Raw genomic sequence first — 56,916 nt, 5'->3', positions numbered from 1 at the left:
TGCAGCGCCTTACGCGCCTCGTCGTATTTGCTGGCTTCCATCGCCTGGAGCGCCTGACCATACTGCGCGGCGTTCTTCTCGCGCACGTTGCCTTTCGCCAGGGTATCCAGCAGGTCGCTGGTGAGCTGGTTACGCCCGGAATTGTACATCCCCAGCGTTCTCACTTTCGCCATGTAGAAATCCTGCGAAGACTGGACCACGACCGGGCGCATCTGGTTGGCACGGTTACGCGCGTCCGACAGACGGCTTTCAGGCAGCGGGTGCGTGAGCAAAATTTCCGGTGGACGGGAAGAATAACGCGCCTGATCGAGCAGTTTTTCGAGGAAGCTCGGCATGGCCTGCGGATCAAAGCCTGAGCGCTGTAACACCTGAATGCCGATGCGGTCCGCTTCCTGCTCGTTTTGTTGGGTAAAGCTGATCATCCCCTGGCGCGTTCCTGCCAGCGTACCGGTCAGCGCTGCCATCCCGGCCTGCGGGCTGGCCATCGCCAGCAGAATCGATCCCAGTGCGCCCACCCAGGTAAGGGGAGCGTTACGTTTCTGGTCTTCCATGGCACGCGCCAGGTGACGCTGCGTGACGTGCGAAATTTCGTGCGCCATCACCGAGGCCAGCTGGCTTTCGTTGTCTGAGTAACGGAATAACGCCGAATGCAGCACCACGTTACCGCCAAAGAAGGCGAAGGCGTTGATTTCGTCGTTATTGATTAAATAGAAATGGAAGGGGGTTCTGACCGAATCGGCGTGCGCCACCAGACGCATTCCCAACCCGTTTATGTACTGTACCAGCAAAGGGTCGTTAATCAGCGGGGCGCTGCCGCGCAGCTGGCGAACATAGTAATCCCCCATTTGCATCTCTTGCCCAATAGAGAGCGTGCTTCCTGCTGTGGTGCCCATGTCCGGCAATGTATCGGACGAGTCAGCAAAAGCGGGCAACACCTGACCGACCGTCACCGCGGCAATCAGTGTTGCAACCAGTGTTTTTCTCAATTGCCTGAACATAACCACTGTCCTGTATGTTGGATGTGCTAATTTGACCGATGAACCGGCATATCGTTCATCTCTGCTGCCCTGGGAGTGTAGCCGTGTTGTAGCATGAAGAAAATCCCATTCATCAGGCTTTTGCGGATTGCGATCGGGATACAAAAAGCGAAAGTCTTTTTTGTGACAGTTAGATACAATTCACCGTCTCACTCCCGCCATTCGATTCAGGGAAGGGTTGTATGCTCGAAATGTTAATGCAGTGGTACCGGCGTCGCTTCAGCGACCCGGAAGCCATTGCTTTGTTGGTTATTCTGGTTGCCGGGTTCGGTATCCTGTTCTTCTTTAGCGGTCTGCTCGCCCCTCTGCTGGTGGCGATTGTGCTGGCTTACCTGCTGGAGTGGCCCACGGCGCGCCTGGAACATATCGGCTGTTCCCGCCGCTGGGCGACCAGCATCGTGCTGGTGCTGTTTGTTGGCATCCTGCTGCTGATGGCCTTTGTGGTGATGCCGGTTGCCTGGCAACAGGGAATCAACCTGATCCGCGATATGCCCGGCATGTTGAACAAACTCTCTGATTTCGCTGCCACGCTGCCGCGCCGTTATCCTGCGCTGATGGATGCCGGGATTATCGACGCGATGGCCGAAAACATGCGCGCCCGCATCATGACGATGGGCGATTCGGTGGTGAAGTACTCGCTGGCGTCCCTAGTCGGACTGCTGACGCTGGCGGTCTACCTTGTGCTGGTGCCGCTGATGGTCTTCTTCCTGGTGAAAGATAAAGACCAGATGCTTAACGCCGTGCGCCGTATTCTGCCGCGCAACCGCGGGCTGGCGGGGCAGGTCTGGGAAGAGATGAACCAGCAGATCACCAACTACATTCGCGGCAAGGTGCTGGAGATGATTGTCGTGGGGGTCGCCACCTGGATTGGCTTCCTGATTTTCGGCCTGAACTACTCGCTGCTGCTGGCGGTGCTGGTGGGGTTATCGGTCCTGATCCCGTATATCGGCGCGTTTGTGGTGACCATTCCGGTGGTTGGCGTGGCGTTGTTCCAGTTTGGGCTGGGGACCGAGTTCTGGAGCTGCTTCGCGGTGTACCTGATTATTCAGGGGCTGGACGGTAACCTGCTGGTACCGGTGCTGTTCTCCGAGGCGGTAAACCTGCATCCGCTGGTTATTATCTTATCGGTGGTGATTTTCGGCGGGTTGTGGGGATTCTGGGGCGTGTTCTTCGCCATTCCGCTGGCAACGCTGATTAAAGCGGTCGTCCACGCGTGGCCGGATGTGCCGGCGGTAGAAGAGCAGTAAGTTTTGCCGGGTGGCGCTGCGCTTACCCGGCCGACTTATCCTTGTAGGTCGGGTAAGGCGAAGCCGCCACCCGACACTCACTTTCAGGCACTTTCTTTCAGCCAGTTCAACACCACGTCGTGGTGGTTGCTGGTTTTGAAGTCGTCAAACACGTGTTCAACTTTACCGTCAGCGTCAATCAGGAAGCTGATGCGGTGAATGCCGTCGTAGGTTTTACCCATAAACGTCTTCTCGCCCCAGACGCCGAACTGCTCGCATACCTGATGATCTTCGTCAGAAAGCAGCGTGAAGTTCAGCAGCTCTTTTTCAGCAAATCGTGACAGCTTTTCTGGTTTATCGGTGCTGATACCCAGCACTTCCACGCCGACTTTTTTCAACTCATCCATGTTATCGCGTAAGCCGCAGGCCTGTACGGTGCAGCCGGGGGTCATGGCTTTCGGGTAGAAATAGACCAGAACACGCTGTCCCTGGAAGTCGGTCAAATTTACTTGCTCGCCGTCTTGATCCGGTAAGCTAAATTTCGGTGCGATGTCACCGGCTTTCAGTGGATTCATTACTCAACTCCATCCTGTTCGTGCTGCGAATAATTGACGACGCTTATACTGCCCTGCGCGTTTAATTCTGTACAGAGGGCTTTGAACGCTTGCTCGATATTTGACGCATCCTGTGACGCAGGACTGTGCGCGGTAATTTGAATAAAGAGCGTGGGAACCGTGCTTGCGTCGCCCGGCTGTGTGCGGGAAACGAGCTCGGCGATGTTCATCTGATGGCTGTCAAACAGCGCGGTGAAGCGCTCTATCAGATGTGGAGAATCAGGCACTTCAACCTGCACCCAGACGGTAGCGGGCATGGCCGGGCGAGGGCGCGCGGTGGTGCGCTTCATGACGATCAGCAAATCCAGCTCGGCACCTTTCAGCGGCAGGGTCGATTCAATCAACGTGATGGCGTTCCATGTCCCTGAAAGCAACATAATGAATGTGAACTCTTCGCCGAGCATGGCCAAACGGCTGTCTTCAATATTACAGCCGCAACTGCTTACGTGGCGGGTGATGGTGTTCACGATACCCGGCCTGTCGGCACCCAGCGCAGTGATAACCAGGTAATGTTGTGATGAGGTTGTCAAACCTGTTCTTCCTTTGCATGGTTAAGTCTTCCTAAGGAAAGCATAAAAAAAACATGCATACAACCGCCTGAGGGCCTCAGGTCGCTTGCTTTTATTACAGTTCCAAACGTACCATTGAGACTCTTGTTCGCACAGAGGATGGCTCATGTTCACGGGAAGTATTGTCGCGCTTGTAACACCGATGGATGAAAAAGGTAACGTCTGCCGGTCTAGCATGAAGAAGCTGATTGATTACCATGTCGCCAATGGAACCTCGGCGATCGTTTCGGTAGGGACTACCGGTGAATCTGCAACGCTGAGCCACGACGAGCACGGCGATGTGGTTATGCTGACCCTGGAACTGGCTGACGGACGTATTCCGGTCATCGCGGGCACAGGCGCGAATGCCACCGCAGAAGCGATCAGCCTGACTAAACGTTTTAACGACAGCGGCATTGTCGGCTGTCTGACGGTGACCCCTTACTATAACCGTCCTACTCAGGAAGGTTTGTTCCAGCACTTCAAAGCCATCGCTGAACATACTGACTTGCCACAAATTCTGTATAATGTGCCGTCCCGTACCGGTTGCGATATGCTGCCGGAAACCGTTGGTCGTCTCTCGGAAGTCAAAAATATTATCGGTATTAAAGAGGCGACAGGGAACTTAAGCCGCGTTCATCAGATCAAAGAGCTGGTTTCAGACGACTTTATCCTGTTGAGCGGTGATGATGCGACCGCGCTGGACTTTATGCAGCTCGGTGGCCATGGCGTGATCTCCGTAACGGCAAACGTTGCGGCGCGCGATATGGCTGAAATGTGCAAACTGGCCGCGGCCGGTCACTTTGATGAAGCGCGTGTCATAAATCAGCGTCTGATGCCGCTGCACAATAAATTATTTGTCGAACCCAATCCGATCCCAGTGAAATGGGCATGTAAGGAGTTGGGGCTTGTAGCAACCGACACGCTGCGTCTGCCAATGACACCGATTACCGACCACGGTCGTGATATCGTCAGGGCAGCGCTGAAGCATGCCGGTTTGCTGTAAAGTTTAGGGAGATTTGATGGCTTATTCAGTACAGAAGTCGCGCCTGGCGAAGGTTGCGAGTGTTTCGCTTGTTATGCTGCTCGCTGCCTGTAGTTCAGACTCGCGCTACAAGCGCCAGGTGAGCGGTGATGAATCCTATCTGGATGCGACCCCGCTTGCTGAACTTCACGCACCGGCTGGTATGATCCTGCCGATTCAGAACGGCGATTATAATATTCCCGTGACCAACGGCAGCGGCCTGGTCGGTAAAGCGCTTGATATTCGTCCACCAGCACAGCCTCTGGCGCTGGTGAGCGGTGCGCGTACCCAGTTCACCGGTGATACGGCGTCTCTGATGGTTGAGAGCGCGCGCGGTAGCACCCTGTGGCCGCAGGTTGTCAGCGTCATTCAGGCGAAGAACTACACCATCGATAAACGCGATGATGCCAGCCAGACGTTAACCACCGACTGGATCGAATGGAACCGTCTGGATGAAGACCAGCAGTACCGCGGTCGTTATCAAGTCTCCGTTAAACCGCAGGGTTATCAGCAGGCAGTTAACGTTAAGCTGTTGAACCTGGAGCAGGCGGGTAAACCGGTTGCGGATGCCGCATCCCTGCAGCGTTACAGCACCGAAATGCTGAACGTGATTGCCGCAGGCCTGGATAAAAACGCGACCGATGCTGCCAACGCCGCGCAGAGCCGCAACGGTGTGACCTTCGATGTCCAGAGCGGCGCGGATGATACCGGCCTGCCAATGCTGGTGGTGCGTGCACCGTTTAACCAGACCTGGCAGCGTCTGCCAGCGACGCTGGAAAAAGTGGGCATGAAAGTGACCGACAGCACCCGCTCAACCGGCAGCATGACGGCAACCTATAAGCCGCTCTCCGACAGCGCGTGGCAGGAACTGGGCGCGAAAGATCCTCAGCTTGCCTCCGGTGACTACAAGATTCAGGTCGGTGACCTTGATAACCGCAGTAGCCTGCAGTTTATCGATCCAAAAGGTCACACGCTGACCCAGTCGCAGAACGATGCGCTGGTCGCTGTCTTCCAGGCAGCATTCAGCAAATAAATACGAGGGCTGGTGAATCCAGCCCTTTTTATTTTCGTGCTACGCAAACGTGTGCGTGGCATAATATCCCCAGTTTTGAACACAAATCATCACACCAGGAGTAATGAAGATGCAGAAGCAAGCTGAGTTGTATCGTGGCAAAGCGAAGACCGTATACAGCACGGAAAACCCGGATCTGTTGGTGCTCGAGTTCCGCAATGATACGTCAGCAGGGGATGGCGCGCGCATTGAGCAGTTCGATCGTAAAGGCATGGTGAACAACAAGTTCAACCACTTCATTATGACCAAACTGGCCGAAGCGGGTATCCCGACTCAGATGGAAGCGTTGCTGTCCGATACGGAATGTCTGGTGAAAAAACTGGATATGGTTCCGGTTGAGTGCGTTATTCGTAACCGTGCGGCGGGCTCCCTGGTGAAGCGTCTGGGCATTGAAGAAGGTATCGAACTGAATCCACCGCTGTTCGATCTGTTCCTGAAAAACGACGCCATGCACGACCCGATGGTCAATGATTCCTACTGCGAAACCTTCGGCTGGGTGAACAAAGAGAACCTGGCGCGCATGAAAGAGCTGACCTACAAAGCCAACGACGTGCTGAAAAAATTGTTTGATGACGCGGGCCTGATCCTCGTCGACTTTAAGCTGGAGTTTGGTCTGTTCAAAGGCGAAGTGGTGCTGGGCGATGAGTTCTCACCGGACGGTAGCCGCCTGTGGGACAAAGAAACCCTGGATAAAATGGACAAAGACCGTTTCCGTCAGAGCCTGGGTGGCCTGATTGAAGCGTACGAAGCGGTTGCTCACCGTTTAGGCGTTAAGCTCGACTAACTCCCTCACTTGCCAAAGGATGTTCGCATCCTTTGGCGTCTTACCTTTGTTTCCTATGGTAATCTTGCCGTTAACCGCCTACGATCATAGCTATTATAAATGGAATAGTTAGAGGTGGTTATGCGCTGGCAAGGGCGTCGTGAAAGTGACAATGTAGAAGACAGACGCAGTGATGGCGGCGGCGGTCCTTCCATGGGCGGACCGGGCTTCCGGTTACCCAGCGGCAAGGGCGGTATCATTCTGCTGATTGTGGTGCTGGTCGCGGGCTATTACGGCGTCGATCTCACCGGGTTAATGACCGGTCAGCCGCTGCAACAGCAGCAGCATTCTCAGCGCTCCATCAGCCCGAATGAAGATGAAGCGGCCAAATTTACCTCCGTGATCCTCGCCACAACGGAAGACACATGGGGTCAGCTGTTTGAGAAGATGGGGCGTACCTACCAGCAGCCGAAGCTGGTGATGTACCGGGGCGCAACCCGCACCGGATGCGGCACCGGGCAGTCCGTGATGGGGCCGTTCTACTGCCCGGCGGACGGCACCGTCTATATCGATCTCTCCTTTTACGATGACATGAAACGCAAGCTTGGCGCTGACGGTGATTTTGCCCAGGGTTACGTTATCGCGCATGAAGTCGGCCATCACGTGCAAAAGCTGCTGGGAATTGAGCCAAAAGTGCGCCAGCTGCAGCAAAATGCTTCGCAGGCTGACGTGAACCGCCTGTCCGTTAAAATGGAGCTGCAGGCGGACTGCTTCGCGGGCGTCTGGGGCCACAGCATGCAGCAGCAGGGCGTGCTGGAATCCGGCGATCTTGAGGAGGCGCTGAATGCCGCTCAGGCGATCGGTGACGACCGTCTTCAGCAGCAGAGCCAGGGGCGCGTCGTGCCGGACAGCTTCACTCACGGTACTTCGCAGCAGCGCTACAGCTGGTTTAAACGCGGTTTCGACAGCGGCGACCCGGCGCAGTGTAATACCTTCGGCAAAGCGATGTAATGCTGGCGTTTGATCAGCAGATACGCGAGCTTGAGCGCACCGGCCATCGTCGGCTGGTGGTGCTCAGCGGTGAGACGCAGTGGACGTTGAGTCAGGCGACTGACCTGCGTAATACCCTGCCGGGAGACTGGCTGTGGCTGGATGACAATCCCTCTAAAACCCTCAGCGGACTGCTGGGACGCGAATACCTTCACGCCGCTTTTGACGCGCGCGCCGGGTTTGACGTCTCAGCCTTCGCCGCGCTCAGCGGGACGCTGCGCGCCGGAAGCCTCCTGGTGCTGCTGGTTCCTCCGCTTGCTGACTGGGCCGACAGGCCAGACAGCGACTCTTTGCGCTGGAGCGACAGCGCGGAGCCGATCGCCACTCCACACTTTGTGCACCACTTCTGCCGGACGCTTGCCGCCGATTCGGATGCGATTGTCTGGCAGCAGCATCGTCCTTTGTCCGTTCCCGTTGCGCCGGATTTACCCGCCTGGCAGCCTGCCAGCGGCGCACCGCAGCGCGAGCAGGCGGAGATCCTCGACGCGCTTCTGACCATGCCTGCGGGCATCGCTGCCGTAACGGCACCGCGCGGGCGCGGAAAGTCAGCGCTGGCGGGGATGCTGCTCAATAGCATTCAGGGGAGTGCGGTGGTCACGGCACCGGCTAAAGGGGCAACGGATGTCATTGCGCGCTTTGCGGGCGAGCATTTCCACTTTATGGCCCCGGATGCGCTGCTGGCCTCCACGCTGCAGGCCGACTGGCTGATTGTCGATGAAGCGGCTGCCATCCCGGGCCCGCTGCTGGAGAAGCTGGTGACGCGCTTTTCGCGCGTATTATTAACCACCACGGTGCAGGGCTATGAAGGGACGGGCAGGGGGTTCCTGCTGAAGTTCTGCGCCCGTTTCAGCGAACTGCGGCATTATGCCTTATCGACCCCCATTCGCTGGGCCGCCGGATGTCCGCTTGAGCGGTTCGTGGCAAATGCTCTGTTATTTGATGATTCGCTTATCGATCGCAGACCGGAAGGTGAGGTTCGTATAACGCCGCTGGCGCCGCGGATGTGGGAGAGCGACCCGGCACGCGCGGCAAGCGTATATGAACTGCTGTGTGCTGCACACTACCGCACGTCACCGCTCGATTTACGCCGGATGATGGACGCGCCCGGCCAGCACTTTGCTGTTGCAGAGACGGGGGCTGATACTGCAGGCGCGCTCTGGCTGGTGGAAGAGGGCGGGTTGTCACCGGAGCTTAGCCGCGCCGTGTGGGCGGGATACCGGCGTCCACGCGGGAATCTCGTGGCGCAGTCGCTGGCGGCGCACGGCGGCTCTCCGCTCGCGGCGACGCTGAAAGGGCGACGGGTTAGCCGCATTGCGGTTCACCCCCTGCGCCAGCGGGAAGGCATCGGGCAACGGCTTATCCGTAGCGCCAGCGGGGAAGATTATCTGTCGGTGAGTTTTGGTTATACCGACGAGCTGTGGCGTTTCTGGCAGCGGTGCGGGTTTGTGCTGGTGCGGATGGGGAGCCATCGGGAAGCCAGCAGCGGCTGCTACACGGCGATGGCGCTGCTGCCGCTGAGCGAGGCCGGGCGTCGGCTGTGCGCGCAGGAACATCACCGTTTATGCCGGGATATGCGCGTCCTGTCGGCCTGGAACGGTGAAAAGATCCCGGTGGACGACGGCTGGGAAGCTACCCTTAATAGTGATGACTGGTGGGAGCTGGCGGGGTTTGCTTTTGCCCATCGCGCGTTTTCAACCTCGGTTGCCGCGCTGACGCGGTTGTTGCTTACCGTTGATATGCCGCTTCCGGCCCTGCGGGGGAAACTAGCAGGGAAAACGGATGTGCTCGGGCGAAAAGCGTTGCTGGCAAAGCTGCGCTCTGAAACCGCGCAAGCGCTTGAAAGTCTTGATTATCCCCGCTGCCAGCAGTTGAAGGAACCCATTTTGCAATGGCAATTTTTTCAATGACTTCTTCAGTAAAGTGGCATGGTCATTCCCGCCGGGAGGCGTAGAATCCAGGTCATCTATTAAGGAGACCACCATGAAACATGACCATTTTGTTGTTCAAAGCCCTGACAAACCGGCTAAACAGTTACTGCTTCTGTTTCATGGTGTTGGCGATAATGCCGTCAATATGGGGCAGATTGGCAGCTGGTTTGCGCCCGTTTTCCCGGAAGCGTTGATTGTCAGCATCGGTGGCGTAGAGCCATGCGGCCCGAACGGGCGCCAGTGGTTCTCGGTTCAGGGCGTGACGGAAGAGAACCGTCAGGCGCGTATCGACGCCATCATGCCGGCCTTTATCGACGTCATCCGTTACTGGCAGCAGCAGAGCGGCGTAGGAGCCGAAGCGACCGCGTTGATTGGCTTCTCGCAGGGGTCAATCATGTCGCTGGAAAGCGTAAAGGCGCAGCCGGGTCTGGTGTCACGGGTGATCGCCTTTAACGGTCGTTTTGCGACGTTACCGACAAGCGCAACCACGCAAACCACGATCCACTTAATCCACGGCGGTGAAGACTGGGTGATTGAGCTCTCGCATGCGGTTGCTGCCCAGGAAGCGCTGATGCGTGAGGGTGGGGATGTGACGCTGGATATCGTTGACGATCTGGGCCACGCCATTGACGACCGCAGCATGCAGTTTGCGCTTGACCATCTGCGCTATACCGTACCGAAGCACTACTTTGATGAAGCGCTCAGCGGCGGTAAGCCGGATGACGATGATATTGTTGAGTTTATGTGATTCTTCCCCCTCTCCCATGGAGAGGGGGAATCGGATCGATTACTTCTTCTGATCCTTCTTCGGCCAGTCGTCGTCATCGTCCCACTTGTCGTTGAAATCACGGTGCGGGGGAAGATCCGGCTTGTTGGCGAGAAATTTTTTATGGTCCACGCGCTTAAGGTCTTTAATCACGTTAAGCAGTACGCCGACCAGAAAAACCAACACCAGAACCCACCAGTACTTTGAAAGCCAATCCATTCGCTATTCCTCTCAGAGCGTTCGTCAGGCGACGATTTGCTCCATAATACGTTGATACATACGGGCCAGCAGTTGTAAATCTGCCGCATTGACACACTCATTTATTTTATGAATGGTTGCGTTCACTGGCCCCAGTTCGACAACCTGAGCACCCATACGGGCGATAAAGCGTCCGTCTGAGGTACCACCCGTTGTCAGCAGCTGTGGCTTAATTTCATTATAGTGCTCGATGGCGTTCACCACCGCATCCACCAGTTTGCCGCGCTGCGTCAGGAACGGCTGGCCGGAAAGCCACCACTCCACGGTATAGCGCAGCTGATATTTTTCCAGCAGGGCGATAACGCGCGCCTTGATCATCTCATCGGTCAGTTCCGTGCTGAAGCGGAAGTTGAACTGGACGAAATAATCCCCCGGGATCACGTTATTGCTGCCGGTCCCGGCCTTGACGTTCGCAATCTGCATGCTGGTCGGCGGGAAGAACTCGTTACCCTTATCCCACTCAATCGCCACCAGCTCGCTCAGCATTGGCGCGGCGCGGTGAACCGGGTTATCGGCGAGATGCGGGTAAGCGACGTGGCCCTGAACGCCGTGAATGGTCAGGTTACAGGTCAGCGAGCCACGGCGTCCGTTTTTGACGACGTCACCCACCACTTCGGTGCTGGACGGCTCACCGACCAGACAGTAGTCGAGACGCTCGTTGCGTGCCATCAGCGCTTCAACGACCTTTACGGTACCGTTGTGCGCGCTGGCTTCTTCGTCGGAGGTGATCAAAAACGCGAGACGGTTTTTGTGGTTCGGATGCTGCGCCACAAAGCGCTCTGCCGCCACGACCATCGCCGCCAGAGAGCCTTTCATGTCTGCCGCGCCGCGACCAAACAGCATGCCATCCCGAATGGTCGGCTCAAACGGCGGGTTAATCCAGCGATCCGCGTCACCGGCGGGAACGACGTCAGTATGCCCGGCGAAGGCCAGCGTTTCGCCCTGTCCGCGCCACGCCCAGAAGTTCTGGGTATCGCCAAAATCCATGCGTTCAACGGTAAAACCGATGGCACGCAGGCGTTCAATCATAAGAGCCTGACAACCTGCGTCGTCCGGGCTAAGGGAAGGACGGCGAATAAGCTGCTGAGTCAGCTCAATGACCGGGCATGACATAAACTACACCTCAACGAAAAAAGTCGGAATAAAGGGTTTCACTGAAACCCAGCAGCATAGGCTGCCCTGGCGCGCAGAGCAATGGGCGTTTGATAATTGCCGGCATCTCGAGCATCAGTTTTGCCGCGCTGTCGGCATCGGTGATGCTGGCGCGCAGAGAGTCGTCCAGTTTACGCCAGGTGGTGCCGCGGGTGTTCAGCAGGGCTTCCCAACCCAGTTCGCGAATAGCGCTATGCAGAAATTCTGCATCGAGCCCGTCGGCACGGTAATCGTGGAAGCGGTACTCCACGCTGTTAGCGTCCAGCCAGCGGCGGGCTTTTTTGATGGTGTCGCAATTTTTAATGCCGTACATCACAACCATGGTGAATCCTTTTGATGTTCTGATAATTAAATGTTCAGTAAATTCGAAGATATATCCTTAAGTGGAATATAACACATTCAGGAATTGTCTGGATTAATACGTCTTCTTAAATCGACTCACAACTGTACGCTGAATATTCTTTCATCATTTAAGCATAGATGTCCATTAACTTTAAAAATCCAATAAACTCAGCCAATAAAATAAAACTCACCCGTTCGTAGGGTTATTTCAAAATATTGCTGGCCGTCACAAAAAATTGAGGGCTCTCCGTTCATATTTATCATAAATCCCCGCAGGACGTAGGGTACAATCACAGCAACTGGTTAAATAGTCTTCACAATGATGGTACGTTTTTGTAGAATGCGCATAATAATAAGAGAGGTTGTTATGATTGAACGTGAACTGGGGAACTGGAAAGATTTTATCGAAGGCATGCTTCGTAAATGACATTCAGTAAGAATTGCAAGAGCACTAAAATAAGTAAAATAACCATAGTGTGAATTAATCACACAGTAAAAAGGCGGCCGATAAAGCCGCCTTTTTTTATTTCAACCACTTACTCAGGACGTTCCTTTAGCGGGAAGCGGCGACGCACCAGCACAAAGAACAGCGGAACGAAGTAAATGGCCAGGATGGTGGCCGAAATCATGCCGCCCATCACCCCCGTGCCGACGGCATGCTGGCTGCTGGAACCTGCACCGGTGCTGGTCGCCATCGGCAGTACACCAAAAATAAACGCCAGCGAGGTCATCAGGATCGGACGCAGGCGCTGACGGCAGGCGTGCAGCGTGGCGGCCATCAGCTCGTGGCCTTTGGCATTCATCTCGTTAGCAAACTCAACGATCAGAATGGCGTTTTTCGCCGACAGCCCAATGACGGTGAGCAGGCCTACCTGGAAGTAGACATCGTTCTCCAGGCCGCGCATCCACGTTGCGAGCAGCGCACCGATAACCCCAAGGGGCACGACCAGCATGACCGAGAACGGGACCGACCAGCTCTCATACAGGGCGGCAAGGCAGAGGAAGACCACCAGCAGAGAGAGCGCGTAAAGGGCGGGGGCCTGCGCCCCGGAGAGACGCTCCTGGTAAGACATGGCCGTCCACTCGAGACCAAAACCGGCGGGCAGCTGTTGCACCAGTTTTTCCATGGTGTCCATGGCGGTACCGGTGCTGACGCCCGGCGCGGCTTCCCCGACGATTTCAACCGCAGAATAGCCGTTATAGCGTTCCAGGCGTGGCGATCCGCTCTCCCAGTGCGAAGTCGCAAAGGCAGAGAACGGCACCATGCCGCCAGCATTATTTCTGACAAACCAGCGGTTAATATCATCCGGCAGCATGCGGAACGGCGCGGCGGACTGGACATACACTTTTTTCACGCGGCCGCGATCCATAAAGTCATTCACATAGCTCGACCCCCATGCCGTTTGCAGGGTGTCGTTGATATCGTTGATCGACACACCCAGCGCCTGCGCCTTACGCTGATCGATATCCACCTGAAGCTGCGGGCTGTCGTCGAGGCCGTTATGGCGAACGCGGGTCAGGCCGGGATCGTTGCCTGCCAGCGCTAGCAGCTTATCGCGTGCCGCCATCAGCGCCGTGTGGCCCGCCCCGGCGTGATCCTGCAGCTCCATATCAAACCCGGCTGAACTGCCCAGGCCGCTTATCGCCGGTGGGCTGCTGGCAAAGACGCGCGCCTCTTTGATGTGCGCAAAGGCTTTTGTCGCACGTTCAATGATGGCAAACGAGGTGCCCGTCCGGGTATCGCGCTCGTCCCAGTCCTTCAGGCGGACAAACATGCGGGCAACGTTCTGCCCGTTTCCGCCCGGGCCGGAACCGACGGTGGAGAAGACCGAGACAACGTTATCTTTCTCTTTGGTGAAGAAGTACTGCTCCACTTTCTGCACCACTTTTAGCGTCTGCTGCTGCGTTGCGCCGCTCGGAAGCTGCACCGAGGTGGTGAACATCCCCCGGTCTTCCATCGGCAGGAACGAGGTGGGCAGGTGCAGGAACAGCCACACCATCCCGCCCAGCAGCACAACGTAAATCATCATCCAGCGCAGGCTGCGGTGCAGTACGCGACCCACGGCAGATTCATAGCGCGCGGCGTTGCGGTTGAACATCCGGTTAAACCAGCCGAAGAACCCTTTCTGCCCGTGATGCTCCCCTTTGTGCAGCGGTTTCAGAATGGTGGCGCACAGCGCGGGGGTGAGGATCAGCGCGACCAGCACGGAGAGCACCATCGCCGAGACGATGGTGATCGAGAACTGGCGGTAAATCGCCCCGGTGGTGCCGCCAAAGAAGGCCATCGGGATAAAGACGGCCGACAGCACCATCGCAATCCCGACCAGCGCCCCCTGAATTTGCCCCATGGACTTGCGCGTCGCCTGGCGCGGAGAGAGCCCTTCTTCGCTCATGATGCGCTCGACGTTTTCAACCACCACGATGGCATCATCCACCAGAAGGCCGATCGCCAGCACCATCGCAAACATCGTCAGGGTATTAATGCTGTACCCGAACGCGTAAAGCACCGCAAAGGTCCCCAGCAGCACCACGGGGACGGCAATGGTGGGGATCAGCGTCGCGCGGAAGTTTTGCAGGAACAGGTACATGACCAGGAACACCAGCGCGATGGCTTCCAGCAGGGTCTTCACCACGTCCTCAATGGAGGCTTTAACGAAGGAGGTGGTTTCATAGGCGACTTTGTACTCCAGCCCGTGCGGGAAATACTGCGAAAGCTCGTCCAGACGATCTAACACCAGTTTTGCCGTCGCCATTTCGTTCGCGCCGGAGGCCAGTTTAATCCCCAGACCGGAGGCCTGATTGCCGTTAAAGCGGCTCAGGTAGTCGTATTTCTCCGCCCCCATTTCCACCGTGGCGACATCGCCCAGACGCACTTCCGACCCGTCCTGATTCACGCGCAGGGTGATATTGCGGAACTGGTCCGGCGTCTGCAGCAGGGATTGCGAATTAATGGTGGCGTTCAGGGCTTGCTTATCAACGGAAGGCGTTCCCCCCAGTTGCCCCACGGCAATCTGGGCGTTCTGGGCTTTAATGGCATCCGTCACGTCGGTTGCCGTCATCTGGTAGCTGTTCAGCTTGTTGGGATCGAGCCAGATACGCATGGAGTACTGTGAGCCGTAGGCGTCGATATCCCCGACGCCGTTGATACGGCTGATGGGATCCTGAATATTACTGGCGACGTAGTCCGCGATGTCCTGTTTATCCATCGAGCCATCTGTCGAGACAAACGCGATGGTCAATATGTTGGTATCGCCGGTTTTACGCACGGTCACGCCCTGGTTTTGCACCGCCTGGGGCAGCTTGCGCATCGCCGACTGCAGCTGATTTTGGACCTGCTGCACCGCTTCGTCCGGGTCGGTGCCCGCCTTAAAGCTCAGGGTGACCGTCGCCTGTCCCGTGGCGCTGCTTTGCGAGGACATGTACATCAGGTTATCCAGACCCGTCATGTTCTGCTCGATAACCTGCGTCACGGTATTTTCCAGCGTCTGTGCCGATGCGCCGGGGTAGTTTGCGGTGACGCGCACGTTCGGCGGTGCCAGGTCGGGGTATTGCTCAACGGGAAGTGAAGTAATCGCCAGGACACCTGTCAGACACAACAGGATGGCAAGCACCCAGGCAAAAATGGGGCGATCGATGAAAAAATTCGCCATGAAAGTGTGACCTCGTTTTGCTGCACGTCATTATTGTTTATTGCCCGCATAACTTTAGCGGTAAGGCCCAGGTCAAACGTGGAGAAATAAAGGAGATAGTGTAAATTATCATGCGCTTTTCCCTGCGCTTCCCTCTTTACCGTTATTTACCCGTTAACGGCGTGGGCGCCGGAAACGTCACGCTGACCAGCGTGCCGCCGTTTTGCGGCTGCGAGAAGTGCAGCACTCCTCCAAGCCGTTGCGCGCGTTCGCGCATAATGTTCAGCCCGTAATGTCCCGGCGGCTCGCTGGCTTCGCCAATCCCGATGCCGTTGTCCCGAATGCTGACGCTGTGCGTACCGTCCGCTGCGGTCACGCAGCTCACGGTGATCTCGCTGGCCTCCGCGTGCTTAATGGCGTTCAACACCGCCTCACGCACGATCTGTAACAGGTGCACCTGCTTTTGCGCGTCAAGCGCCAGCGAGGAGAGGCGGCAGTCGAGATGCAGTTTCGCCTGCGTCTGGCTCTGCAGGGCATCGAGTGACTCCTGCAGCGCCGCGGGTAAATTCGCGTGGTTCAGCGTCAGGCGGAAGGTGGTCAGCAGCTCGCGAAGCTGCTGCCAGGCGTTGTTCAGCTCGCGGGAGAAGTCGGTGATAATGGCCTGCGCTTGGGTATTTTCTTCCGGCACGGCGCGTTTGAGCAGCGCAAGCTGAATGCGCAGATACGACAGCACCTGCGCCAGCGAATCGTGCAGCTCGCGGGCAATAGTGGCGCGCTCTTCCATCAGCAGCAGCTGCTGGTAATGCTTTTGCGCCTGGTTAAAGTACAGCCCGCGCCCGAGCATGGTCGCCACGCTTCTCATCAGCGGAAGGGGGACGCTGTCCGCCTCGCTTTGCCAGCGCAGCTCGCCGTAGAGCGTGTCCTGCATCAGTACCGGCAGGTTTTGCAGAGGGATACCCTCAGCCTCCGTCCCTTCGCATAGCCGCCAGTCGTCGCTGGTGCGCAGTTCCAGATAATTCATCTGCGTATAGTCATGGACAATCTGCAGGATATGCCGGAAACAGTGGCTGTCTATCTGGCCGGTATTGAGCGCCTGCGAGCACTTAAACAGCATGTCGAGCTGCTGGTGGGCTTCGTGCAGGTGCCGCGTCTTTTCCGCAACCGAGGCCTCGAGCGAACGGTAAAGCGTATCGAGCTCGGCCGACATGTGGTTAAAGGCGCGCGAAAGCTGCCCCAGCTCGTTCGGCAGGGCGCTATCCGGCGCAGGGGTGGCAAACTCGCCGCGCTCAATGCGTTCGCTGGCCGCCACCAGGTTGTTTAGCGGAAGCACCACCTGGCGACGGATGCGTCGCAGGGTAAACAGCGTCAGCAGCAGGATCCCGAGTGCGCCAGCCAGCGAGAGCAGGGTGACCGTCTGAATTTTATGTTCGGTGTAGTGCTGGAGGGCGAGCACAAAGGCATCAATGCGGCCGACAAAATCCTCAATATTGCGTTGGTACCACGCGCTGTCGCCGCGGGCGATATGCGCATCCATCTCCTGCCAGGCCACATGCAGCTGCTGATAGCGTGCTTTCACATTGTCCGGGACGTACCAGCGGTTCAGCTTCTGCAGGGCAGGCGCACCGAGCGTCTGTTGCCAGCTCTCGCGATGTGTCGCAAGGGACGGGCTGTTTCGCTGCATCTCGTAGCCCAGACGATAGCTCTGCATGCGCAGTGAGCCAGCGATGTTGATGGCTTCGGCATCGCGCTGGCTGCTGGCCAGCGTCAGCAACGCGACGGTGCTGCTGAGTACGGATAGGGCAATGATCGAAAAGAAAGCCCAGGCAAGGCTTCCGGAAACGGGTCGTTTAACGGTCACAGAACGGCTCTCTGAATAAAATTGATCTGCCACAGGTTCACTGGAAATAATTGGGCGTTTCAGGCATTTGAACATTGCCCGAACGCACCGTGATGCGTAAATACCATACTCTTATAAAGAGAAAGGTTATTGAACCAAAAACAGGTGTGGTTATGAATCGTTTTATTATGGCTAACAGCCAGCAGTGCATTGGGTGTCGCGCCTGCGAAGTCGCCTGCGTGATGGCGCACAACGGTGAGCAGCATGCCCTGAGCGAGCGCCATTTTCATCCCCGTATCACGGTCCTGAGATCCGGCGAGAAGAGCCACCCCGTGACCTGTCATCATTGCGAAAATGCACCCTGCGCGCAAAGCTGCCCGAACGGCGCCATCAGCAAATGCGATGACAGCGTACAGGTGAATCAACAAAAATGCATCGGCTGTAAGGCCTGCGCGGTGGCCTGCCCGTTTGGCACGATGGAGATTATCGTCACTCCGCTCGACAATGGCAGCGTGAAGGCCTCGGCGAATAAATGCGATCTCTGTCTGACGCGTCCACACGGCCCGGCCTGTATCGAAAATTGCCCGGCGGATGTCCTCACCCTGGCGACGCCTGCCGCGCTGGAAAACCTGGCGAAATCGCGCCGACAGCGCACGGCCTGCCTGGAGGCGCAGCCCTGGCATGGTGCCGAGGCCGTCAGCGTGGACGCGCCGCGTACTAAACTGCAGCAGATGCAAACGACCCCGCCCCGCGGCGAGCCCGACAAGCTGGCTGGCGCAGAGCGCGTGGGCCATTTTAACGAAATTTACCTGCCGTTCCGGGCCGAACAGGCCGCCCGCGAGGTGTCGCGCTGCCTGAAGTGCGGAGAGCACAGCATTTGCGAATGGACCTGCCCGCTGCACAACCACATCCCGCAGTGGATTGAGCGCCTCAACGCGGGGGATATCACCGGCGCGGCCGAGCTTTCTCATCAGACCAACTGTTTACCTGAAATTACCGGTCGCGTCTGCCCGCAGGACCGGCTATGCGAGGGAGCCTGCACGCTTCGTGACGCGGCGGGGGCCGTGACGATAGGCAACATCGAGCGCTACATCTTCGATCGGGCGCTGGCGATGGGCTGGCGGCCGGATTTGTCCGCCGTCACGCCGTCAGGTAAACGTGTCGCGATTGTCGGCGCGGGGCCCGCCGGGCTGGCGTGCGCCGACGTGCTGGCGCGCCGCGGCGTGAGCGTGACGGTCTATGACCGGCATCCGGAGATCGGCGGTTTGCTGACCTTTGGCATCCCGGCATTTAAGCTCGATAAATCGCTGCTCGCCCGGCGCAGAGAGATCTTTACCGCGATGGGGATCCGCTTCGAGCTGAACTGCGAGGTGGGCCAGGACGTGTCGATGTCGCAGCTCAAGAGCGATTACGACGCCCTGTTTATTGGCGTGGGTACCTATCGTTCGATGAAAGCGGGTATCCCGAACGAGGATGCGCCAGGGGTCTACGACGCGCTGCCTTTCCTGGTGGGCAACACGCGGCATGTTATGGGGCTGGAGGCGACGGCCAGCGAGCCGTTCATCGACACCCGTGGCCTGAACGTAGTGGTGCTGGGTGGAGGCGATACCGCGATGGACTGCGTCCGCACGGCGTTACGTCACGGCGCGGCGACGGTCACCTGCGCCTATCGTCGGGATGAGGCCAACATGCCGGGCTCGAAGAAAGAGGTGCAGAACGCCAGAGAAGAGGGGGCGTCATTTGAGTTTAACGTCCAGCCGGTTGAGCTGACGCTGGATCCGAACGGTAAGGTCAACGGTATCCGGATGCTGCGTACCGCGCTCGGTGAGCCGGATGCGCAGGGGCGTCGTCGGCCCGTTCCGGTGGCGGGCAGCGAGTTTGTGGTGGCCGCGGATGCAGTCATCATGGCGTTTGGCTTTAATCCGCACGCGATGCCGTGGCTGCAGGCGCAGGGGGTTGAAACGGACGACTGGGGGCGGATCGTGGCCTCGGTCGAGAGCCGCTACCGTTATCAGACAACCAACCCGCAGATCTTCGCCGGGGGCGATGCGGTACGCGGCGCGGATCTGGTCGTCACCGCGATGGCGGAAGGGCGTCATGCCGCGCAGGGGATACTCGACTGGCTGGGAGTGGATGTACCACAACATCATTAATCCGGCGGACGACAAAGCGGGATTCACGGCGTAGTATAGGACGACTCATTGTGCCGTGGAGCCCGTATGACCCTGAAAATTGACGTTATCAAAGACAAAATTCTCTCTGAAAACTACTTTGTCCTGCGTAACATCACCTATGATCTTACACGTAACAACGGTGAAGTGATCCGCCACAAGCGCGAGGTCTATGACCGTGGTAACGGAGCAACCATCCTGCTCTATAACCGTGAAAAGCAGAGCGTGGTGCTGATCCGTCAGTTCAGGGTGGCAACATGGGTCAATGGCAATCCTGACGGACGTCTGATTGAAACCTGCGCGGGCCTGCTCGATGACGATGAGCCGGAAGTCTGCATCCGCAAAGAGGCCGTCGAAGAGACCGGCTTTGAAGTGGGCGAGGTCAAAAAGGTCTTCGAGCTGTACATGTCCCCGGGCGGCGTGACGGAAATTGTCCATTTCTTCATTGCTGAATACAGCGACGCACAGCGCACGCACCGGGGCGGTGGCGTAGAGGATGAAGATATCGACGTGCTGGAGCTTCCTTTTGCCCGAGCTCTGGAGATGGTGCGTTCAGGCGAAATCAGGGATGGTAAAGCGGTGATATTGCTGCAGTATTTACAGACAACCGGGCTGATGAACACCCCTTTCGAACGGATATAGCCTGTTTTTCAGGTATATCTGATAAATCCGATTGAGCAACCCCGGCGGGAACACGAAGATACTGCCCTGTTATGCGTTTTCGTTCCGGGATTGTGTCATTCATGCGCTACAGCGTCTTTTTATTTTCCCTGTTTTGTGTGCTCCTCGCGCCGCAGGTGCGGGCTGCACCCGCGCAGCAAGCCTTCTCTGACTGGCAGGTGACCTGCAATAACCAGAACTTTTGCCTTGCCCGCAACACGGGCGAACACCGCGGTCTGGTCATGACGCTCACCCGGAGCGCCGGGGCAAAAACGGATGCCACGCTGCGTATCGATCTCGGCGGTCTTGATACTCCCTCCGTGAAAGAGCCGGATATTGCCCCGCGGCTGCTGCTGGATAATGTTCCCCTGAAGCTCGACAAACAGCGCTGGCAGCTCACCCCCTGGCATCTGAAAACGGACGATGCGGCCACCATCACCGCCTTTCTGAAAAACATCCAGGAAGGAAAAGCCCTGACTCTGCGAGGCGGTAAGCAGGTGATTTCACTGGCCGGTCTGAAAGCCGCGCTGCTGTTCATTGATGCCCAGCAAAAGCGCGTTGGCAGCGAAACCGCGTGGATCAAGAAAGGTGACGATCCGCCGTTAAGCGTGCCGCCCGCACCTGCCCTGAAAAAGGTGGCGATCGTTAATCCTACCCCAACACCGCTTTCCCACGCTGAACTGAACGATCTGCTGGATTATGGTACCGGCAGGATGAACAGCAGCCAGTGTTCGCTGGATCCTAACCGTCGCGAAGTGCGCGTCACCGCGTTAACCGATGACAAAGCGCTGCTGATCGTCAGCTGCGAGGCGGGGGCCTATAACACGGTCGATCTGGCGTGGCTGGTGTCACGTAAAAAACCGTTCTCTGCCCGCAGCGTGAGGCTGCGTCTGCCGTTTACGCCGTCAAGCGACAGCAGCGAAATCGAGTTGATGAACGCCAGCTTTGATGAAAAGACGCGTGAGCTGACCACGCTCTCGCTGGGGCGCGGTATGGGGGATTGTGGGATCCAGACGCGCTGGCGGTTTGACGGCCAGCGTTTCCGCCTGGTGCGCTATGCCGAGGAACCCAGCTGTGATAACTGGAATGGGCCAGACGCCTGGCCCACGCTGTGGATCACGCGATAGCTTTTTGCCGGGTGGCGCAGTTGTTTACCCGGCCTACGAATCTTGCGGTCTGTGGCAATGTGCCGGGTGGCGGCTTCGCCTTACCCGGCCTACAAAAAACCGGGCCGTAGGCCGGGTAAGCGATAGCGCCACCCGGCAACGCAGGCCGCACTACAGCACGCTCAGCGCCTTCTCCACCACGTTCTCAACGGTAAAACCGAAGTACGGGAACAGCTTATCGGCAGGGGCGGACTCACCGTAGCCCCGCATCCCAACAATCGCCCCTTTGAGCCCGACATACTTGTACCAGTAGTCGGCAATACCGGCCTCCACCGCCACGCGCGCCGCGACGTTAGAGGGCAGCACCGATTCCCGGTACGCCTCGTCCTGGGCGTCAAAGATATCCGTTGAGGGCAGGGACACCACGCGCACCGCGTGGCCTTCGGCGGTCAGTTTTTCCGCCGCTTTCACCGTGATTTCCACCTCGGAACCGGTCGCAATCAGGATCACGTCCGGCTTGCCGCCGCTGTCTTTCAGGATATAGCCCCCGCGGGCTATGTTTTTCACCTGCTCCGGCGTGCGCTCAATCTGCGTCAGGTTCTGGCGTGACAGGATCAGCGCCGTCGGGCCGTTATGGCGTTCTACCGCCAGCTTCCAGCCCACCGCCGCTTCGACCTGATCGCACGGGCGCCAGGTGCTGAAGTTGGGCGTTAAACGCAGGCTCGCCAGCTGTTCCACCGCCTGGTGGGTGGGGCCGTCTTCTCCCAGACCGATGGAGTCGTGGGTATAGACCATAATCTGCCGCGCCTTCATCAGCGCTGCCATGCGCGCCGCGTTACGGGCGTACTCGACGAACATCAGGAAGGTGGCGGTGTAGGGTACGAAGCCGCCGTGGTGGGCGATGCCGTTGGCGATCGCGGTCATCCCGAACTCGCGCACGCCGTAGTGGATATAGTTCCCGGCAATATCCTCCTTCAGCGATTTCGAGCCCGACCAGATGGTCAGGTTACTCGGTGCCAGGTCCGCCGAGCCGCCCAGCAGCTCAGGAAGGAGAGGGCCAATCGCATTCAGGGTGTTTTGCGACGCCTTACGGGTGGCGATTTTTGCCGGGTTAGACTGCAGGTTTTCAATCAGCGCCTGGGTTTTATCGTCCCAGTCCTCCGGCAGACCGCCGCTCATGCGCCGGGAAAACTCGGCGGCCAGCTCCGGGTACGCTTTTTTGTAGGCGGCAAACTTCTCGTTCCAGGCCTGCTGGGCTTTCTCACCGTCTTCACGGGCATCCCACGCCCGGTAGATCTCTTTCGGGATCTCAAACGGCGGGTATTTCCAGCCCAGCTTCTGCCGGGTCAGCGCCACTTCTTCGTCACCCAGCGCCGCGCCGTGCGCCTCTTCTTTGCCCGCCTTGTTCGGTGAGCCGAAGCCGATAACCGTGCGGCAGATAATCAGGGACGGTTTGTCCTTCACGCTCTGCGCTTCCTGAATCGCTTTTTTCACCGCCTCAGGATCGTGGCCGTCGATCTCGTGCACCACGTGCCAGTGGTAGGCCTCGAAGCGTTTTGCCGTGTCGTCGGTGAACCAGCCCTCGGTTTCCCCGTCGATGGAGATGCCGTTGTGATCGTAGAAGCCAATCAGCTTGCCGAGCCCCAGGGTGCCCGCCAGGGAGCAGACCTCATGGGAAATCCCCTCCATCAGGCAGCCGTCACCCATAAACACGTAGGTGTAGTGATCGACAATCTCGTGGTCCGGCTGGTTGAACTGTGCCGCCAGCGTACGCTCGGCAATCGCCAGCCCGACCGCATTGGCCAGCCCCTGACCGAGCGGCCCGGTGGTGGTTTCCACGCCCGGCGTATAGCCAATCTCCGGGTGCCCCGGGGTTTTGGAGTGCAGCTGGCGGAAGTTTTTCAGCTCCTCAAGCGGCAGATCGTAACCGGACAGGTGCAGCAGGCTGTAGAGCAGCATCGAGGCGTGGCCGTTGGAGAGAATAAAGCGGTCACGGTCGTACCAGGTGGGATCGTTAGGGTTGTGCTTCAGGAAGTCGTTCCACAGCACTTCGGCAATATCGGCCATGCCCATCGGTGCGCCGGGATGGCCAGAATTGGCTTTCTGCACGGCATCCATGCTGAGGGCGCGGATGGCATTGGCGAGCTCTTTACGGGACATAGTTCACTCCGTGGCAAGGTTAAAGTTTGGCAGCGAGAAGATCTTCGAGTTTGCGCTGGTCGACGGCGAACAGGCGGATACCTTCCGCCAGTTTTTCCACGGCCATGGCGTCCTGATTGTGCTCCCAGCGGAATTCGGCTTCGGTCATGGTTTTCGGTTTTGGCAGAACGGTAGAGGTGGGGATCAGCTTGCGGATGACCGTCTCTTCTTTGTCCTGTAGCTCCTGGAGCAGGTTAGGGGAGATGGTCAGGCGGTCGCAGCCCGCCAGGGCGAGGATCTGCTCGGTACGGCGGAAGCTGGCCCCCATCACGATGGTTTCGTACCGATGCTGTTTGTAGTAGTCGTAGATATTGCGCACCGATTTCACGCCCGGGTCCTCATCCACCACGTACGGATCCATCGGCTGTTTCGCCTGGTACCAGTCGTAGATGCGGCCAACAAACGGTGACACCAGGAACACGCCCGCTTCGGCACAGGCGCGCGCCTGGGCAAAGGAGAACAGCAGCGTCAGGTTGCAGTGAATTCCCTCTTTTTCCAGTACCTCTGCGGCGCGGATGCCTTCCCAGGTCGACGCCAGCTTGATCAGAATGCGTGATTTATCGATCCCCTGCTCCTGGTAGAGTTCCACCAGGCGGCGAGCCTTGTTGATGCTCTTTTCTTTATCGAACGAGAGGCGGGCGTCAACTTCAGTCGAGACGCGCCCCGGAATGCTTTTAAGAATTTCCGCACCAAAATTAACTGCCAGCTTGTCGCTGGCTTCGGCGACCTGCTGCTCCTGCGTCTTCCCGCGCTGTTTTCCGTAGGCAATGGCGTCATCAATCAGATGACTAAAATGGGTAAGCCCGGCTGCCTTGAGCAGTAGCGAAGGGTTGGTGGTCGCATCCTCCGGCTGATAGTGGCGAATCGACTCGATATCGCCGCTGTCTGCGACCACCGTGGTGAATTGTTTGATGCCGTCTAGCTGGTTCATAAATGATTACTCCTTGGAAATAAAAGCGTTAGCTGAGTGCGTTAGTTCACACTTCTGAGAAAATCATGATGGACTTAACAAAAAAGCATAGCAGACGGGGGAGGCATTGCTTTTGAGACGGGTAACATGGCTGTTATAAATTGATAACAATTTTTAATGTGTGATGGTGAGAGTTTGGCAGCCTTCAAAGTTTAGGAGGCGGCCTGAGGCGATACTAGGCGGCACACCAGGGTGTGCAACCGGATCGTTTTCGTCACCCTTTTGACCGATACGTGAAAGGAAAAATAAGATGGATGAGCAGTTGAAACAGAGTGCCCTCGATTTTCACGAGTTCCCTGTCCCGGGCAAAATTCAGGTCTCCCCAACCAAGCCGCTGGCGACACAGCGCGATCTGGCGCTGGCCTACTCGCCGGGCGTGGCGGCCCCGTGTCTGGAGATCGAAAAAGATCCGCTGGCGGCCTATAAATACACCGCGCGCGGCAACCTTGTTGCCGTGATCTCTAACGGCACGGCGGTACTGGGGCTCGGTAACATCGGCGCTCTGGCCGGTAAGCCGGTGATGGAAGGAAAGGGGGTGCTGTTCAAGAAATTCGCCGGTATCGACGTGTTTGATATCGAGGTGGACGAGCTCGATCCTGACAAATTCATCAACGTGGTGGCCGCGCTGGAGCCGACCTTCGGCGGGATCAACCTGGAAGACATCAAAGCGCCGGAATGTTTCTATATCGAGCAGAAGCTGCGCGAGCGTATGAACATTCCCGTGTTCCATGACGACCAGCACGGAACGGCCATTATCAGCACCGCCGCCATTCTCAACGGCCTGCGCGTGGTAGAGAAAAATCTCTCCGACGTTCGCATGGTGGTGTCCGGCGCAGGTGCGGCGGCGATTGCCTGTATGAACCTTCTGGTGGCGCTGGGGATGCAGAAACACAACATTGTGGTCTGCGACTCCAAGGGCGTGATTTACAAAGATCGCGAGCCGAACATGGCGGAAACCAAAGCGGCGTATGCGGTAGAAGACGACGGCAAGCGCACGCTTGAGGACGTGATTGACGGCGCGGATATCTTCCTCGGCTGCTCGGGTCCGAAAGTGCTGACCCAGGAGATGGTGAAGAAGATGGCGCGCGCGCCGATGATCCTGGCCCTGGCGAACCCTGAGCCGGAAATTCTGCCGCCGCTGGCGAAAGCGGTGCGTGAAGACGCCATTATCTGCACCGGGCGTTCCGACTACCCGAACCAGGTGAACAACGTGCTCTGCTTCCCGTTCATCTTCCGCGGCGCGCTGGACGTCGGCGCGACGGCGATCAACGAAGAGATGAAGCTGGCCGCGGTGCACGCCATTGCGGAGCTGGCCCACGCCGAGCAGAGTGAAGTGGTTGCCTCAGCCTATGGCGATCAGGATCTGAGCTTTGGTCCGGACTACATCATTCCAAAACCGTTCGACCCGCGTCTGATTGTCAAAATTGCCCCTGCGGTGGCAAAAGCGGCGATGGATTCCGGCGTGGCGACGCGTCCGATTGAAGACTTCGACGCTTACGTCGATAAGCTCACCGAGTTTGTCTATAAAACCAACCTGTTCATGAAGCCGATCTTCTCTCAGGCGCGCGCCGACGCGAAGCGCGTGGTGCTGGCGGAAGGGGAAGAGGCGCGCGTGCTGCACGCCACCCAGGAGCTGATCACCTTAGGCCTGGCGAAACCAATCCTGATTGGTCGTCCGAGCGTGATTGAAATGCGTATCCAGAAGCTGGGCCTGCAGATTAAGCCGGGCGTCGACTTCGAGATCGTCAACAACGAATCCGATCCGCGCTTCAAAGAGTACTGGAGCGAATACTACGCGATCATGAAGCGCCGGGGGATCACCCAGGAGCAGGCGCAGAAAGCCGTCATCAGCAACACGACGGTGATCGGCGCGATCATGGTCCATCGCGGCGAGGCGGATGCGCTGATCTGCGGCACCATCGGCGACTACCACGAGCACTTTAGCGTGGTGCAGGAGATCTTCGGCTATCGCGACGGCGTCCATACCGCCGGGGCGATGAACGCCCTGCTGCTGCCGAGCGGGAACACCTTTATCGCTGATACCTATGTTAACGACGATCCGAGCCCGGACGAGCTGGCGGAGATCACCGTGATGGCCGCCGAGACCGTGCGCCGCTTCGGTATCGAGCCGAAGGTGGCGCTGCTGTCGCACTCTAACTTCGGTTCGTCCAAATCAGCGGCGGCCTGCAAAATGCGTGAGACGCTGGCGCTGGTGCGCGAGCGCGCGCCGGAGCTGATGATTGACGGGGAAATGCACGGCGATGCGGCGCTGGTGGAGAGCATCCGTAACGAACGTATGCCGGACAGCCCGCTGAAGGGATCGGCAAACATCCTGATTATGCCGAATGTGGAAGCGGCGCGTATCAGCTATAACCTGCTGCGCGTCTCCAGCTCTGAAGGGGTGACCGTAGGACCGGTGCTGATGGGCGTGGCGAAACCGGTGCATGTGTTAACGCCGATTGCCTCCGTGCGCCGTATCGTGAATATGGTGGCGCTGGCGGTGGTTGAGGCGCAGACGCAGCCGCTGTAAGCCTTGTGAGTCGGGTAGCGCGTTCGCTTACCCGACCTACGGGTTGAGCAGGCCGGATAAGCGCAGCGCCATCCGGCAGTTAAACCCAGTCGCGTACTTTAAGGAACTCACTCAAGGCAGCCTCCGGGCTGCCTTCTTTTGGCTCGTAGCAGTACTCCCAGCGCACCAGCGGCGGCATCGACATCAGAATCGACTCCGTGCGCCCGCCGGTCTGCAGGCCAAACAGCGTCCCGCGATCCCATACCAGGTTGAACTCCACGTAGCGCCCGCGACGGTAGAGCTGGAACTCGCGCTCGCGCACGCCATAGCTGGTGTCTTTACGGCGTTCGACGATGGGCAGGTACGCGTCGGTATAGCCTTCGCCCACCGCGCGCATAAAGCTGAATGCGGTATCAAAATCAGGCGTGTTGAGATCGTCAAAGAACAGCCCGCCGATGCCGCGCTGCTCGTCGCGGTGCTTCAGGTAAAAGTAGTCATCACACCACTTTTTAAATTTCGGGTAAATGTCTTCGCCAAACGGCAGGCAAAGATCCCGCGCGGTGGTGTGCCAGTGCACGGCATCCTCTTCGAAGCCGTAGTAGGGCGTCATGTCGAAACCGCCGCCAAACCACCAGACCGGATCGGCCCCCGCTTTTTCCGCAATGAAAAAGCGCACGTTGGCGTGGCTGGTCGGCACAAACGGATTGTGCGGATGCACCACCAGCGAAACGCCCATCGCTTCGAAGCTGCGGCCCGCAAGTTCAGGACGGTGTGCCGTCGCAGACGCGGGCATCGCGTCGCCATGAACGTGGGAAAAATTCACGCCCGCTTGTTCGAAGATGCCGCCGTTACGCAGCACGCGGCTACGCCCGCCGCCGCCGGCTTCGCGCTGCCAGTTGTCTTCCTGAAATTCTCCGCCGTCAGCGGCGGCCAGTTTCTGGCAAATCTCATCCTGTAACTGCAGCAGGAAGGTTTTGACCAGTTGAGCATTGGGTTTCATCAGCGTTTCCTGGAGTGCGCTTTTTGGTTATCAAACCAGTTGAAGTAACTGATAATGCCGGAGGCGATGGCGTTGGCGATCTTCTGACGAAACGCCGTAGTGCCGAGGAGTCGCTCCTCTTCCGGGTTGGTAATGAACGAGGTTTCCACCAGCACGGACGGGATAGACGGTGATTTCAACACCACAAACGCCGCCTGTTCGGTGCTCCTGCTGTGCAGGCGATGCACTGGCTTAATCTTCTTCAGGATGTGCGAGCCGAGCGTCAGGCTGTTTTTGATCGTATCCGTCTGCACGAGGTCGAACAGCACCTGCTGTAGCAGGTGGTCTTTGTCGGTGGCTTTTTTCCCGGCGACTTCATCCGCCCGGTTTTCGCGGTCGGAGAGGTATTTTGCCATGGCGCTACTGGCGCCGCGGTTGGACAGCGCAAACACCGAGGCACCGGCGGCAGACGGGTTGGTAAAGCCGTCCGCGTGAATCGACATAAACAGATCCGCCCCGTGCTGGTGGGCGATCTCTACGCGATCGTACAGCGGAATAAAGGTGTCGCCAGAGCGCGTCAGACGCGCGTCAATGCCGTTGCTGCGTAGAATCGCCCGCACATTTTTTGCAATCGCCAGCACGACGTGTTTTTCTTTCGACCCGTTTTTGCCGATGGCGCCGGTATCAATACCGCCGTGGCCAGGGTCGAGCATCACCAGGCGCTTTGCGCCCGGCTTTTTGGTTTTCGGTTTGCTGTGTCCGTTACTGGTTTTAAGCGTGCTCTCGTCTTTTGCCTGAGCCTGCTTTGCGATGCCCGTTAACGTTAAGGCCGCCAGCCCCGCTTTGAGAACCTGACGACGCGATGTGAGTGCTTTTAATGGTTTGAATGTGCTCATGCGGCCTGAATACTAAAAAAAGGGGTCCTGGTGTTATATCGTATCGCGTTTAGCGTTACGACAGTCCTTATTGAGAATTGTTTTACTTTTCATTTCAATACGTGACAAAGTGACATTATGCCAAATTTTGGCGAGATTTTCCCCGGTTATTGGCTAAAGGCGTGGTTCGCGCCATAATCACTGTTTTTAAACCCGAAAAGGCGGTTAATACCATGGAGATACGCGTTTTTCGCCAGGAAGATTTCGAAGAGGTGATCACCCTTTGGGAGCGCTGCGATCTGCTGCGTCCGTGGAACGATCCGGAAATGGATATCGAACGTAAGGTGAATCACGACGTCAGTCTGTTTCTGGTTGCGGAAGTCAATGGCGAGGTTGTGGGGACGGTGATGGGCGGTTATGACGGCCATCGCGGCTCGGCCTATTATCTGGGCGTTCATCCGGAATACCGTGGTCGCGGTATTGCCAATGCGCTGCTCAACCGGCTCGAGAAGAAGCTGATCGCCCGCGGCTGTCCGAAAATCCAGATCATGGTGCGGGAAGATAACGACGTGGTGCTGGGCATGTATGAACGCCTGGGCTACGTACACGCTGACGTGCTGAATTTAGGAAAGCGTCTCATCGAAGATGAAGAGTACTGAGATCCATCCGGCAGATTATGACGCGCAGGGTCGCGTCAGGCTGCCCTTTTTATTCTGGTGCGTTCTGCTGCTTCAGGCCCGCACCTGGGTGCTGTTTGTGATGGCCGCCGCGTCGCGCGGGCAGGGCGACACGCTGCTGACGCTCTTTTATCCCGATCACGATGCCTTCTGGCTCGGCTTGCTGCCGGGCGTACCGGCGGTGGTGGCTTTCTTGTGCAGCGGTCGGCGGCACGTAATCCCGCGCTTGTGGCGCGCGCTTCGCGGGCTGCTGATCCTTGCCCAAATTGCGCTGCTCTTCTGGCAGCCGGTACTCTGGTGGTACGGTGAACCGCTGACGGGCATCGGCGTTGCGCTGGTGGTTGCCGATATCGTGGCGCTGCTGTGGCTGCTGACCAACCCACGTCTTCGCGCCTGTTTTGTGCCTCAGGATGATTAATCCGGCACTTTTTGCCGATGTCGCACTCCAACAAGCGTTGATTTAACACGTAAGGACGTTTCAATGAAATCGCTGCGTTTAGTTTTATGCGCTCTTCCGCTGGCATTGACCGGCTGTTCGACGCTCTCCTCCATTAACTGGTCCGCTGCGTATCCGTGGAACTGGTTTGGCTCATCAACGGAAGTGACCGAGCAGGGCGTGGGTAAAATTACCGCCGCGACGGCGCTGGATCAGAATGCTATTCAGGATGCGCTCAGCAGTGACTACCGCCTGCGCAGCGGCATGAAAACAGAGAATGGCAATATAGTGCGCTATTACGAGGCGCTGAAGGGCGACAAGCTGGCGCTGGCGATCAACGGTGACAAAGGCACGGTAAACCGGATCGCGGTGATGGATGAAGATATTCCGACCGCCAGCGGCGTGAAGGTCGGGACGCCGTTTAGCGATCTTTATAAGCAGGCCTTTGGCAACTGCACCAGCGTGCCATCCGACGATGAGGTGGCGGTGGAGTGTAAGGCGGAAGGCAGCCAGCACATCAGCTATGTTTTTACCGGCACCTGGAGCGGCCCGGAAGGGTTGATGCCGTCTGACGACACCCTGAAGAGCTGGAAGGTGAGCAAAATACTCTGGAAGCAGTAATTTGCGTCTGAACAAACCGCCTCGCTGAAATCCGGGTATAATAGCCGCCATCAATGCCACGCTGACGTGGCATCTTTATTTCAGGAGGAGCGATGTCTCAGGTTCAGAGTGGCATTTTGCCAGAACATTGCCGCGCGGCGATTTGGATTGAAGCCAATGTCAAAGGGGACGTGGATGCCCTGCGTGCGGCCAGCAAAGCGTTTATTGATAAACTGGCGACCTTCCAGGCCAAATTCCCGGAAGCCCACCTCGGCGCCGTTGTTGCGTTTGGCAATAACGTCTGGCGTCAGCTGAGCGGCGGTGAAGGGGCAGAAGAGCTGAAGGACTTCATTCCTTACGGCAAAGGCCTTGCACCTGCGACCCAGTACGACGTGCTGATCCACATCCTTTCTCTGCGTCACGACGTGAACTTCTCCGTTGCCCAGGCGGCGGTGGCGGCCTTTGGCGACAGCATCGAGGTGCAGGAAGAGGTTCACGGTTTCCGCTGGGTAGAAGAGCGCGATCTGAGCGGCTTCGTCGACGGGACGGAAAACCCAGCGGGTGAAGAGACGCGTCGTGAAGTCGCGGTAATCAAAGACGGCGTGGACGCGGGCGGCAGCTACGTGTTCGTGCAGCGCTGGGAGCATAACCTCAAGCAGCTTAACCGCATGAGCGTGCACGACCAGGAGATGATGATTGGCCGCACCAAAGAAGCTAACGAAGAGATCGACGGCGATGACCGTCCGGTCACCTCGCACCTGACCCGCGTTGACCTAAAAGAAGACGGCAAAGGGCTGAAGATTGTCCGCCAGAGCCTGCCGTACGGTACCGCAAGCGGCACGCACGGCCTCTACTTCTGCGCCTACTGCGCGCGCCTGCATAACATTGAACAGCAGCTGCTGAGCATGTTCGGCGATACCGACGGCAAGCGCGACGCCATGCTGCGCTTCACCAAACCGGTGACCGGCGGCTACTACTTCGCGCCGTCCGTCGAGCGTCTGCTGGCGCTGTAAACCGCTTTCCATACGTAGGCCGGGTAAGCGTTAGCGCCACCCGGCAATTTTCCCCGCGCCTTATTCCCTTTTCTGCTTCTAAATCACCAAACGGTATATAAAACCGTTACTGCTTTCATCACCGTTATAAATATTATGACTATAAGATAGTCATCACATTTATAAGGGTGCGCAATGGCCGTTACTGTACTGAAAAAAGGAACTCTGGCGCTGGCAGGTTTACTGCTGGTGGCACAGGCGCAGGCGACTGAACTGTTGAACAGTTCGTATGACGTCTCCCGCGAGCTGTTTGCCGCCCTTAATCCCCCGTTCGAACAGCAGTGGGCGAAAGACAATAACGGCGACAAGCTGACCATCAAGCAGTCTCACGCCGGTTCATCCAAGCAGGCGCTGGCCATCCTTCAGGGGCTGAAAGCGGACGTCGTGACCTACAACCAGGTGACTGACGTGCAGATCCTGCACGACAAAGGCAAGCTGATCCCGGCGGACTGGCAGAGCCGTCTGCCGAACAACAGCTCGCCGTTCTACTCCACCATGGGTTTCCTGGTGCGCAAGGGCAATCCGAAGAATATCCACGACTGGAGCGACCTGGTGCGTTCCGACGTGAAGCTGATTTTCCCGAATCCAAAAACCTCCGGTAACGCGCGTTACACCTATTTAGCGGCGTGGGGCGCGGCGGACAAGGCTGGCGGTAACGATAAAGCCAAAACCGAGCAGTTCATGACCCAGTTCCTGAAAAACGTCGAAGTGTTTGATACCGGCGGCCGCGGGGCGACCACGACCTTCGCAGAGCGCGGCCTGGGCGATGTGCTGATCAGCTTTGAGTCGGAAGTGAACAACATCCGCAAGCAGTATGAAGCGCAGGGCTTTGAGGTGGTTATCCCGAAAACCAACATTCTGGCCGAATTCCCGGTCGCATGGGTGGATAAAAACGTGCAGGCAAACGGTACCGAGAAAGCGGCAAAAGCCTATCTCAATTACCTGTACAGCCCTCAGGCGCAGGCCATCATTACCGATTACTACTACCGCGTGAACAACCCGGACGTGATGAACAAGCTGAAAGATAAGTTCCCGCAGACCGCGCTGTTCCGCGTGGAAGACCATTTTGGCTCCTGGCCAGACGTGATGAAAACGCATTTTGCCAGCGGCGGTGAGTTAGACAAACTGCTGGCGGCGGGGCATAAGTAATGTTTGCAGTCTCGACCAAACGCGTGCTGCCGGGCTTTACATTAAGCCTCGGGACCAGCCTGCTGTTCGTCTGCCTGATTCTGCTGTTGCCGCTCAGCGCGCTGGTGATGCAGCTTGCGCAGATGAGCTGGGCGCAGTACTGGGACGTGATCACCAACCCGCAGGTGGTGGCTGCCTATAAGGTGACGCTGCTGTCGGCGTTTGTCGCCTCCATTTTTAACGGCGTGTTCGGCCTGCTGATGGCGTGGATCCTGACCCGCTATCGCTTCCCGGGCCGCACGCTGCTTGACGCCCTGATGGATCTGCCGTTTGCGCTGCCGACGGCGGTCGCGGGCTTAACCCTCGCGTCGCTCTTCTCCGTGAACGGGCTGTACGGCGAGTGGCTGGCGAAATTTGACATCAAGGTGACCTATACCTGGCTCGGTATCGCGGTGGCGATGGCCTTTACCAGCATCCCGTTTGTGGTGCGTACCGTGCAGCCGGTGCTGGAAGAGTTAGGTCCGGAATACGAAGAAGCGGCGGAAACGCTGGGCGCCACGCGCTGGCAGAGCTTCCGCAAAGTGGTGCTGCCGGAGCTGTCTCCGGCGCTGATGGCGGGCGTCGCGCTGTCGTTTACCCGCAGCCTCGGCGAGTTCGGCGCGGTGATTTTTATCGCCGGGAACATCGCCTGGAAAACGGAAGTGACCTCGCTGATGATTTTCATTCGCCTGCAGGAGTTTGATTATCCGGCGGCGAGCGCGATCGCTTCGGTGATCCTCGCGGCATCGCTGCTGCTGCTGTACTCGATTAACACTCTGCAAAGTCGCTTTGGTCGACGTGTGGTAGGTCACTGATGGCGGAAGTTACGCAATTGAAGCGATACGATGCGCCCCGCATCAACTGGGGTAAATGGTTTCTGATTGGGGCGGGCGTGCTGGTTTCCGCCCTCATTCTCGTCGTGCCGACGATTTATATCTTCGTTCAGGCGTTCAGCAAGGGCCTGATGCCCGCGCTGGAAAACCTGGCGAACCCGGATATGCTGCACGCCATCTGGCTGACCGTGCTGATTGCCCTGATCACCGTTCCGGTGAACCTGGTGTTCGGTACCCTGCTGGCGTGGCTGGTGACGCGCTTTAATTTCCCGGGACGTCAGCTGCTGCTGACCCTGCTGGATATTCCCTTCGCCGTGTCGCCGGTGGTGGCGGGCCTGGTGTATCTGCTCTTCTACGGCTCCAACGGCCCGCTGGGCGGCTGGCTGGATGCGCATAACCTGCAGATCATGTTCGCCTGGCCGGGCATGGTGCTGGTCACCATCTTCGTGACCTGTCCGTTTGTGGTGCGCGAGCTGGTGCCGGTGATGTTAAGCCAGGGGAGCAACGAAGACGAAGCGGCGGTGCTGCTGGGTGCGTCGGGCTGGCAGATGTTCCGCCGCGTGACCCTGCCGAACATCCGCTGGGCGCTGCTTTATGGCGTGGTGCTGACCAACGCCCGCGCGATTGGTGAATTCGGTGCCGTTTCCGTCGTCTCTGGCTCCATTCGGGGTGAAACTCTGTCGCTGCCGCTGCAGATTGAACTCCTGCAGCAGGACTACAACACCATCGGCGCCTTTACTGCCGCAGCGTTGCTGACGCTGATGGCGATTTTGACCCTGTTTTTGAAGAGTGTGGTGCAGTGGCGTTTAGAAAATCAGGAAAAACGTCAGCATCAGGAGGGAAATCATGAGCATTGAGATTGCCAATATTAAGAAGTCTTTTGGTCGCACCCAGGTGCTGAATGATATCTCGCTGGATATCCCTTCCGGACAAATGGTGGCGCTGCTGGGGCCGTCTGGCTCGGGCAAAACCACGCTGTTGCGCATTATCGCCGGGCTTGAGCACCAGACCAGCGGACACATCCGCTTCCACGGCACCGACGTGAGCCGCCTGCACGCCCGCGATCGTAAAGTGGGCTTTGTGTTCCAGCACTACGCGCTGTTCCGCCACATGACCGTGTTTGACAACATTGCGTTTGGCCTCACGGTGCTGCCGCGTCGCGAGCGCCCGGATGCGGCAACTATTAAGGCGAAAGTGACCAAACTGCTGGAGATGGTGCAGCTGGCGCATCTGGCGGACCGTTTCCCGGCCCAGCTGTCCGGCGGGCAGAAACAGCGCGTGGCGCTGGCGCGCGCGCTGGCCGTTGAGCCGCAAATTCTGCTGCTGGATGAACCCTTTGGCGCGCTGGATGCACAGGTGCGTAAAGAGCTGCGCCGCTGGCTGCGTCAGCTCCATGAAGAGCTGAAATTCACCAGCGTCTTTGTGACCCACGACCAGGAAGAGGCGATGGAAGTCGCGGATCGCGTGGTGGTCATGAGTCAGGGCAACATTGAGCAGGTTGACGAGCCGGAGCAGCTCTGGCGTGAACCGGCGACCCGCTTCGTGCTGGAGTTTATGGGCGAGGTGAACCGTCTGCAGGGCACTATCCGCGGTGGGCAGTTCCACGTCGGCGCGCACCGCTGGCCGCTGGGCTATACCTCCGCCCACCAGGGTCCGGTCGATCTGTTCCTGCGTCCGTGGGAAGTGGATGTGAGCCGTCGAACCAGTCTGGACTCACCGCTGCCGGTACAGGTGCTGGAAGCGAGCCCTAAAGGGCACTACACCCAACTGGTGGTTCAGCCGCTGGGCTGGTATACCGAGCCGCTGACCGTGGTCATGCGCGACGACGTCCCGCCGCATCGGGGAGAGCGCCTGTTTGTCGGTCTTCAGCATGCCCGTATTTATCACGGCAAGGAACGCATCGAGACGCGCGAGGATATTGCTCTGGCGGAGTCAGCCTGATAGGTTATTAGGATGTTTATCGCCCGGTGGCGCTGCGCTGACCGGGCCTACAGCTAAAACTGCGTCTTGTAGGCCGGGATCGCTGCGCGCAACCCGGCTTTTTTATTGAGTAAAAATCGTGAAAACACTCGAACACACCATCGGCAATACCCCTCTGGTCAAACTTCAGCGCATGGGGCCGGATAACGGCAGCGAAATCTGGGTCAAACTCGAAGGCAATAACCCGGCGGGGTCGGTGAAAGATCGGGCCGCACTGTCGATGATCGTCCAGGCTGAAAAGCGCGGCGAGATTAAGCCGGGCGACGTGCTGATTGAAGCCACCAGCGGCAACACCGGTATCGCCCTGGCGATGATTGCGGCGCTGAAAGGCTACCGCATGAAGCTGCTGATGCCGGACAATATGAGTCAGGAGCGTCGCGCCGCGATGCGTGCCTACGGAGCCGAGCTGATTCTGGTGACCAAAGAGCAGGGGATGGAAGGCGCGCGCGACCTGGCGTTAGAAATGGCCGAGCGCGGCGAAGGTAAACTGCTCGATCAGTTTAACAACCCGGACAACCCTTACGCGCACTACACCACCACCGGCCCGGAAATCTGGCAGCAAACCGACGGGCGCATTACCCATTTTGTCTCCAGCATGGGCACCACGGGAACCATTACCGGCGTATCCCGTTTTCTGCGCGAGCAGGCGAAAACCGTCACCGTCGTTGGCCTGCAGCCGGAAGAGGGGAGCAGCATTCCGGGCATTCGCCGCTGGCCTGCGGAGTATATGCCGGGCATTTTTAATGCACAGCTTGTGGACCAGGTGCTGGATCTTCACCAGCGCGAGGCGGAAAATACCATGCGTGAGCTGGCCGTGCGCGAAGGTATCTTCTGTGGCGTCAGCTCGGGCGGCGCGGTAGCGGGTGCGATTCGGGTGGCGCAGGCAAACCCGGGTGCAGTAGTGGTGGCGATTATTTGCGATCGCGGCGATCGCTATCTCTCTACCGGCGTCTTTGGAGAAGAGAGTTATTCGCAGGGGGCGGGGATTTAAGCGTCATGGAGATGATTCTATTCCGGGATAATACCCGGGCGCAGCAAACCGATATTGTCGCGGTGCAGTCGCAGGTGGTGTACGGCAGCGTGGGGAACAGCATTGCGGTACCGAATATTCGTACCCACAGGCTGAACGTCACCGCCGTACCGACGGTACTGTTCAGCAACACGCCACACTATGACACCTTCTACGGCGGCGTGATCCCCGATGAGTGGTTCAGCGGCTACCTTAAGGCGCTGGAAGAGCGAGAGATCCTGCGCGAGCTTAAGGCGGTCACCACCGGCTATATGGGCAGCGCCAGCCAGATCGTCCTGCTGGCGCAGTGGCTGAAGGCGGTCAAAGCGCAGCATCCTGACCTGCTGGTACTGGTCGATCCGGTTATCGGCGATATCGACAGCGGGATGTACGTGAAGCCTGAGATCCCCGAAGCGTATCGGGAGCACCTGCTGCCGCTGGCGCAGGGGATCACGCCCAATGTCTACGAGCTGGAAGTGTTAAGCGGCAAGCCGTGCCGCACGCCGGAAAGCGCCATCGCGGCGGCGCAAGGACTGCTCTCAGACAGCCTGAAATGGGTGGCGATCACCAGTGCGCCGGTTGCCGACGATCCGCAAAACATCCACGTGGTGCTGGTCTCACGCGAGGGCGTCACCGTCAGCGCGCATCCGCGCGTAGAAACCGATCTGAAAGGGACGGGCGACCTGTTCTGTTCAGAGCTGGTGAGCGGCATTGTTGAGGGGAAAACCGTTGCCGATGCCATTCGCATGGCCGGCGATCGGGTGACTGACGTGATGCTGTATACCCAGTCGAAAGGCTACGACGAGCTTATCCTCCCGGCATAAACAAAAATGGCGCCCGAAGGCGCCATTTTTCTGTGCGGCAAGAATTACTTCTTGATGCGGATAACCGGGGTTTCACCCACGGTGACGCTGCCAGACAGTTTGATCAGTTCTTTGATTTCGTCCATGTTGGAGATAACAACCGGCGTCAGGGTAGACTTGGCTTTTTCTTCCAGCAGTGGCAGATCGAATTCAATCACCGGGTCGCCAACTTTCACACGCTGGCCTTCTTCCGCGATACGTTTGAAGCCTTCGCCTTTCAGTTCAACGGTGTCGATACCGAAGTGAACGAACAGTTCGATACCGCTATCAGATTCGATAGAGAACGCATGGTTGGTTTCAAAAATTTTACCGATGGTGCCGTCAACTGGAGCAACCATTTTGTTGCCAGTTGGTTTGATAGCAATGCCATCACCAACGATTTTCTCAGCAAACACTACATCCGGCACGTCTTCGATGTTGACGATCTCGCCGGAGAGCGGAGCAACAATCTCAATAGTTCCGGAGTCTTTCTTATCATCAGAAACCAGAGATTTCAGTTTATCGAACAAACCCATGATCTTCTCCTAAGCAGTAATTTGGGCCGCATCTCGTGGATTAGCAGATTGTTTTTTCTTCAATGAACTTGTTAACCAGCGTCATTAACTCGTCCGTTGTCGGTTGAGCAAGAGCCTGCTCTGCTAACACCTTCGCATCTTCGAAGTTCGTGTTACGGATAATCTTCTTAATGCGCGGGATGGAAATGGCGCTCATAGAGAATTCGTCCAGACCCATACCCAGCAACAGAAGTGTAGCACGTTCGTCGCCTGCAAGCTCACCACACATGCCAGTCCATTTACCTTCTGCATGAGAAGCATCAATAACTTGCTTGATCAAGTTCAGTACGGACGGTGACATTGGCTGGTAGAGATGTGAAATCATATCATTACCACGGTCAACTGCCAGGGTGTACTGCGTTAAATCATTGGTACCGATACTAAAGAAATCAACTTCTTTGGCTAAATGACGCGCAATGGTCGCCGCCGCTGGTGTTTCCACCATCACGCCGATCTCGATTGACTCGTCAAACGCTTTACCTTCGTCGCGCAGTTCCTGTTTGTAGATTTCGATCTCTTTCTTCAGTGCACGCACTTCTTCAACAGAGATGATCATCGGGAACATGATGCGCAGCTTACCGAAAGCGGACGCACGCAGGATTGCGCGAACCTGGTCACGCAGGATCTCTTTACGATCCATCGCAATACGCACGGCACGCCAGCCCAGGAACGGGTTCTCTTCTTTCGGGAAGTTCATGTACGGCAGCTCTTTGTCGCCACCGATGTCCATGGTACGGACGATAACCGCCTGAGAGCCACAGGCTTCAGCAACGGCTTTATACGCAGCAAACTGCTCTTCTTCCGTTGGCAGCGCGTCGCGGTCCATGAACAGGAATTCTGTACGATAGAGACCAACGCCTTCCGCACCGTTGCGCTCAGCGCCATCAACGTCGCGGACGGTACCGATGTTTGCGCACACTTCTACCTGATGGCCGTCCAGAGTGATGGCTGGCAGGTCTTTCAGCTTAGCGAGTTCCGCTTTTTCAGTCGCAACCTGCTCCTGAACCGCGCGCAGTTTTTCGATCTCTTCGTTAGTTGGGTTGACGTAAACCAGATTGTTTACGGCATCCAGAATCAGATAATCGCCGTTTTTCACCTGAGAGGTGACGCTACCGGTACCCACGATGGCAGGCAGTTCCAGAGAACGCGCCATGATAGAGGTGTGGGAGGTACGGCCGCCCGCATCGGTGATGAAACCGAGGACCTTTTTCAGGTTCAGCTGTGCGGTTTCAGACGGGGTGAGGTCAGCGGCAACCAGGATCACTTCATCCTGAATGGCGCTCAGGTCGATAATGGCCAGACCCAGGATGTTGCGCAGCAGGCGCTTACCGATGTCACGTACGTCAGCCGCACGCTCTTTCAGGTATTCATCATCCAGTTCTTCCAGGGCAGTTGCCTGACCTTCGATAACTTCATGCGCAGCCGCGTCGGCCGTCATGCCTTTATCTTTAATCAGGGCTATGATTTCCTGCTCCAGCTCCTCATCTTCGAGCAGCATGATGTGCCCTTCGAAGATGGCTTCTTTTTCTTCACCGAAAGTTTCGCCAGCTTTAGTTTTGATTGCTTCCAGTTGCGCAGATGCCTTGGCACGACCGCTCAGAAAACGTTCAACTTCCTGATCAACCTTGTCGGCAGAAATTTTTTTCCGGTCGATGACGATCTCGTCTTCTTTCAGCAGCAGTGCTTTGCCGAAAGCGATACCCGGGGATGCTAAAATGCCTGAAATCATAACCCTACCTTACTTGTGACTGATATTTAAAAGAACCCGGAAACTTACTCGAGCTCAGCCATCAGTTTTACCAGATGCTCAACTGCTTTCTGCTCGTCTTCACCTTCCGCAGAGATGGTGACTACGGTGCCCTGAGTCAGGCCCAGAGTCTGCAGTTTGAACAGGCTTTTTGCGCTGGCGCTTTTGCCGTTGGAAGTCACAGTGATTTCAGAAGTGAAGCCTTTCGCTTCTTTAACAAACTGAGCAGCAGGGCGGGTGTGCAGACCGTTCGGAGCGGTAATGGTAACTTCTTGCTGGAACATTGTATTTCCCCAACTTATAGGTTTAGTGTTGTGGAACTAAAGTCTAGCCTGGCGACTGAACTTTAGCCTGTATTGTTAGCGCTGACGTTTCGATCGTCATTAAACATTATGCAGCGAAAGCAAGACTTGAACCAAATCATAAAATCGATTCAGCAAGGCTATTTCGTTCGCTGATTAATTTCACGCATCAAAATAATTGCTGGTTTAAATACCAGACCCAACGGGGTGAAGCAATGCCAGGAGGGGCAAAAGTTTGAAGCAGGCCACAAAAAAGCACCTGAAAAGGTGCTTTTTTACGCGTTATTAACATAGTGGCACTACTGTTGCAGCTCTTTTTCAGTGAACAGATCGGCAAACAGTGCGGTGCTCAAGTAACGCTCACCCGAGGAAGGAAGGATTACCACAATATTCTTATTGGTAAAGGCCTCATCTTCCTGAAGTTTAAGCGCTGCCGCAACGGCCGCACCGGAAGATATACCTGCCAGAATGCCTTCTTCATCCATCAGGCGACGCGCGGTAGAGATGGCTTCTTCGTTCGTGATAGTGACCACTTTATCGATCAGCTTCAGATCCAGGTTGCCCGGAATGAAGCCTGCGCCAATCCCCTGAATTTTGTGCGGGCCGGGTTTGAGCTCTTCCCCCGCCAGGGCCTGGGTGATAACCGGTGAATCAGTCGGCTCAACGGCAACGGTGATCAGCTCTTTTTTACCTTTGGTGCCTTTAATATAGCGTGACACGCCGGTCAGCGTGCCGCCGGTACCTACGCCGGAGATAAAGACGTCAACCTGGCCGTCGGTATCTTCCCAGATTTCCGGGCCGGTGGTCTTCTCGTGAATTTCCGGGTTAGCCGGGTTGCTGAACTGCTGCAGCAGCAGGTATTTCGCCGGATCGCTGGCCACAATCTCTTCGGCTTTCTGAATGGCACCCTTCATGCCCTTCGCGCCTTCGGTCAGCACCAGGTTCGCGCCCAGCGCTTTAAGCAGCTTACGACGCTCGATGCTCATGGTTTCAGGCATGGTCAGCGTCAGCTTGTAGCCGCGCGCGGCAGCAACATAGGCCAGAGCGATCCCGGTATTGCCGCTGGTCGGTTCCACCAGCTCAACGCCCGGCTTCAGTACGCCACGTTTTTCAGCATCCCAAATCATGTTTGCACCGATACGGCATTTTACGCTGAAGCTCGGGTTACGTGATTCGACCTTCGCCAGGATGCGTCCATTACCGATACGGTTCAGTCGAACCAGGGGCGTATGACCGATAGTCAGCGAGTTGTCTTCATAAATCTTACTCATGGCCTGTCCTTAACTGTATGAAATTGGGATACCGACCCAGCATACCTGCTAAGCAGGTAGGGGGAAGTAAGGAATTCGCATATCTATATACTGCAAGGAAATAATGGGGATCAGTATGGAATAAGGGGCGGCATAAGCCACCCCTGCTTTACACATTTTTGCATTATTTCCATAACGCGTGCTTAGCACGGTAGCAGTCGACCCACATGGCGGTCGCGCCGCAAACGGCAACCGGCATGATGAACAGATTCAGGAACGGAATCATAGTGAACAGGCTGATCAGCGCGCCAAACTGCATATTGGCGATCTTCTGGCTGCGCAGGGCGGTGCGCATCTCTTTAAACGGCACCTTGTGGTTATCGAACGGATAGTCGCAGTACTGGATGGCCAGCATCCAGGCGCTGAACAGGAACCACAGCACCGGTGCCACCGTCTGGCCAATGCCGGGCACAAAATAGAGGATAAGCAGCACAACCGCGCGGGGCAGGTACCAGGCAAACTTCTGCCATTCACGCTTCATAATGCGAGGGAGGTCTTTCATGATCCCCAGGATGCCCGTGTCCGGCGGTGTTGCGCCGGTAAGGCGCGCTTCCAGCTGTTCCGCCAGCAAACCGTTAAACGGCGCGGCTATCCAGTTGGCAATCGTCGAGAAGAAGTAGCCAAATACCAGCAAAACGGAGATCACCGCCACCGGCCAGAGCAGGTAGTTAAGCCATTGCAGCCAGTCCGGCACGTAGCTCATCAGCGATGGGATCCAGCTTTCCAGTTTTGTGAACAGCCACCAGAACGCGCCGCCCATCAGAATAATGTTGATCAACAGCGGCAGAATGACGAAGCGTCGAATACCCGGCAGAGAGACCAGTTTCCAGCCCTGAGAAAAATACCAGACGCCGCTGCGCGGGGGAGAAGAAGATGTTGAAACCATAGCCAGGCTGTACTCCTTTTTACACAACCAGTGGAATTGCCCGCCTATATTATCCACTTACGGACCAATGACCAGTTCGAAAATGTTCGAAAAACCAGCAAAAAGCACGATTTCCTTCATCTTTATGCTGTGAATGCTCTGCACACACTTGCACTTGACGTAAACGGCAAATACTCTTAGTGAGTAAATGTTTGCCGTGGTGGCAAGGTGTTAGAACAACAGAGAATATAATGATGCAGGATTTGCGTCTGATATTAATCATTGTTGGCGCGATCGCCATAATCGCTTTACTGGTACATGGTTTCTGGACCAGCCGTAAAGAGCGTTCCTCGATGTTTCGCGATCGCCCACTGAAGCGCATGAAGTCCAGTCGTGACGACGATGACAGTGAAGATGACATCGATGGAAGCGACGATGACGGCGTGGGTGAAGTTCGTGTTCATCGGGTCAATACTGCGCCCGGCGTAGGCCATGGGGAGCATGAAGCACCTCGTCCTTCGCAGCACCAGTATCAACCGCCGTATGCTTCTGCACAGCCGCGCCAGCCAGCGCCACAGCCTGTGGAAGAACCGGTGCGCCAGCCGCCGCAACAGCCTGTGTATCAGCAGCCTGCTGCGCCACAGCCGGTTCAACAACAACCCGTGCAGCAGCCTGTGCAACAGCAGCCTGCGCAACCGGTACATCAACCGCAGCAGCCTGTTCATGTTCAACCTGCGCCGCAGCCCGCTCCGGCCCCGCACGTTGAGCCTGAGCCCGTTGTAGAGCCAGAGCCGGTTGTTGAAAAACCGCAGCGTAAAGAAGCGGTGATCATCATGAACGTGGCCGCCCATCACGGCAGCCATCTGAACGGTGACGTACTGCTGAACAGTATTCAACAGGCCGGCTTCAAGTTTGGTGATATGAATATCTTCCATCGTCACCTGAGCCCGGACGGTAGCGGCCCGGCGCTATTTAGCCTGGCCAATATGGTTAACCCTGGCACATTCGACCCAGAAATGACGGGCGATTTCGTGACGCCGGGTGTCACTATCTTTATGCAGGTGCCGTCCTACGGCGACGAACTGCAGAACTTTAAGCTGATGCTGCAATCCGCTCAGCACATCGCTGACGAAGTGGGTGGTGTGGTGCTCGACGATCAGCGTCGCATGATGACCCCGCAGAAGCTGCGTGAGTATCAGGACCGCATCCGCGAAGTTAAGGAAGCCAACGCGTAACCGACGCGTTATCTTCAACTCCTCCTCAACCCCCGCATGTCGGGGGTTTTTTCTCATTGATGGTGTGATATGGACTCAATCGAACAACAACTCACTGAACTGCGAACCACGCTTCGCCATCATGAATATCTCTATCATGTTATGGACGCGCCGGAAGTCCCGGATGCGGAGTATGACCGCCTGATGCGCGAGCTGCGCGAATTAGAGGCGCAGCATCCTGAACTCATTACACCGGATTCCCCCACCCAGCGCGTCGGCGCTGAGCCGCTGGGCGCTTTCAGCCAGGTGCGTCATGAAGTGCCGATGCTGTCGCTGGATAACGTCTTCGATGAAGAGAGCTTTCTCGCGTTTAACAAGCGCGTGCAGGATCGCCTGAAAAGCAGCGACGCTCTCACCTGGTGCTGCGAACTGAAGCTGGATGGCCTGGCGGTCAGTCTTCTCTATGAAAACGGCGTGCTGGTGCGTGCCGCAACGCGTGGCGACGGTACGACGGGCGAAGACATCACTACCAACGTGCGTACCATCCGCGCGATCCCGCTGAAGCTGCAGGGTGACAACATTCCTGCACGTCTGGAAGTGCGCGGCGAGGTGTTTCTGCCCCAGGCGGGCTTCGAGAAAATTAACGAAGAGGCACGTCGCACCGGCGGTAAGGTGTTTGCTAACCCGCGTAACGCGGCGGCGGGCTCGCTGCGCCAGCTTGATCCGCGCATCACCGCGAAGCGACCGCTTACGTTCTTCTGCTACGGCGTCGGTATTCTGGAGGGCGGCGAGCTGCCGGATACCCATCTCGGGCGTCTGCTGCAGTTTAAGGCGTGGGGCCTGCCGGTGAACAACCGCGTTCAGCTCTGCGACTCGCCGGAAGCGGTACTGGCGTTCTACCACAAGGTGGAAGCGGACCGTCCGACGCTCGGCTTTGATATTGATGGCGTGGTCATCAAGGTGAACTCGCTGGCGCTGCAGGAGCAGCTGGGCTTTGTGGCGCGCGCGCCGCGCTGGGCGGTGGCGTTTAAGTTCCCGGCCCAGGAACAGATGACCTTTGTGCGTGACGTGGAGTTCCAGGTGGGACGTACGGGGGCCATTACCCCGGTCGCTCGTCTGGAGCCCGTACAGGTGGCCGGCGTGCTGGTGAGTAACGCCACGCTGCATAATGCCGATGAGATCGAACGCCTGGGCCTGCGTATCGGTGACAAAGTGGTGATCCGCCGCGCGGGTGATGTGATCCCGCAGGTGGTTAACGTCGTTGAGTCAGAGCGTCCTGACGATACGCGCGAGGTTGTCTTCCCGACCCATTGCCCGGTGTGCGGCTCGGACGTTGAGCGCGTAGAAGGTGAAGCGGTGGCGCGCTGTACGGGCGGCTTAATCTGTGGCGCGCAGCGTAAAGAGTCGCTAAAGCACTTTGTTTCCCGTCGCGCAATGGACGTGGACGGCATGGGCGACAAGATTATCGATCAGCTGGTTGAGAAAGAGTACGTCCACACGCCAGCGGATCTCTTCAGGCTGACCGCAGGTAAACTAACCGGTCTGGATCGCATGGGGCCAAAGTCAGCCCAGAACGTGGTTAACGCGCTGGAAGCGGCAAAAGAGACCACCTTCGCCCGTTTCCTTTATGCGCTGGGCATTCGTGAAGTGGGTGAAGCGACGGCAGCAGGGCTGGCGGCGTACTTTGGTACGCTGGAGGCGCTGGAAAAGGCAAGCATCGAGGAGCTACAGAAAGTCCCGGATGTCGGCATCGTCGTCGCCACGCACGTCTTTAACTTCTTTGCTGAAGAGAGCAACCGCGAGGTCATCGGCCAACTGCTGGCAGAGGGCATCAAATGGCCTGCGCCGGTCGTCGTCAACGCCGAAGAGATCGACAGCCCGTTCGCCGGTAAAACGGTGGTGCTGACCGGCAGCCTGAGCCAGCTATCCCGTGATGATGCAAAGGCACGTCTGGTGGCGCTGGGAGCCAAAGTGGCGGGCAGCGTGTCGAAGAAAACTGATCTGGTGATCGCCGGGGAAGCCGCCGGTTCCAAGCTGGCGAAAGCCCAGGAGCTGGGCATTGAGGTTATCGATGAAGCAGAAATGATGCGTCTGTTAGGAGAGTAACGTGGAGAAAGAGCAGCTCGTTGAGATCGCCAATACGGAGATGCCGTTCGGTAAATACAAGGGCCGCAGGCTGATTGATTTACCGGAGGAGTATCTGCTGTGGTTTGCCCGTAAGGATGAATTCCCGACAGGGCGACTGGGCGAGCTGATGGCTATCACGTTACTGATCAAAACCGAGGGGCTGACCCAACTGGTGCAGCCTCTGAAACGTCCTTAAGCCTTCGCGGCGCGGGTCCCTTCCTGCGTCAGTTTTTCTGTCTGGCGCTTGTAGCGACGCGCCAGCACCGCGCAGACCATCAGCTGGATCTGATGGAAAATCATTAGCGGCAGTACCATCATTCCAATCACCGAGGTCGGGAACAGAATGTTGGCCATCGGGATACCGTTTGCCAGGCTCTTCTTCGAACCGCAGAACACAATCGTAATTTCATCCGCTTTGTTGAAGCCGCACTTGCGTGCCACAAAGACGTTTACTGCAATGACAATTGCCAGCAGGATGAGGCTGACCACCACGATAAAGAGCAGCGAACCAGCGCCCACCTTATGCCAGATCCCGTTCACGACCGCTTCGCTGAAGGCGGAATAGACCACCAGCAGGATCGACGACTGGTCGGTTTTTGAGATCCATTTCTTGTGCTTTGCCACAAATGCGCCCGTCCACGGACGCGAGAGATGCCCCAGCACAAACGGCAGCAGCAGCTGCAAACAGATTTTGCCGACCTGCTCAAGGTTACCTTCCGCGCCGTGCATGTTCATCAGCAGGCCCACCAGCAGCGGGGAGACGAAAATCCCCAGCAGGCTGGATGCCGATGCCGAGCAGACGGCGGCCGCAACGTTCCCTCCCGCCAGAGAGGTAAAGGCAATGGCGGATTGCACGGTAGCCGGCAGAATACAGAGATACAGAAAACCGGTATAAAGCGCCGGGTCGACGTTAACCGGTGCCCACCAGGCAAAAAGTACGCCGAGGATCGGGAAGAGAATGAACGTGCTGCACATCACCCAGAGATGCAGCCGCCAGTGGCTCCCCCCTGCGATAATCGCTTCTCGGGACAGCTTCGCGCCGTGCATAAAAAACAGCAGTGCAATGGCGGCCGTCGTCAGCCCTTCAAAGAACGGAACGAACCCGCCGCGAGCGGGAAAGAACGAGGCCAGTAAAACGGTAACGACCAGGGTGAGCGTAAACGGATCAACAATACGAAATAGTTTCATAATGACTCCTGAAAACAGATGTCGCTATTGTGCTTTTTTCCATTTGAGAAATAAAATTGATTTATTGCATCCATTCATGAATTAAACAGATGAATTATTCCTTACGCCAGCTCCGCATTTTCGTTACCGTCGCCAATGCCCGCAGCTTTAGCCGGGCAGGGGAGATGATTGGCCTGAGCCAGTCGGCGGTCAGCCACAGCGTGAAAGAACTGGAAAATCAGACCGGCGTCCGGTTGCTTGACCGCACCACGCGCGAAGTGGTGTTGACCGAAGCCGGGCAGCAGCTTGCTCTGCGCCTTGAACGGCTGCTGGATGAACTGAACAGCACGCTCAGAGACGTGGGGAGGCTGGGGCAGCAGCTTTCGGGTACCGTGCGGGTCGCGGCCAGCCAGACGATATCTGCACACCTTATCCCGCAGTGTATTGCCGAGGGGAACCATCGCTACCCGGACATTGACTTTGTGCTGCATGACCGGCCACAGCAGTGGGTACTGGAGAGCATCCGCCAGGGGGATGTCGATTTTGGTATTGTTATCGATCCCGGCCAGGTGAGCGATCTGGAGTGCGAAAGCGTACTTTCGGAGCCCTTTTTGCTGCTCTGCCGTGACGACGATCCGCTGGCCGCGTTGCCTGACGTCAGGTGGCAGTCACTGCAGGGCGCAAACCTGGTTTTACAAGATTATGCCTCGGGCAGTCGCCCGCTGATTGATTCCGCGCTGATGAATCAGGGGGTAAAGGCAGCGATCGTGCAGGAGATTGGCCACCCGGCAACGCTGTTTCCCATGGTGGAAGCCGGGATCGGCATCAGCGTGTTGCCCGCCCTGGCGCTTCCCCTGCCTCAGGGAAGTCGACTGGCCGTGAAGCGGTTGACGCCCGTTGTCGAACGAAAGCTAATGCTGGTGCGGCGAAAAAATCGTTCACTCTCGGGGGCGGCGCAGGCTATCTGGGAAGTGGTGCGTATCCAGGCACAGCGATTGACCGAGGCCCGCATACGCGATCCACTGTTTAACGCTTCAGAAGATCAGATGTAGATATCAATCTGGTTATTGTCTGATGGGCTATTCACACCTTCCACTTTACCCAGTTTTTGCTCCTGCTTTTTCTGGGCCTCTTCGGCCTGCTGGCGCTGCAGTGCGGCGAGCTGCGCCTGCAGCACTTTGATCTGGGTCTGAATCAGTTCCTGCTGCTTTTTCTTATCTTCCGTGCTGCCGGGACTGTTCGCCAGCTCTTTTAGCTGCTGAGTCAGCTTTTGGATTTTGTCGAGAATGCGGGTGATTTGCGCGGCGATATCGTTACCGCCAGAAGCCCCATTCCCGCCACTGCTGGTTTGAATAGGTTGGGTTGATGCCTGAATGGTCGTCATACTTTTTCCTCGCGTTATAAAACAGAGGTATCGGCACCGGCGGGATTAGCTTGAGGAAAATGGGGCAGGTTCACATTTTTTATATCGCAGATAGCAAAAAAGCGCCTTTAGGGCGCTTTTTTGCATTGGTGGGTCGTGCAGGATGACTCGCTTCGCTCGCCCTTCGGGCCGTCGCCGTAAACGGCTCCGGTGCCTCACTGCGTTCGGCTCGAACCTGCTGCAGGTTCGAATCATCCAGATCGCAGATAGCAAAAAAGCGCCTTTAGGGCGCTTTTTTACATTGGTGGGTCGTGCAGGATTCGAACCTGCGACCAATTGATTAAAAGTCAACTGCTCTACCAACTGAGCTAACGACCCGAAATGGTGGGCGATGACGGGCTCGAACCGCCGACCCCCTCCGTGTAAAGGAGATGCTCTACCAACTGAGCTAATCGCCCATTTCGGAACTGCTGCGATAAGATGAGAATGGTGGGCGATGACGGGCTCGAACCGCCGACCCCCTCCGTGTAAAGGAGATGCTCTACCAACTGAGCTAATCGCCCAATCTCAATCTTTATCTACACTGCGAGTCTACCGAAGTAGATGGTGGGTGATGACGGGCTCGAACCGCCGACCCCCTCCGTGTAAAGGAGATGCTCTACCAACTGAGCTAATCACCCCCGCTGTGTGGAGTCGCATTATAGGGAGAGTTGAAAATGAGTCAACGCATTTTCTAAAGTTTTTATTCGTTCGTCGTAAAATTAAGCAAAACGATCGCGAAACGGGCAGTGGCGCATGATTTCTAAACAAAAATCGCAAACTCGGGCCCGATTCAGGGAACAACATTGAGGAATCGCCGCACAGTGATAGAATATTGCCCATTGTTTTTTCCCCAGGATTTGCCGATTACCGGCATCTTTATAACGTAAGGCCATTTCATGAAAATCAAAACTCGCTTCGCGCCGAGCCCGACAGGCTATCTGCACGTCGGTGGTGCACGTACCGCTCTCTATTCCTGGCTTTTCGCACGCCACAACAAAGGTGAGTTCGTGCTGCGTATTGAAGACACCGATCTTGAGCGCTCCACGCCAGAAGCAATTGAAGCCATTATGGATGGGATGAACTGGCTGAACCTGGAATGGGATGAAGGTCCCTACTTCCAGACCAAACGCTTTGACCGCTATAACGCCGTTATTGATGAGATGCTGGTCGCGGGCACGGCGTATAAGTGCTACTGCTCCAAAGAGCGTCTGGATGCGCTGCGTGAAGAGCAGATGGCGAACGGTGAAAAACCGCGTTATGACGGCCGCTGCCGCCACGACCACAGCGAGCATGCTGCAGATGAGCCTTGCGTTGTGCGTTTTGCTAACCCGCAAGAGGGGTCTGTGATTTTTGACGATCAGATTCGTGGCCCGATCGAATTCAGCAACCAGGAGCTCGACGATCTGATCATCCGTCGTACCGATGGTTCTCCAACCTACAACTTCTGCGTCGTGGTTGACGACTGGGATATGGAAATTACCCATGTTGTGCGCGGTGAAGACCATATCAACAACACGCCACGTCAGATCAACATCCTGAAGGCGCTGAACGCCCCTGTGCCTGTTTATGCGCACGTCTCCATGATCAACGGCGACGACGGGAAAAAGCTGTCTAAACGTCACGGTGCGGTGAGCGTGATGCAGTATCGCGACGACGGCTATCTGCCAGAAGCGCTGCTGAACTATCTGGTGCGTCTGGGCTGGGCTCACGGTGACCAGGAGATCTTCAGCCGCGAAGAGATGATCGAACTGTTCTCTCTGAGCTCTGTCAGCAAATCCGCCAGCGCGTTTAACACCGACAAGCTCCTGTGGCTGAACCATCACTACATCAATACCATGCCGCCAGAATATGTGGCGACGTATCTGCAGTGGCACATTGAGCAGGCAAATATTGATACCCGCACAGGCCCTGAGCTGGCGGATCTGGTGAAACTGCTCGGCGAGCGCTGCAAAACGCTGAAAGAGATTGCTGAAAGCTGCCGCTACTTCTATGAAGAGTTTGATGCGTTTGATGCGGACGCCGCGAAGAAACACCTTCGCCCGGTTGCGCGTCAGCCTCTGGAAGTGGTGCGTGACAAGCTGGCTGCCATTACCGAGTGGACCGCAGAGAATGTGCATCACGCCATTCAGGCGACGGCGGACGAGCTGGAAGTTGGCATGGGTAAAGTCGGTATGCCACTGCGCGTTGCGGTGACCGGTGCGGGTCAGTCTCCGGCGCTGGACGTAACGGTTCATGCTATCGGCAAATCACGCAGCGTAGCGCGCATTAACAAGGCTCTGGACTTTATCGCTGAACGAGAAAATCAGCAGTAATAACGTCTCAGAGAAAACAAACGGCAGGGGAACCTGCCGTTTTTTTATGCTTCTTCTTCTGCAATACCCAGACGCTTAAGAAAGCCGTGAATGCCTTCGCGCTTCAGGAAGGTGTCCAGACGCTTCTGCTCTGCTGCAGTCATATTCTCCAGCGTCTCAATTATGCCCGGAAACAGGTTTGCAGAGGGGGCATTGTAGGCGGAGGTGGCCTCCGCGAGATGGTATACCGCCTGACGGTTGCGAATCGCCGGGAGACTCATAATGTGTTCCTTCACGCGCGCATCGACATGAATGAGCCGCGCGCGGCCGCCTTTCACGCCGTTGAGTCCTTCTGTTTTCCAGCCCTGCTGGCGAACCCAGCGATTAACCGTTTGCCTGGCAACGCCCAAACTCTCCGCCAGCTCTTCCGTGGTCATTTTGCTCCGTAATTTTTTCATATCAGTCCCGATCGCGAATCCCTAAACGTTGCAACAATCCGGTGATCCCTTCCCGCAGTAAGAGCGATGTCATCTGTTTCTGCTCTTCCGGCGTCATTTCATCAGCCAGCGTCAGGAGTAGGGTGTGAAGCGAACTGTTATGGCTGGTACCTTCTGCCATATCGGACGTTTCGCTTGCCCGACGTGCGCTGCGGATAAAGTCGCGGACTTTTTCGTTCACATGTACCAGTCGCGCTTTCCCGCCCTGAACGCCAGGTTTTGGTGACGTAATCCAACCCTCTTTGCGTACCCATTTATTGATGGTCTGTCGGCTATAGCCAGTGAGCAGGGCTAACTCTTCTGGCGTCATTCGTTCCTTGATCATGCAATTTCCTGAATATCAGTGGGGTTAATTAACGGCTCATTTTATAGCACCGTTTTACATGAAAACGTGACAGGCTTAACTCCTGATTACGAGCACGCTCGCAAAGTGATTCATTTGCATGATTTTTCGGCGATCGAACGGCGGTCATTGATTTTGCCGTTGACACTCCGCAGCGGAATTCATATTATGCCGCCCGTCAACATGACAGCTTTACGATGGGGCTATAGCTCAGCTGGGAGAGCGCTTGCATGGCATGCAAGAGGTCAGCGGTTCGATCCCGCTTAGCTCCACCAAACTCTGAACCCAACAGAGTGCGGTCAGTAAAGTCACATGTGGGGCTATAGCTCAGCTGGGAGAGCGCTTGCATGGCATGCAAGAGGTCAGCGGTTCGATCCCGCTTAGCTCCACCAAAATTGTAAACCCTCGTCAAATGACGAGGGTTTTTTTTATGTATTTGTAACGCCCGCCACTGGTTTTTGTTATCAAAAAGAAGGTATTCCCATACCTCACCTCAATCGAAATCAATAAACGTGTCTATAAATAGACTTGAACTTGATTCGCGCAATTAATAAACCTATTATCCATCCGGTCAATGATTCAGACGGATAATATACTCATCAGCTTAATGAATAGAAAAACGTACAATAATGTAAAGATATTTATAATTGCCCTGACACTTTGTCTGATTGCGGTACCTGTCTCCCGTTATCTCTCTCCACGCGCAATTGTTAATGGTCATGACGTTTATTTAGCATGGCTGCCGCTCAGCGTGATGCTGGCGGTAATTCTGCTATTTGGGCGCAGGGCTATTCTTCCCATTTTGTTAGGTTTTACTGTCACTAATTTATTCTATATTAATTTAGCACCGCTACAATATTCAGTTTTGCTGTTCTGTCAGACCTTTGCGTTGTTCGCGGCCTGCGGTCTGCTACGCCTCATGCTGGGCAAGCGCTGGCGCCACTCCATCCCTAACAAGCACATCGGGCTACGTATATTCTGGCTCGGTTTTATTGTGCCATTTGGTATTAAGCTGTCGATGTATATGGCAGGCTATTTGTTTGATTTTCCGGTGACTATCTCAACCTATTTCGGCGAAGGGATGGTAATTTATAATGTTGTGGATATTCAAAGCCTGATATGCGCGGGGCTGATTTTTACCATGATGTTCTATTACCCATTAAGAATGATAATTAATCCTCGTTATGCCGTCACCTTCTGGCGGCGAAGCGTGAAGCCCGTGTTTTATCACAAGAATCCATTATATATTTTTGTCTGGCTGATGCTTTTAGGCGCCATTCTCATCATTTTATGTGGTCCTTTTGAATCACCGGTCATTGCGGGCTATTTGATGCCGCTGATTTTTATTCTTTTTACCCTGGCAATAAGCCGCCTGACCTATGCGTTGATTTCTCTGCTGTGGGCCACCTCAGCGCTCCTGCTGTTGACCTACAACTACAACTTCCTGAACGGGGTCGAGTCGGGCCATTCACTCTCCTTTATCCTCTCCGTGCTGATTTCTTTCGCTATCTGCTTGCTTTACATGTCGCGCATTTACCAGCGCAGCGAGTGGCTGAAGCGGGGCTGGCAGGGCAGGGCGCTTACCGATCCCCTTACCGGTTTGCCCAATATTCGTGCGCTGGAAGATTATCTTGAGATTCACCCGGATGCCAAAGTGTGCATTCTGCGCATGGATAACCTGGAGTTTTTGAGCCGTCACTACGGGATTATCATGCGGGTCCACTGCAAACGTACGATCGCCACGTCGCTACAGCCACTTTTGCAGAAAGATGAGACGCTCTTCCAGCTTCCGGGAAGCGAACTGGTGTTGGTATTACTGGGGCCGGGAACCGCCGAGCGTCTCCAGCATATGGTCGATCGGCTGAACAGCCGTAAGATTTTCTGGAACAACACCGGGCTGGATATTGAATTTGGCGCATCGTGGGGAATGGTCGAAAACGGCGAAAAGCTTCATCACACGCTGGGACAGCTGAGCTGGCTGGCAGAGCAGGCCTGCGGAGAGCAAAACGTTCTCGCGCTCACGAATAGCCTTGAGGCGGCATCAGGACAAACGACAGAGCGTGTCCTGATGCTGGCGCGGATTAAGCATGCCCTTGAGGCAGGGCAGTTCCATTTATACGCGCAACCGATCCAGAAGGCGGACGGGAGCGGGTATTACGAAATCCTGGCGCGTATGGAGAGCGAGGGCGAGATCTTCACCCCTGACCGCTTTATTCCGCTGATTGCCCAGTTCAACCTCAGCCATCGGTTTGATATGTGCATTATGGAGAAATTACTGCTGTGGCTGCGCGATCACCCTGCAACACAGGCTGACGCCCGTTTCTCCGTCAATCTGATGCCGCTCACGCTGATGCAAAAAGAGGTGGCGACCGAGATTTGCGCGCTGTTTGAACGGTACGGCGTGGCATCTCAGGCCGTCGTGATTGAGATCACCGAGGAGCAGGCTTTTTCAAATTCAGGCACAAGTATCAACAATATTCAGCAGCTGCGGGATTACGGTTTCCGAATCGCCATAGATGATTTTGGTACTGGCTACGCCAACTACGAGCGCCTCAGACGCCTGCAGGCGGACATCATTAAAATTGACGGCTGCTTTGTGAAAGACATTTGTACAGACGACATGGATGCAATGATCGTCCAGTCGATGTGTAATCTGGCGAAGGCGAAATCGCTGTGCGTCGTCGCGGAATACGTCGAAACGCCGGCCCAGCGGGAGATGCTGCTTCGCTTTGGTGTGGATTACCTGCAGGGATACCTGATAGGCAAACCCAAACCGCTGGAAGAATTGCGGGCATAAAAAAACCGGGAGCCAGGCTCCCGGTTTTTGTTTAACGGTAAACGTTATAGAACCAGTGCCGCGATGGATGCGGATAGGACGCTTACCAGCGTAGAGCCGTAAACCAGCTTCAGGCCAAAGCGAGAAACCACGTTACCCTGCTCTTCGTTCAGACCCTTAATCGCACCGGCGATGATACCGATAGACGAGAAGTTCGCGAAGGAGACCAGGAACACGGAGAGAATACCTTCCGCGCGTGGAGAAAGCGTGCTGGCAATTTTCTGCAGATCCATCATCGCAACGAATTCGTTAGAAACCAGTTTGGTTGCCATGATACTGCCCACCTGCAGCGCTTCGTGAGCCGGAACACCCATCACCCATGCAACAGGGTAGAAGATGTAGCCCAGAATACCCTGGAAGGAGATACCCAGCACCGCGGCGAACAGGGCATTCAGTGCAGAAATCAGCGCAATGAAGCCGATCAGCATGGCGGCAACGATAATCGCGACTTTGAAACCGGCCAGGATGTATTCACCCAGCATTTCGAAGAAGCTCTGGCCTTCGTGCAGGTTAGACATCTGGATGTTCTCTTCGCTGGCGTCAACGCGGTACGGGTTGATCAGCGACAGAACGATAAAGGTGCTGAACATGTTCAGTACCAGCGCAGCCACCACGTATTTTGGTTCCAGCATGGTCATATACGCGCCCACGATAGACATGGAAACGGTAGACATTGCGGTTGCCGCCATGGTGTACATGCGGTTGCGGGACATCTTGCCGAGAATATCTTTATACGCGATGAAGTTCTCAGACTGACCGAGGATCAGGGAACTGACGGCGTTGAAGGATTCCAGCTTACCCATGCCGTTCACTTTGGATAACAGGAAACCAATTCCACGAATCACGAACGGCAGAACGCGGATGTGCTGCAGAATACCGATCAGCGCGGAGATGAAGACGATAGGGCAGAGAACCTTCAGGAAGAAGAACGCCAGACCTTCGTCGTTCATTTTACCGAAGACAAAGTTGGTCCCTTCATTGGCGAATCCGAGCAGTTTTTCGAACATTTCGGAGAAGCCTTTCACGAAGCCGAGGCCTACGTTGGAGTTCAGGAAGAACCACGCAAGTAAAACTTCAATGACCAGCAGTTGGACAACATAACGAATACGAATTTTTTTGCGGTCTGTGCTGACCAGCAATGCGAGTGCAGTAACGACAACAAGTGCCAGGACAAAATGAAGGACGCGGTCCATATTTGCTCCAAATATGAGGCAGGTTTAATTTTCGTGCACATTCTATGTAACAAGCGAAAAGAAAACGAGATCGAGGACACACTATAGTTACATCCTGTGACGAGTCTCAAAAATAGTGATCCACAATACATTTTTGTTATGTTAGGTAAATGAGTGAAAAGTTAAGTTTGTGTGCTAGTCTTCACAAAAGCATGCGCGATTTCAGTTTCAGTTAGATCGCCCCACTTACCCGCCCGTCTATCGTTCAAAGCTATCAGAGAAATCACTGCAAACTTCATAAATGATCTTGATAATCATTCTCATTTTGATAGCATTAAACATAGCAAAGGCTATATTTCAGAGGCAGAAATGACAAACAGTCGCGTAGAGGGTAGCAGTGGCAGAGCAGCGCGCAAGTTGCGGTTCGCATTAATGGGGCCTGCGTTCATCGCTGCCATTGGTTATATCGATCCAGGTAACTTTGCGACCAATATTCAGGCCGGGGCCAGCTTCGGTTATAAGCTGCTCTGGGTGGTCGTCTGGGCAAACCTGATGGCAATGCTGATTCAGATGCTCTCCGCAAAGCTGGGGATTGCGACGGGCAAAAACCTGGCGGAGCAAATTCGCGACCATTATCCGCGTCCCGCGGTCTGGCTCTACTGGGTTCAGGCTGAAATCATCGCCATGGCCACTGACCTTGCTGAATTTATCGGCGCAGCGATCGGCTTTAAGCTGATTCTGGGTGTGTCGCTGTTGCAGGGGGCGGTCCTCACCGGGATTGCCACGTTCCTGATCCTGATGCTGCAGCGTCGGGGTCAAAAGCCGCTGGAGAAGGTCATTGGCGGTCTGCTGCTGTTTGTAGCGGCGGCCTATATCGTTGAGCTAATCTTCTCACAGCCGAATCTGGCGCAGCTCGGTAAAGGGATGGCGATCCCAAGCCTGCCGACCTCGGAAGCGGTGTTCCTGGCCGCCGGGGTGCTGGGGGCGACCATCATGCCGCATGTGATCTATCTCCACTCCTCGCTGACTCAGCATCTCCACGGTGGGACGCGTAAAGAACGTTACTCCGCCACCAAGTGGGACGTGGCGATCGCCATGACCATCGCGGGGTTTGTCAACCTGGCGATGATGGCTACTGCAGCCGCAGCTTTCCACTTTAACGGTCATACCGGTATTGCCGATCTCGACCAGGCATATCTCACGCTGGAGCCGTTGCTGAGCCATGCTGCCGCCACGATATTTGGCCTTAGCCTGGTGGCTGCTGGTCTCTCTTCTACGGTGGTGGGTACGCTGGCAGGCCAGGTGGTGATGCAGGGGTTTGTCCGGTTCCATATTCCGCTGTGGGTTCGTCGTTCCGTCACCATGCTGCCGTCATTTGTGGTGATTCTGATGGGACTCGACCCAACGCGAATTCTGGTCATGAGCCAGGTGCTGCTGAGTTTTGGTATTGCGCTGGCGCTGGTGCCGCTGCTGATCTTTACCAGCAACAAAACTCTGATGGGCGAGCTGGTCAACTCAACGCTGGTGAAACGAACCGGGTGGGCCATCGTGGTGGTGGTCGTTGCGCTGAACCTGTGGTTGTTAGTGGGAACCGCGCTGGGTCTTTAACAAAAAAAGGAGCCGTGGAGGCTCCTTTTTGATTGTCATCCCTAAACCACCTCCTGGGGAGGTGGTGATTGATCCTGTAAGGCTATAGCCTGAAGAATGCCCATGCCGGAATATCTCTTCTTACTCACCACAAGTAAAAGGAGACA

The 56,916-nt window shown here is 56.4% G+C and carries 51 protein-coding genes, 6 tRNA genes and 1 other RNA gene (1 of these 58 only partly in view); 31 read left to right on the top strand and 27 right to left on the bottom strand.

Annotation, left to right across the window (positions count from 1 at the left end; all coding sequences use genetic code 11):
* Positions 1 to 998: the 5' portion of a beta-barrel assembly-enhancing protease gene (gene bepA, locus FHC52_RS10210; RefSeq protein ID WP_045908582.1), read on the bottom strand. 466 nt of this gene lie to the left of the window's left edge; only the first 998 of its 1,464 coding nucleotides appear in the window; it begins with the start codon at positions 996 to 998; its stop codon lies off the left edge, out of view.
* A gap of 221 nt (positions 999 to 1,219) precedes the next feature.
* Between bepA and FHC52_RS10205 the strand changes: the two genes are divergently transcribed.
* Positions 1,220 to 2,284: an AI-2E family transporter gene (locus FHC52_RS10205; protein ID WP_045908583.1), complete on the top strand. Its 1,065-nt coding sequence runs from the start codon at positions 1,220 to 1,222 to the stop codon at positions 2,282 to 2,284.
* Between the two features lie 83 nt (positions 2,285 to 2,367).
* Here the strand turns inward: FHC52_RS10205 and bcp are convergent, their stop codons facing one another.
* A complete protein-coding gene (gene bcp / locus FHC52_RS10200; protein WP_008501635.1) occupies positions 2,368 to 2,838 on the bottom strand; it encodes a thioredoxin-dependent thiol peroxidase in 471 nt (156 codons plus the stop codon).
* Entirely contained in the window at positions 2,838 to 3,407 is a 570-nt protein-coding gene (locus FHC52_RS10195) for a glycine cleavage system transcriptional repressor (RefSeq protein ID WP_008501634.1), read from the bottom strand. Before FHC52_RS10195 ends, bcp begins: the two co-directional genes overlap by 1 nt.
* Positions 3,408 to 3,552: 145 nt before the next feature.
* Between FHC52_RS10195 and dapA the strand changes: the two genes are divergently transcribed.
* The 6 genes from dapA to ypfH all read left to right on the top strand — a co-directional run bounded on the left by dapA (position 3,553) and on the right by ypfH (position 10,010).
* Complete coding sequence (gene dapA, locus FHC52_RS10190; protein ID WP_008501633.1) at positions 3,553 to 4,431, top strand: 4-hydroxy-tetrahydrodipicolinate synthase; 879 nt, start codon at positions 3,553 to 3,555, stop codon at positions 4,429 to 4,431.
* A 16-nt stretch (positions 4,432 to 4,447) separates the two neighbouring features.
* Complete coding sequence (gene bamC, locus FHC52_RS10185; protein WP_008501632.1) at positions 4,448 to 5,482, top strand: outer membrane protein assembly factor BamC; 1,035 nt, start codon at positions 4,448 to 4,450, stop codon at positions 5,480 to 5,482.
* A 109-nt stretch (positions 5,483 to 5,591) separates the two neighbouring features.
* Positions 5,592 to 6,305 (top strand): phosphoribosylaminoimidazolesuccinocarboxamide synthase, encoded by a 714-nt coding sequence (gene purC, locus FHC52_RS10180; RefSeq protein WP_008501631.1) that lies wholly within the window; start codon positions 5,592 to 5,594, stop codon positions 6,303 to 6,305.
* A 120-nt stretch (positions 6,306 to 6,425) separates the two neighbouring features.
* Entirely contained in the window at positions 6,426 to 7,295 is an 870-nt protein-coding gene (locus FHC52_RS10175; RefSeq protein ID WP_008501630.1) for a neutral zinc metallopeptidase, read from the top strand.
* Positions 7,295 to 9,241, top strand: coding sequence for a tRNA(Met) cytidine acetyltransferase TmcA (locus tag FHC52_RS10170; protein WP_220420062.1), 1,947 nt, complete (start codon positions 7,295 to 7,297; stop codon positions 9,239 to 9,241). The genes FHC52_RS10175 and FHC52_RS10170 overlap by 1 nt, the downstream gene beginning before the upstream one ends.
* A gap of 73 nt (positions 9,242 to 9,314) precedes the next feature.
* Entirely contained in the window at positions 9,315 to 10,010 is a 696-nt protein-coding gene (ypfH, locus tag FHC52_RS10165; protein WP_220420061.1) for an esterase, read from the top strand.
* Positions 10,011 to 10,049: 39 nt separating this feature from the next.
* On the opposite strand, the gene FHC52_RS10160 is transcribed toward ypfH, so the two are convergent.
* The 3 genes from FHC52_RS10160 to FHC52_RS10150 are packed head-to-tail and all read right to left on the bottom strand — an operon-like array spanning position 10,050 to position 11,760.
* Positions 10,050 to 10,247 (bottom strand): YpfN family protein, encoded by a 198-nt coding sequence (locus FHC52_RS10160; RefSeq protein ID WP_008501627.1) that lies wholly within the window; start codon positions 10,245 to 10,247, stop codon positions 10,050 to 10,052.
* Positions 10,248 to 10,271: 24 nt separating this feature from the next.
* A complete protein-coding gene (gene dapE, locus FHC52_RS10155) occupies positions 10,272 to 11,399 on the bottom strand; it encodes a succinyl-diaminopimelate desuccinylase (protein WP_023294260.1) in 1,128 nt (375 codons plus the stop codon).
* Between the two features lie 10 nt (positions 11,400 to 11,409).
* Positions 11,410 to 11,760, bottom strand: coding sequence for an ArsC family reductase (locus FHC52_RS10150; RefSeq protein ID WP_008501625.1), 351 nt, complete (start codon positions 11,758 to 11,760; stop codon positions 11,410 to 11,412).
* A gap of 387 nt (positions 11,761 to 12,147) precedes the next feature.
* On the opposite strand from FHC52_RS10150, the gene ypfM reads away from it, so the two are divergent.
* On the top strand, positions 12,148 to 12,207 hold the full coding sequence (ypfM, locus tag FHC52_RS10145) for a protein YpfM (RefSeq protein WP_015572204.1): 60 nt from the start codon (positions 12,148 to 12,150) through the stop codon (positions 12,205 to 12,207).
* Between the two features lie 109 nt (positions 12,208 to 12,316).
* Here the strand turns inward: ypfM and acrD are convergent, their stop codons facing one another.
* Both acrD and narQ read right to left on the bottom strand, forming a co-directional pair.
* Entirely contained in the window at positions 12,317 to 15,430 is a 3,114-nt protein-coding gene (acrD, locus tag FHC52_RS10140) for a multidrug efflux RND transporter permease AcrD (protein ID WP_045351578.1), read from the bottom strand.
* Positions 15,431 to 15,572: 142 nt separating this feature from the next.
* Positions 15,573 to 17,267, bottom strand: coding sequence for a nitrate/nitrite two-component system sensor histidine kinase NarQ (gene narQ, locus FHC52_RS10135; RefSeq protein WP_032655580.1), 1,695 nt, complete (start codon positions 17,265 to 17,267; stop codon positions 15,573 to 15,575).
* A gap of 152 nt (positions 17,268 to 17,419) precedes the next feature.
* On the opposite strand from narQ, the gene aegA reads away from it, so the two are divergent.
* From aegA to FHC52_RS10120, 3 genes are all read left to right on the top strand, one after another.
* Positions 17,420 to 19,399 carry a formate-dependent uric acid utilization protein AegA gene (gene aegA / locus FHC52_RS10130; protein ID WP_126289276.1) on the top strand — a complete coding sequence of 660 codons (1,980 nt, stop codon included), beginning with the start codon at positions 17,420 to 17,422 and terminating at the stop codon, positions 19,397 to 19,399.
* Positions 19,400 to 19,465: 66 nt separating this feature from the next.
* A complete protein-coding gene (gene nudK / locus FHC52_RS10125; protein WP_025912781.1) occupies positions 19,466 to 20,059 on the top strand; it encodes a GDP-mannose pyrophosphatase NudK in 594 nt (197 codons plus the stop codon).
* Between the two features lie 101 nt (positions 20,060 to 20,160).
* Positions 20,161 to 21,204 carry a DUF1176 domain-containing protein gene (locus FHC52_RS10120; protein ID WP_008501620.1) on the top strand — a complete coding sequence of 348 codons (1,044 nt, stop codon included), beginning with the start codon at positions 20,161 to 20,163 and terminating at the stop codon, positions 21,202 to 21,204.
* A 150-nt stretch (positions 21,205 to 21,354) separates the two neighbouring features.
* Here the strand turns inward: FHC52_RS10120 and tkt are convergent, their stop codons facing one another.
* Positions 21,355 to 23,343 (bottom strand): transketolase, encoded by a 1,989-nt coding sequence (tkt, locus tag FHC52_RS10115; protein ID WP_126289274.1) that lies wholly within the window; start codon positions 23,341 to 23,343, stop codon positions 21,355 to 21,357.
* Between the two features lie 19 nt (positions 23,344 to 23,362).
* Positions 23,363 to 24,313 carry a transaldolase gene (gene tal / locus FHC52_RS10110; protein ID WP_025912780.1) on the bottom strand — a complete coding sequence of 317 codons (951 nt, stop codon included), beginning with the start codon at positions 24,311 to 24,313 and terminating at the stop codon, positions 23,363 to 23,365.
* Between the two features lie 289 nt (positions 24,314 to 24,602).
* Here tal and maeB point away from each other — a divergent pair, with 289 nt between their 5' ends.
* On the top strand, positions 24,603 to 26,882 hold the full coding sequence (maeB, locus tag FHC52_RS10105; protein ID WP_008501617.1) for an NADP-dependent oxaloacetate-decarboxylating malate dehydrogenase: 2,280 nt from the start codon (positions 24,603 to 24,605) through the stop codon (positions 26,880 to 26,882).
* A gap of 79 nt (positions 26,883 to 26,961) precedes the next feature.
* Here maeB and hemF read toward each other — a convergent pair whose 3' ends face one another.
* Together hemF and amiA are read right to left on the bottom strand one after the other, a co-directional pair.
* Positions 26,962 to 27,861, bottom strand: a complete 900-nt coding sequence (gene hemF, locus FHC52_RS10100; protein WP_023344644.1) for an oxygen-dependent coproporphyrinogen oxidase — start codon at positions 27,859 to 27,861, stop codon at positions 26,962 to 26,964.
* Positions 27,861 to 28,736 (bottom strand): N-acetylmuramoyl-L-alanine amidase AmiA, encoded by an 876-nt coding sequence (gene amiA, locus FHC52_RS10095; RefSeq protein ID WP_008501615.1) that lies wholly within the window; start codon positions 28,734 to 28,736, stop codon positions 27,861 to 27,863. The genes hemF and amiA overlap by 1 nt, the downstream gene beginning before the upstream one ends.
* Positions 28,737 to 28,948: 212 nt before the next feature.
* Here amiA and FHC52_RS10090 point away from each other — a divergent pair, with 212 nt between their 5' ends.
* From FHC52_RS10090 to pdxK, 10 genes are all read left to right on the top strand, one after another.
* Positions 28,949 to 29,374 carry a GNAT family acetyltransferase gene (locus FHC52_RS10090; protein ID WP_008501614.1) on the top strand — a complete coding sequence of 142 codons (426 nt, stop codon included), beginning with the start codon at positions 28,949 to 28,951 and terminating at the stop codon, positions 29,372 to 29,374.
* Positions 29,361 to 29,810 (top strand): DUF2919 domain-containing protein, encoded by a 450-nt coding sequence (locus FHC52_RS10085; protein ID WP_023294251.1) that lies wholly within the window; start codon positions 29,361 to 29,363, stop codon positions 29,808 to 29,810. The genes FHC52_RS10090 and FHC52_RS10085 overlap by 14 nt, the downstream gene beginning before the upstream one ends.
* A gap of 63 nt (positions 29,811 to 29,873) precedes the next feature.
* Positions 29,874 to 30,449, top strand: a complete 576-nt coding sequence (locus FHC52_RS10080) for an RpoE-regulated lipoprotein (protein WP_021241797.1) — start codon at positions 29,874 to 29,876, stop codon at positions 30,447 to 30,449.
* A gap of 92 nt (positions 30,450 to 30,541) precedes the next feature.
* Positions 30,542 to 31,441 carry a Dyp-type peroxidase gene (locus FHC52_RS10075; protein WP_023294250.1) on the top strand — a complete coding sequence of 300 codons (900 nt, stop codon included), beginning with the start codon at positions 30,542 to 30,544 and terminating at the stop codon, positions 31,439 to 31,441.
* Positions 31,442 to 31,615: 174 nt separating this feature from the next.
* Positions 31,616 to 32,629 (top strand): sulfate ABC transporter substrate-binding protein, encoded by a 1,014-nt coding sequence (locus FHC52_RS10070; RefSeq protein ID WP_126289272.1) that lies wholly within the window; start codon positions 31,616 to 31,618, stop codon positions 32,627 to 32,629.
* A complete protein-coding gene (gene cysT, locus FHC52_RS10065; protein WP_008501609.1) occupies positions 32,629 to 33,462 on the top strand; it encodes a sulfate/thiosulfate ABC transporter permease CysT in 834 nt (277 codons plus the stop codon). The genes FHC52_RS10070 and cysT overlap by 1 nt, the downstream gene beginning before the upstream one ends.
* Positions 33,462 to 34,337, top strand: a complete 876-nt coding sequence (gene cysW / locus FHC52_RS10060) for a sulfate/thiosulfate ABC transporter permease CysW (protein ID WP_008501608.1) — start codon at positions 33,462 to 33,464, stop codon at positions 34,335 to 34,337. The genes cysT and cysW overlap by 1 nt, the downstream gene beginning before the upstream one ends.
* Positions 34,327 to 35,421 (top strand): sulfate/thiosulfate ABC transporter ATP-binding protein CysA, encoded by a 1,095-nt coding sequence (cysA, locus tag FHC52_RS10055; RefSeq protein ID WP_008501607.1) that lies wholly within the window; start codon positions 34,327 to 34,329, stop codon positions 35,419 to 35,421. The genes cysW and cysA overlap by 11 nt, the downstream gene beginning before the upstream one ends.
* Before the next feature lie 118 nt (positions 35,422 to 35,539).
* Positions 35,540 to 36,451: a cysteine synthase CysM gene (gene cysM / locus FHC52_RS10050; protein ID WP_063616505.1), complete on the top strand. Its 912-nt coding sequence runs from the start codon at positions 35,540 to 35,542 to the stop codon at positions 36,449 to 36,451.
* A gap of 5 nt (positions 36,452 to 36,456) precedes the next feature.
* The gene (gene pdxK / locus FHC52_RS10045; RefSeq protein WP_008501605.1) at positions 36,457 to 37,293 is read left to right on the top strand and encodes a pyridoxine/pyridoxal/pyridoxamine kinase; all 837 of its coding nucleotides are present in this window, start codon (positions 36,457 to 36,459) and stop codon (positions 37,291 to 37,293) included.
* A gap of 44 nt (positions 37,294 to 37,337) precedes the next feature.
* Here pdxK and crr read toward each other — a convergent pair whose 3' ends face one another.
* The 5 genes from crr to cysZ all read right to left on the bottom strand — a co-directional run bounded on the left by crr (position 37,338) and on the right by cysZ (position 42,131).
* Positions 37,338 to 37,847, bottom strand: a complete 510-nt coding sequence (crr, locus tag FHC52_RS10040) for a PTS glucose transporter subunit IIA (RefSeq protein ID WP_003861316.1) — start codon at positions 37,845 to 37,847, stop codon at positions 37,338 to 37,340.
* 40 nt (positions 37,848 to 37,887) lie between these two features.
* The gene (gene ptsI, locus FHC52_RS10035) at positions 37,888 to 39,615 is read right to left on the bottom strand and encodes a phosphoenolpyruvate-protein phosphotransferase PtsI (RefSeq protein ID WP_008501604.1); all 1,728 of its coding nucleotides are present in this window, start codon (positions 39,613 to 39,615) and stop codon (positions 37,888 to 37,890) included.
* 44 nt (positions 39,616 to 39,659) lie between these two features.
* Positions 39,660 to 39,917: a phosphocarrier protein Hpr gene (gene ptsH, locus FHC52_RS10030; RefSeq protein ID WP_000487600.1), complete on the bottom strand. Its 258-nt coding sequence runs from the start codon at positions 39,915 to 39,917 to the stop codon at positions 39,660 to 39,662.
* 317 nt (positions 39,918 to 40,234) lie between these two features.
* Complete coding sequence (gene cysK, locus FHC52_RS10025) at positions 40,235 to 41,206, bottom strand: cysteine synthase A (protein WP_008501603.1); 972 nt, start codon at positions 41,204 to 41,206, stop codon at positions 40,235 to 40,237.
* Between the two features lie 163 nt (positions 41,207 to 41,369).
* Complete coding sequence (gene cysZ / locus FHC52_RS10020) at positions 41,370 to 42,131, bottom strand: sulfate transporter CysZ (RefSeq protein WP_063616503.1); 762 nt, start codon at positions 42,129 to 42,131, stop codon at positions 41,370 to 41,372.
* Positions 42,132 to 42,361: 230 nt separating this feature from the next.
* Between cysZ and zipA the strand changes: the two genes are divergently transcribed.
* From zipA to FHC52_RS10005, 3 genes are all read left to right on the top strand, one after another.
* Positions 42,362 to 43,345, top strand: a complete 984-nt coding sequence (gene zipA / locus FHC52_RS10015) for a cell division protein ZipA (RefSeq protein ID WP_021241791.1) — start codon at positions 42,362 to 42,364, stop codon at positions 43,343 to 43,345.
* A gap of 69 nt (positions 43,346 to 43,414) precedes the next feature.
* The gene (ligA, locus tag FHC52_RS10010) at positions 43,415 to 45,430 is read left to right on the top strand and encodes an NAD-dependent DNA ligase LigA (protein WP_220420060.1); all 2,016 of its coding nucleotides are present in this window, start codon (positions 43,415 to 43,417) and stop codon (positions 45,428 to 45,430) included.
* A 1-nt stretch (position 45,431) separates the two neighbouring features.
* A complete protein-coding gene (locus FHC52_RS10005; RefSeq protein WP_045894690.1) occupies positions 45,432 to 45,647 on the top strand; it encodes a DUF3820 family protein in 216 nt (71 codons plus the stop codon).
* Here the strand turns inward: FHC52_RS10005 and FHC52_RS10000 are convergent.
* Positions 45,644 to 46,639, bottom strand: coding sequence for a bile acid:sodium symporter family protein (locus FHC52_RS10000; RefSeq protein ID WP_045406113.1), 996 nt, complete (start codon positions 46,637 to 46,639; stop codon positions 45,644 to 45,646). The genes FHC52_RS10005 and FHC52_RS10000 overlap by 4 nt on opposite strands.
* Positions 46,640 to 46,728: 89 nt before the next feature.
* On the opposite strand from FHC52_RS10000, the gene FHC52_RS09995 reads away from it, so the two are divergent.
* A complete protein-coding gene (locus tag FHC52_RS09995) occupies positions 46,729 to 47,670 on the top strand; it encodes a LysR family transcriptional regulator (protein ID WP_008501597.1) in 942 nt (313 codons plus the stop codon).
* On the opposite strand, the gene FHC52_RS09990 is transcribed toward FHC52_RS09995, so the two are convergent.
* From FHC52_RS09990 to FHC52_RS09965, 6 genes are all read right to left on the bottom strand, one after another.
* A complete protein-coding gene (locus tag FHC52_RS09990) occupies positions 47,661 to 48,002 on the bottom strand; it encodes a FlxA-like family protein (protein WP_220420059.1) in 342 nt (113 codons plus the stop codon). The genes FHC52_RS09995 and FHC52_RS09990 overlap by 10 nt on opposite strands.
* 126 nt (positions 48,003 to 48,128) lie before the next feature.
* Positions 48,129 to 48,257: non-coding RNA, RtT sRNA (locus FHC52_RS09985), on the bottom strand.
* A gap of 26 nt (positions 48,258 to 48,283) precedes the next feature.
* A tRNA-Lys gene (locus FHC52_RS09980) sits at positions 48,284 to 48,359 on the bottom strand.
* Positions 48,360 to 48,363: 4 nt separating this feature from the next.
* Positions 48,364 to 48,439 (bottom strand) — tRNA-Val (locus FHC52_RS09975).
* A 29-nt stretch (positions 48,440 to 48,468) separates the two neighbouring features.
* Positions 48,469 to 48,544 (bottom strand) — tRNA-Val (locus tag FHC52_RS09970).
* Positions 48,545 to 48,585: 41 nt separating this feature from the next.
* Positions 48,586 to 48,661: transfer RNA gene (locus FHC52_RS09965), tRNA-Val, on the bottom strand.
* Between the two features lie 258 nt (positions 48,662 to 48,919).
* On the opposite strand from FHC52_RS09965, the gene gltX reads away from it, so the two are divergent.
* Positions 48,920 to 50,335 (top strand): glutamate--tRNA ligase, encoded by a 1,416-nt coding sequence (gltX, locus tag FHC52_RS09960; protein WP_023294239.1) that lies wholly within the window; start codon positions 48,920 to 48,922, stop codon positions 50,333 to 50,335.
* Positions 50,336 to 50,379: 44 nt separating this feature from the next.
* Here the strand turns inward: gltX and FHC52_RS09955 are convergent, their stop codons facing one another.
* Positions 50,380 to 50,772 (bottom strand): YfeC-like transcriptional regulator, encoded by a 393-nt coding sequence (locus tag FHC52_RS09955; protein ID WP_126289207.1) that lies wholly within the window; start codon positions 50,770 to 50,772, stop codon positions 50,380 to 50,382.
* 1 nt (position 50,773) lies between these two features.
* Positions 50,774 to 51,136 (bottom strand): YfeC-like transcriptional regulator, encoded by a 363-nt coding sequence (locus FHC52_RS09950; RefSeq protein WP_008501593.1) that lies wholly within the window; start codon positions 51,134 to 51,136, stop codon positions 50,774 to 50,776.
* Between the two features lie 217 nt (positions 51,137 to 51,353).
* Between FHC52_RS09950 and FHC52_RS09945 the strand changes: the two genes are divergently transcribed.
* From FHC52_RS09945 to FHC52_RS09935, 3 genes are all read left to right on the top strand, one after another.
* Positions 51,354 to 51,429 (top strand) — tRNA-Ala (locus tag FHC52_RS09945).
* A 41-nt stretch (positions 51,430 to 51,470) separates the two neighbouring features.
* Positions 51,471 to 51,546 (top strand) — tRNA-Ala (locus tag FHC52_RS09940).
* Between the two features lie 215 nt (positions 51,547 to 51,761).
* Positions 51,762 to 53,951 (top strand): EAL domain-containing protein, encoded by a 2,190-nt coding sequence (locus FHC52_RS09935; RefSeq protein ID WP_220420058.1) that lies wholly within the window; start codon positions 51,762 to 51,764, stop codon positions 53,949 to 53,951.
* Positions 53,952 to 53,995: 44 nt separating this feature from the next.
* Here the strand turns inward: FHC52_RS09935 and FHC52_RS09930 are convergent, their stop codons facing one another.
* A complete protein-coding gene (locus FHC52_RS09930) occupies positions 53,996 to 55,183 on the bottom strand; it encodes a NupC/NupG family nucleoside CNT transporter (protein ID WP_008501591.1) in 1,188 nt (395 codons plus the stop codon).
* Between the two features lie 348 nt (positions 55,184 to 55,531).
* On the opposite strand from FHC52_RS09930, the gene FHC52_RS09925 reads away from it, so the two are divergent.
* Positions 55,532 to 56,770, top strand: a complete 1,239-nt coding sequence (locus FHC52_RS09925) for an Nramp family divalent metal transporter (protein WP_008501590.1) — start codon at positions 55,532 to 55,534, stop codon at positions 56,768 to 56,770.
* The last annotated feature ends 146 nt before the right edge of the window (positions 56,771 to 56,916 follow it).

The organism is Enterobacter sp. EC_64, assembly GCF_019584165.1.
GTDB classification, from domain to species: Bacteria; Pseudomonadota; Gammaproteobacteria; order Enterobacterales; family Enterobacteriaceae; genus Enterobacter; species Enterobacter roggenkampii.
Note: the sequence above shows the minus strand (reverse complement) of the source record. Positions and strands in the feature narration are given on the sequence as shown.

Bases quoted from the DNA above. Each gene is read 5' to 3' on its own strand.
- FHC52_RS10205 (WP_045908583.1), top strand. From the start codon at position 1,220: ATGCTCGAAATGTTAATGCAGTGGTACCGGCGTCGCTTCAGCGACCCG.
- bcp (WP_008501635.1), bottom strand. From the start codon at position 2,838: ATGAATCCACTGAAAGCCGGTGACATCGCACCGAAATTTAGCTTACCG.
- dapA (WP_008501633.1), top strand. From the start codon at position 3,553: ATGTTCACGGGAAGTATTGTCGCGCTTGTAACACCGATGGATGAAAAA.
- bamC (WP_008501632.1), top strand. From the start codon at position 4,448: ATGGCTTATTCAGTACAGAAGTCGCGCCTGGCGAAGGTTGCGAGTGTT.
- purC (WP_008501631.1), top strand. From the start codon at position 5,592: ATGCAGAAGCAAGCTGAGTTGTATCGTGGCAAAGCGAAGACCGTATAC.
- FHC52_RS10175 (WP_008501630.1), top strand. From the start codon at position 6,426: ATGCGCTGGCAAGGGCGTCGTGAAAGTGACAATGTAGAAGACAGACGC.
- FHC52_RS10170 (WP_220420062.1), top strand. From the start codon at position 7,295: ATGCTGGCGTTTGATCAGCAGATACGCGAGCTTGAGCGCACCGGCCAT.
- ypfH (WP_220420061.1), top strand. From the start codon at position 9,315: ATGAAACATGACCATTTTGTTGTTCAAAGCCCTGACAAACCGGCTAAA.
- FHC52_RS10160 (WP_008501627.1), bottom strand. From the start codon at position 10,247: ATGGATTGGCTTTCAAAGTACTGGTGGGTTCTGGTGTTGGTTTTTCTG.
- dapE (WP_023294260.1), bottom strand. From the start codon at position 11,399: ATGTCATGCCCGGTCATTGAGCTGACTCAGCAGCTTATTCGCCGTCCT.
- FHC52_RS10150 (WP_008501625.1), bottom strand. From the start codon at position 11,760: ATGGTTGTGATGTACGGCATTAAAAATTGCGACACCATCAAAAAAGCC.
- acrD (WP_045351578.1), bottom strand. From the start codon at position 15,430: ATGGCGAATTTTTTCATCGATCGCCCCATTTTTGCCTGGGTGCTTGCC.
- aegA (WP_126289276.1), top strand. From the start codon at position 17,420: ATGAATCGTTTTATTATGGCTAACAGCCAGCAGTGCATTGGGTGTCGC.
- nudK (WP_025912781.1), top strand. From the start codon at position 19,466: ATGACCCTGAAAATTGACGTTATCAAAGACAAAATTCTCTCTGAAAAC.
- FHC52_RS10120 (WP_008501620.1), top strand. From the start codon at position 20,161: ATGCGCTACAGCGTCTTTTTATTTTCCCTGTTTTGTGTGCTCCTCGCG.
- tkt (WP_126289274.1), bottom strand. From the start codon at position 23,343: ATGTCCCGTAAAGAGCTCGCCAATGCCATCCGCGCCCTCAGCATGGAT.
- tal (WP_025912780.1), bottom strand. From the start codon at position 24,313: ATGAACCAGCTAGACGGCATCAAACAATTCACCACGGTGGTCGCAGAC.
- maeB (WP_008501617.1), top strand. From the start codon at position 24,603: ATGGATGAGCAGTTGAAACAGAGTGCCCTCGATTTTCACGAGTTCCCT.
- hemF (WP_023344644.1), bottom strand. From the start codon at position 27,861: ATGAAACCCAATGCTCAACTGGTCAAAACCTTCCTGCTGCAGTTACAG.
- amiA (WP_008501615.1), bottom strand. From the start codon at position 28,736: ATGAGCACATTCAAACCATTAAAAGCACTCACATCGCGTCGTCAGGTT.
- FHC52_RS10090 (WP_008501614.1), top strand. From the start codon at position 28,949: ATGGAGATACGCGTTTTTCGCCAGGAAGATTTCGAAGAGGTGATCACC.
- FHC52_RS10085 (WP_023294251.1), top strand. From the start codon at position 29,361: ATGAAGAGTACTGAGATCCATCCGGCAGATTATGACGCGCAGGGTCGC.
- FHC52_RS10080 (WP_021241797.1), top strand. From the start codon at position 29,874: ATGAAATCGCTGCGTTTAGTTTTATGCGCTCTTCCGCTGGCATTGACC.
- FHC52_RS10075 (WP_023294250.1), top strand. From the start codon at position 30,542: ATGTCTCAGGTTCAGAGTGGCATTTTGCCAGAACATTGCCGCGCGGCG.
- FHC52_RS10070 (WP_126289272.1), top strand. From the start codon at position 31,616: ATGGCCGTTACTGTACTGAAAAAAGGAACTCTGGCGCTGGCAGGTTTA.
- cysT (WP_008501609.1), top strand. From the start codon at position 32,629: ATGTTTGCAGTCTCGACCAAACGCGTGCTGCCGGGCTTTACATTAAGC.
- cysW (WP_008501608.1), top strand. From the start codon at position 33,462: ATGGCGGAAGTTACGCAATTGAAGCGATACGATGCGCCCCGCATCAAC.
- cysA (WP_008501607.1), top strand. From the start codon at position 34,327: ATGAGCATTGAGATTGCCAATATTAAGAAGTCTTTTGGTCGCACCCAG.
- pdxK (WP_008501605.1), top strand. From the start codon at position 36,457: ATGGAGATGATTCTATTCCGGGATAATACCCGGGCGCAGCAAACCGAT.
- crr (WP_003861316.1), bottom strand. From the start codon at position 37,847: ATGGGTTTGTTCGATAAACTGAAATCTCTGGTTTCTGATGATAAGAAA.
- ptsI (WP_008501604.1), bottom strand. From the start codon at position 39,615: ATGATTTCAGGCATTTTAGCATCCCCGGGTATCGCTTTCGGCAAAGCA.
- ptsH (WP_000487600.1), bottom strand. From the start codon at position 39,917: ATGTTCCAGCAAGAAGTTACCATTACCGCTCCGAACGGTCTGCACACC.
- cysK (WP_008501603.1), bottom strand. From the start codon at position 41,206: ATGAGTAAGATTTATGAAGACAACTCGCTGACTATCGGTCATACGCCC.
- cysZ (WP_063616503.1), bottom strand. From the start codon at position 42,131: ATGGTTTCAACATCTTCTTCTCCCCCGCGCAGCGGCGTCTGGTATTTT.
- zipA (WP_021241791.1), top strand. From the start codon at position 42,362: ATGATGCAGGATTTGCGTCTGATATTAATCATTGTTGGCGCGATCGCC.
- ligA (WP_220420060.1), top strand. From the start codon at position 43,415: ATGGACTCAATCGAACAACAACTCACTGAACTGCGAACCACGCTTCGC.
- FHC52_RS10000 (WP_045406113.1), bottom strand. From the start codon at position 46,639: ATGAAACTATTTCGTATTGTTGATCCGTTTACGCTCACCCTGGTCGTT.
- FHC52_RS09995 (WP_008501597.1), top strand. From the start codon at position 46,729: ATGAATTATTCCTTACGCCAGCTCCGCATTTTCGTTACCGTCGCCAAT.
- FHC52_RS09990 (WP_220420059.1), bottom strand. From the start codon at position 48,002: ATGACGACCATTCAGGCATCAACCCAACCTATTCAAACCAGCAGTGGC.
- gltX (WP_023294239.1), top strand. From the start codon at position 48,920: ATGAAAATCAAAACTCGCTTCGCGCCGAGCCCGACAGGCTATCTGCAC.
- FHC52_RS09955 (WP_126289207.1), bottom strand. From the start codon at position 50,772: ATGAAAAAATTACGGAGCAAAATGACCACGGAAGAGCTGGCGGAGAGT.
- FHC52_RS09950 (WP_008501593.1), bottom strand. From the start codon at position 51,136: ATGATCAAGGAACGAATGACGCCAGAAGAGTTAGCCCTGCTCACTGGC.
- FHC52_RS09935 (WP_220420058.1), top strand. From the start codon at position 51,762: ATGAATAGAAAAACGTACAATAATGTAAAGATATTTATAATTGCCCTG.
- FHC52_RS09930 (WP_008501591.1), bottom strand. From the start codon at position 55,183: ATGGACCGCGTCCTTCATTTTGTCCTGGCACTTGTTGTCGTTACTGCA.
- FHC52_RS09925 (WP_008501590.1), top strand. From the start codon at position 55,532: ATGACAAACAGTCGCGTAGAGGGTAGCAGTGGCAGAGCAGCGCGCAAG.